At 63.6% G+C, this 56,749-nt stretch carries 52 protein-coding genes and 5 tRNA genes (1 of these 57 cut by a window edge); 29 read left to right on the forward strand and 28 right to left on the reverse strand.

Features of this window, described 5'->3' with window-relative positions:
* Positions 1-23: 23 nt before the first annotated feature.
* A complete protein-coding gene (locus tag FAZ95_RS16475) occupies positions 24-746 on the reverse strand; it encodes a DUF4136 domain-containing protein (protein ID WP_137333428.1) in 723 nt (240 codons plus the stop codon).
* 184 nt (positions 747-930) lie between these two features.
* Between FAZ95_RS16475 and pepN the strand changes: the two genes are divergently transcribed.
* The 6 genes from pepN to FAZ95_RS16505 all read left to right on the forward strand — a co-directional run bounded on the left by pepN (position 931) and on the right by FAZ95_RS16505 (position 7,472).
* Positions 931-3,621 carry an aminopeptidase N gene (gene pepN / locus FAZ95_RS16480; protein ID WP_137333429.1) on the forward strand — a complete coding sequence of 897 codons (2,691 nt, stop codon included), beginning with the start codon at positions 931-933 and terminating at the stop codon, positions 3,619-3,621.
* Between the two features lie 234 nt (positions 3,622-3,855).
* Entirely contained in the window at positions 3,856-4,137 is a 282-nt protein-coding gene (locus tag FAZ95_RS16485) for a type II toxin-antitoxin system RelE/ParE family toxin (protein WP_137334591.1), read from the forward strand.
* A gap of 13 nt (positions 4,138-4,150) precedes the next feature.
* The gene (locus FAZ95_RS16490) at positions 4,151-4,594 is read left to right on the forward strand and encodes a HigA family addiction module antitoxin (protein ID WP_137334590.1); all 444 of its coding nucleotides are present in this window, start codon (positions 4,151-4,153) and stop codon (positions 4,592-4,594) included.
* A gap of 134 nt (positions 4,595-4,728) precedes the next feature.
* A complete protein-coding gene (locus FAZ95_RS16495; protein ID WP_137333430.1) occupies positions 4,729-5,736 on the forward strand; it encodes a class 1 fructose-bisphosphatase in 1,008 nt (335 codons plus the stop codon).
* Positions 5,737-5,797: 61 nt separating this feature from the next.
* Positions 5,798-5,873, forward strand: a tRNA-Thr gene (locus FAZ95_RS16500).
* A 669-nt stretch (positions 5,874-6,542) separates the two neighbouring features.
* Positions 6,543-7,472 carry an NHL repeat-containing protein gene (locus tag FAZ95_RS16505; protein ID WP_137333431.1) on the forward strand — a complete coding sequence of 310 codons (930 nt, stop codon included), beginning with the start codon at positions 6,543-6,545 and terminating at the stop codon, positions 7,470-7,472.
* 34 nt (positions 7,473-7,506) lie between these two features.
* Here the strand turns inward: FAZ95_RS16505 and FAZ95_RS16510 are convergent, their stop codons facing one another.
* The 4 genes from FAZ95_RS16510 to FAZ95_RS16525 all read right to left on the reverse strand — a co-directional run bounded on the left by FAZ95_RS16510 (position 7,507) and on the right by FAZ95_RS16525 (position 12,212).
* Positions 7,507-8,040, reverse strand: coding sequence for a TlpA family protein disulfide reductase (locus tag FAZ95_RS16510; RefSeq protein ID WP_137333432.1), 534 nt, complete (start codon positions 8,038-8,040; stop codon positions 7,507-7,509).
* Complete coding sequence (locus FAZ95_RS16515; protein ID WP_137333433.1) at positions 8,037-9,356, reverse strand: sialidase family protein; 1,320 nt, start codon at positions 9,354-9,356, stop codon at positions 8,037-8,039. Before FAZ95_RS16515 ends, FAZ95_RS16510 begins: the two co-directional genes overlap by 4 nt.
* Positions 9,344-11,683: a TonB-dependent receptor gene (locus FAZ95_RS16520; protein ID WP_137334592.1), complete on the reverse strand. Its 2,340-nt coding sequence runs from the start codon at positions 11,681-11,683 to the stop codon at positions 9,344-9,346. Before FAZ95_RS16520 ends, FAZ95_RS16515 begins: the two co-directional genes overlap by 13 nt.
* Before the next feature lie 148 nt (positions 11,684-11,831).
* Positions 11,832-12,212, reverse strand: coding sequence for a DUF2946 domain-containing protein (locus tag FAZ95_RS16525; RefSeq protein ID WP_137333434.1), 381 nt, complete (start codon positions 12,210-12,212; stop codon positions 11,832-11,834).
* Positions 12,213-12,427: 215 nt separating this feature from the next.
* Between FAZ95_RS16525 and FAZ95_RS39355 the strand changes: the two genes are divergently transcribed.
* Together FAZ95_RS39355 and FAZ95_RS16530 are read left to right on the forward strand one after the other, a co-directional pair.
* Complete coding sequence (locus tag FAZ95_RS39355; protein ID WP_175425629.1) at positions 12,428-12,577, forward strand: hypothetical protein; 150 nt, start codon at positions 12,428-12,430, stop codon at positions 12,575-12,577.
* Between the two features lie 311 nt (positions 12,578-12,888).
* Positions 12,889-13,485, forward strand: a complete 597-nt coding sequence (locus FAZ95_RS16530) for a chorismate mutase (protein ID WP_137333435.1) — start codon at positions 12,889-12,891, stop codon at positions 13,483-13,485.
* A 12-nt stretch (positions 13,486-13,497) separates the two neighbouring features.
* On the opposite strand, the gene FAZ95_RS16535 is transcribed toward FAZ95_RS16530, so the two are convergent.
* Together FAZ95_RS16535 and FAZ95_RS16540 are read right to left on the reverse strand one after the other, a co-directional pair.
* Positions 13,498-14,637 (reverse strand): exonuclease domain-containing protein, encoded by a 1,140-nt coding sequence (locus tag FAZ95_RS16535; protein ID WP_137333436.1) that lies wholly within the window; start codon positions 14,635-14,637, stop codon positions 13,498-13,500.
* A gap of 466 nt (positions 14,638-15,103) precedes the next feature.
* Positions 15,104-15,307, reverse strand: coding sequence for a cold-shock protein (locus tag FAZ95_RS16540; protein WP_137333437.1), 204 nt, complete (start codon positions 15,305-15,307; stop codon positions 15,104-15,106).
* A 402-nt stretch (positions 15,308-15,709) separates the two neighbouring features.
* On the opposite strand from FAZ95_RS16540, the gene FAZ95_RS16545 reads away from it, so the two are divergent.
* Positions 15,710-15,979 carry a hypothetical protein gene (locus FAZ95_RS16545; RefSeq protein WP_137333438.1) on the forward strand — a complete coding sequence of 90 codons (270 nt, stop codon included), beginning with the start codon at positions 15,710-15,712 and terminating at the stop codon, positions 15,977-15,979.
* A 524-nt stretch (positions 15,980-16,503) separates the two neighbouring features.
* A complete protein-coding gene (locus tag FAZ95_RS16550; RefSeq protein ID WP_137333439.1) occupies positions 16,504-17,691 on the forward strand; it encodes a porin in 1,188 nt (395 codons plus the stop codon).
* An 80-nt stretch (positions 17,692-17,771) separates the two neighbouring features.
* Here the strand turns inward: FAZ95_RS16550 and greB are convergent, their stop codons facing one another.
* Positions 17,772-18,329 carry a transcription elongation factor GreB gene (greB, locus tag FAZ95_RS16555; RefSeq protein WP_137333440.1) on the reverse strand — a complete coding sequence of 186 codons (558 nt, stop codon included), beginning with the start codon at positions 18,327-18,329 and terminating at the stop codon, positions 17,772-17,774.
* A 118-nt stretch (positions 18,330-18,447) separates the two neighbouring features.
* Here greB and FAZ95_RS16560 point away from each other — a divergent pair.
* Positions 18,448-18,524, forward strand: a tRNA-Arg gene (locus FAZ95_RS16560).
* A 70-nt stretch (positions 18,525-18,594) separates the two neighbouring features.
* Positions 18,595-18,671: transfer RNA gene (locus FAZ95_RS16565), tRNA-Arg, on the forward strand.
* A gap of 137 nt (positions 18,672-18,808) precedes the next feature.
* Here FAZ95_RS16565 and FAZ95_RS16570 read toward each other — a convergent pair.
* From FAZ95_RS16570 to FAZ95_RS16585, 4 genes are all read right to left on the reverse strand, one after another.
* Positions 18,809-21,175, reverse strand: a complete 2,367-nt coding sequence (locus FAZ95_RS16570; protein WP_137333441.1) for a RelA/SpoT family protein — start codon at positions 21,173-21,175, stop codon at positions 18,809-18,811.
* A 71-nt stretch (positions 21,176-21,246) separates the two neighbouring features.
* Positions 21,247-21,450 carry a DNA-directed RNA polymerase subunit omega gene (gene rpoZ / locus FAZ95_RS16575; protein ID WP_006025620.1) on the reverse strand — a complete coding sequence of 68 codons (204 nt, stop codon included), beginning with the start codon at positions 21,448-21,450 and terminating at the stop codon, positions 21,247-21,249.
* Between the two features lie 60 nt (positions 21,451-21,510).
* The gene (gene gmk, locus FAZ95_RS16580) at positions 21,511-22,233 is read right to left on the reverse strand and encodes a guanylate kinase (protein WP_137333442.1); all 723 of its coding nucleotides are present in this window, start codon (positions 22,231-22,233) and stop codon (positions 21,511-21,513) included.
* 8 nt (positions 22,234-22,241) lie between these two features.
* A complete protein-coding gene (locus FAZ95_RS16585; protein ID WP_137333443.1) occupies positions 22,242-23,165 on the reverse strand; it encodes a YicC/YloC family endoribonuclease in 924 nt (307 codons plus the stop codon).
* A gap of 197 nt (positions 23,166-23,362) precedes the next feature.
* On the opposite strand from FAZ95_RS16585, the gene rph reads away from it, so the two are divergent.
* The 8 genes from rph to FAZ95_RS16625 all read left to right on the forward strand — a co-directional run bounded on the left by rph (position 23,363) and on the right by FAZ95_RS16625 (position 30,099).
* Positions 23,363-24,103: a ribonuclease PH gene (gene rph, locus FAZ95_RS16590; protein WP_137333444.1), complete on the forward strand. Its 741-nt coding sequence runs from the start codon at positions 23,363-23,365 to the stop codon at positions 24,101-24,103.
* The gene (gene rdgB / locus FAZ95_RS16595; RefSeq protein WP_137333445.1) at positions 24,096-24,746 is read left to right on the forward strand and encodes an RdgB/HAM1 family non-canonical purine NTP pyrophosphatase; all 651 of its coding nucleotides are present in this window, start codon (positions 24,096-24,098) and stop codon (positions 24,744-24,746) included. Before rph ends, rdgB begins: the two co-directional genes overlap by 8 nt.
* The gene (gene hemW, locus FAZ95_RS16600) at positions 24,743-25,960 is read left to right on the forward strand and encodes a radical SAM family heme chaperone HemW (RefSeq protein WP_137333446.1); all 1,218 of its coding nucleotides are present in this window, start codon (positions 24,743-24,745) and stop codon (positions 25,958-25,960) included. Before rdgB ends, hemW begins: the two co-directional genes overlap by 4 nt.
* A gap of 61 nt (positions 25,961-26,021) precedes the next feature.
* A tRNA-Ser gene (locus tag FAZ95_RS16605) sits at positions 26,022-26,111 on the forward strand.
* Between the two features lie 251 nt (positions 26,112-26,362).
* Positions 26,363-27,142, forward strand: coding sequence for a DUF3050 domain-containing protein (locus FAZ95_RS16610; protein ID WP_137333447.1), 780 nt, complete (start codon positions 26,363-26,365; stop codon positions 27,140-27,142).
* A gap of 224 nt (positions 27,143-27,366) precedes the next feature.
* Positions 27,367-27,882, forward strand: a complete 516-nt coding sequence (locus FAZ95_RS16615) for an energy transducer TonB family protein (protein WP_137333448.1) — start codon at positions 27,367-27,369, stop codon at positions 27,880-27,882.
* A 316-nt stretch (positions 27,883-28,198) separates the two neighbouring features.
* Entirely contained in the window at positions 28,199-29,512 is a 1,314-nt protein-coding gene (locus tag FAZ95_RS16620; protein WP_137333449.1) for an MFS transporter, read from the forward strand.
* Positions 29,513-29,919: 407 nt separating this feature from the next.
* Positions 29,920-30,099: a hypothetical protein gene (locus tag FAZ95_RS16625; protein WP_137333450.1), complete on the forward strand. Its 180-nt coding sequence runs from the start codon at positions 29,920-29,922 to the stop codon at positions 30,097-30,099.
* A 76-nt stretch (positions 30,100-30,175) separates the two neighbouring features.
* On the opposite strand, the gene FAZ95_RS40520 is transcribed toward FAZ95_RS16625, so the two are convergent.
* Positions 30,176-30,304, reverse strand: a complete 129-nt coding sequence (locus FAZ95_RS40520; protein ID WP_302674736.1) for a hypothetical protein — start codon at positions 30,302-30,304, stop codon at positions 30,176-30,178.
* A gap of 337 nt (positions 30,305-30,641) precedes the next feature.
* Between FAZ95_RS40520 and FAZ95_RS16630 the strand changes: the two genes are divergently transcribed.
* Positions 30,642-32,063, forward strand: coding sequence for a chloride channel protein (locus tag FAZ95_RS16630; protein WP_137333451.1), 1,422 nt, complete (start codon positions 30,642-30,644; stop codon positions 32,061-32,063).
* A 122-nt stretch (positions 32,064-32,185) separates the two neighbouring features.
* Here FAZ95_RS16630 and FAZ95_RS16635 read toward each other — a convergent pair whose 3' ends face one another.
* The 6 genes from FAZ95_RS16635 to map all read right to left on the reverse strand — a co-directional run bounded on the left by FAZ95_RS16635 (position 32,186) and on the right by map (position 36,412).
* The gene (locus tag FAZ95_RS16635; RefSeq protein ID WP_137333452.1) at positions 32,186-32,497 is read right to left on the reverse strand and encodes a YXWGXW repeat-containing protein; all 312 of its coding nucleotides are present in this window, start codon (positions 32,495-32,497) and stop codon (positions 32,186-32,188) included.
* A 306-nt stretch (positions 32,498-32,803) separates the two neighbouring features.
* Positions 32,804-33,058 (reverse strand): cell division topological specificity factor MinE, encoded by a 255-nt coding sequence (minE, locus tag FAZ95_RS16640; RefSeq protein ID WP_102608594.1) that lies wholly within the window; start codon positions 33,056-33,058, stop codon positions 32,804-32,806.
* A 14-nt stretch (positions 33,059-33,072) separates the two neighbouring features.
* On the reverse strand, positions 33,073-33,888 hold the full coding sequence (gene minD / locus FAZ95_RS16645) for a septum site-determining protein MinD (RefSeq protein WP_137333453.1): 816 nt from the start codon (positions 33,886-33,888) through the stop codon (positions 33,073-33,075).
* 71 nt (positions 33,889-33,959) lie between these two features.
* Entirely contained in the window at positions 33,960-34,748 is a 789-nt protein-coding gene (minC, locus tag FAZ95_RS16650) for a septum site-determining protein MinC (RefSeq protein ID WP_137333454.1), read from the reverse strand.
* Between the two features lie 175 nt (positions 34,749-34,923).
* The gene (locus tag FAZ95_RS16655) at positions 34,924-35,457 is read right to left on the reverse strand and encodes a GNAT family N-acetyltransferase (protein WP_137333455.1); all 534 of its coding nucleotides are present in this window, start codon (positions 35,455-35,457) and stop codon (positions 34,924-34,926) included.
* A gap of 169 nt (positions 35,458-35,626) precedes the next feature.
* Positions 35,627-36,412: a type I methionyl aminopeptidase gene (gene map / locus FAZ95_RS16660; protein ID WP_137333456.1), complete on the reverse strand. Its 786-nt coding sequence runs from the start codon at positions 36,410-36,412 to the stop codon at positions 35,627-35,629.
* Positions 36,413-36,556: 144 nt separating this feature from the next.
* Between map and FAZ95_RS16665 the strand changes: the two genes are divergently transcribed.
* Entirely contained in the window at positions 36,557-37,318 is a 762-nt protein-coding gene (locus tag FAZ95_RS16665; protein ID WP_254699730.1) for an ArsR/SmtB family transcription factor, read from the forward strand.
* A gap of 87 nt (positions 37,319-37,405) precedes the next feature.
* Here the strand turns inward: FAZ95_RS16665 and FAZ95_RS16670 are convergent.
* From FAZ95_RS16670 to FAZ95_RS16690, 5 genes are all read right to left on the reverse strand, one after another.
* Positions 37,406-37,496 (reverse strand) — tRNA-Ser (locus FAZ95_RS16670).
* A 127-nt stretch (positions 37,497-37,623) separates the two neighbouring features.
* Positions 37,624-38,922 (reverse strand): serine--tRNA ligase, encoded by a 1,299-nt coding sequence (gene serS / locus FAZ95_RS16675; protein ID WP_137333457.1) that lies wholly within the window; start codon positions 38,920-38,922, stop codon positions 37,624-37,626.
* 121 nt (positions 38,923-39,043) lie between these two features.
* Positions 39,044-40,354, reverse strand: coding sequence for a replication-associated recombination protein A (locus tag FAZ95_RS16680; RefSeq protein WP_137333458.1), 1,311 nt, complete (start codon positions 40,352-40,354; stop codon positions 39,044-39,046).
* Positions 40,355-40,406: 52 nt separating this feature from the next.
* A complete protein-coding gene (gene lolA / locus FAZ95_RS16685) occupies positions 40,407-41,087 on the reverse strand; it encodes an outer membrane lipoprotein chaperone LolA (RefSeq protein WP_137334594.1) in 681 nt (226 codons plus the stop codon).
* 145 nt (positions 41,088-41,232) lie between these two features.
* Positions 41,233-43,542 (reverse strand): DNA translocase FtsK, encoded by a 2,310-nt coding sequence (locus FAZ95_RS16690; RefSeq protein ID WP_137333459.1) that lies wholly within the window; start codon positions 43,540-43,542, stop codon positions 41,233-41,235.
* A 341-nt stretch (positions 43,543-43,883) separates the two neighbouring features.
* Between FAZ95_RS16690 and trxB the strand changes: the two genes are divergently transcribed.
* From trxB to FAZ95_RS16705, 3 genes are all read left to right on the forward strand, one after another.
* Positions 43,884-44,879: a thioredoxin-disulfide reductase gene (gene trxB, locus FAZ95_RS16695; protein ID WP_137333460.1), complete on the forward strand. Its 996-nt coding sequence runs from the start codon at positions 43,884-43,886 to the stop codon at positions 44,877-44,879.
* A gap of 152 nt (positions 44,880-45,031) precedes the next feature.
* The gene (locus FAZ95_RS16700) at positions 45,032-45,826 is read left to right on the forward strand and encodes a Smr/MutS family protein (RefSeq protein ID WP_137333461.1); all 795 of its coding nucleotides are present in this window, start codon (positions 45,032-45,034) and stop codon (positions 45,824-45,826) included.
* The gene (locus FAZ95_RS16705; protein WP_175425630.1) at positions 45,816-46,436 is read left to right on the forward strand and encodes a trimeric intracellular cation channel family protein; all 621 of its coding nucleotides are present in this window, start codon (positions 45,816-45,818) and stop codon (positions 46,434-46,436) included. Before FAZ95_RS16700 ends, FAZ95_RS16705 begins: the two co-directional genes overlap by 11 nt.
* A gap of 240 nt (positions 46,437-46,676) precedes the next feature.
* Here FAZ95_RS16705 and FAZ95_RS16710 read toward each other — a convergent pair whose 3' ends face one another.
* The 4 genes from FAZ95_RS16710 to FAZ95_RS16725 form a co-directional block, all read right to left on the reverse strand.
* Positions 46,677-47,795 (reverse strand): ABC transporter ATP-binding protein, encoded by a 1,119-nt coding sequence (locus FAZ95_RS16710; protein ID WP_137333463.1) that lies wholly within the window; start codon positions 47,793-47,795, stop codon positions 46,677-46,679.
* Between the two features lie 117 nt (positions 47,796-47,912).
* A complete protein-coding gene (locus tag FAZ95_RS16715) occupies positions 47,913-48,770 on the reverse strand; it encodes a carbohydrate ABC transporter permease (protein ID WP_137333464.1) in 858 nt (285 codons plus the stop codon).
* Positions 48,760-49,701: a carbohydrate ABC transporter permease gene (locus FAZ95_RS16720; RefSeq protein WP_137333465.1), complete on the reverse strand. Its 942-nt coding sequence runs from the start codon at positions 49,699-49,701 to the stop codon at positions 48,760-48,762. Before FAZ95_RS16720 ends, FAZ95_RS16715 begins: the two co-directional genes overlap by 11 nt.
* Positions 49,702-49,791: 90 nt before the next feature.
* On the reverse strand, positions 49,792-51,039 hold the full coding sequence (locus tag FAZ95_RS16725) for an ABC transporter substrate-binding protein (RefSeq protein WP_137333466.1): 1,248 nt from the start codon (positions 51,037-51,039) through the stop codon (positions 49,792-49,794).
* Between the two features lie 426 nt (positions 51,040-51,465).
* On the opposite strand from FAZ95_RS16725, the gene zwf reads away from it, so the two are divergent.
* The 4 genes from zwf to FAZ95_RS16745 all read left to right on the forward strand — a co-directional run.
* Positions 51,466-52,926, forward strand: a complete 1,461-nt coding sequence (zwf, locus tag FAZ95_RS16730; RefSeq protein WP_137333467.1) for a glucose-6-phosphate dehydrogenase — start codon at positions 51,466-51,468, stop codon at positions 52,924-52,926.
* Positions 52,927-53,049: 123 nt separating this feature from the next.
* A complete protein-coding gene (gene pgl, locus FAZ95_RS16735) occupies positions 53,050-53,754 on the forward strand; it encodes a 6-phosphogluconolactonase (protein WP_137333468.1) in 705 nt (234 codons plus the stop codon).
* Positions 53,732-55,648: a bifunctional transcriptional regulator/glucokinase gene (locus tag FAZ95_RS16740; protein WP_137333469.1), complete on the forward strand. Its 1,917-nt coding sequence runs from the start codon at positions 53,732-53,734 to the stop codon at positions 55,646-55,648. Before pgl ends, FAZ95_RS16740 begins: the two co-directional genes overlap by 23 nt.
* Positions 55,649-56,314: 666 nt before the next feature.
* Positions 56,315-56,749, forward strand: partial view of a porin gene (locus FAZ95_RS16745; RefSeq protein ID WP_137333470.1) — the 5' portion only. The gene runs 714 nt beyond the window's last position; only the first 435 of its 1,149 coding nucleotides appear in the window; it begins with the start codon at positions 56,315-56,317; its stop codon lies off the right edge, out of view.

The raw sequence follows: 56,749 nt of genomic DNA on the forward strand, positions 1-56,749 counted from the left end.
GCCCATGTGCTACGGCCGGTTCGTTATTGCGCCGGCTTAGGTGAGGCGGAAGGCGCGGAGGCAGAAGCGGCGCCCGATGCGGCCGCCGGAGTCGGCGCCGCGACTTCGTTCGATGCGCCGCTGTTCTTGTCCACGGCAATCTTCACCGTGCGCACCGCGCCGTTGCCGGCCGGGAAACCATCCAGCGCGCTGCGCACGAGGTACGGCATCGAAGTGACGAGCGACGGATCCTCGTTGGCATTGCGCGCCGTCACGTTATAGACCTCCTTGCCCGTCGTGCGCTCGGTGATGCGGATGCCGAGCGTATGCGTATAGACCGGGAAGCTCTGCGTCACGTAGCCCGACGGATACGGGCCCCAGGGACCCCACGGCCCCCACGGGTTGGGGCCCCAGTACGGCCCAAAGGCGGGCGGAGGCGCGTAATAGACCGGCTGCGACACCGTCGCCATGTCGCCCTTGATCGAGTAGGTCAAGCCGACCCAATAGCGCGCCTCGGTGGCCGGCGCCTGCTTGAACGAATACATCGCCAGTTCGTTGGCGACGGTGTTTTCGTAGGTGCGTTGTTCAAGGCTGTTTTCTTGGGATGGCGAGCGCGCGAACGCGTAGGTGCGCGTGGCGTCGCTGCCGTTGCCCCAGTCGGAGAAGGCCGTGACCTGGGTCGTCACGTAGGTCGTACAGCCGGACAGCAGCGCGGCAAACGCCGCCAGGAGCAGCATGGCGCCGCGCCTGAACTGGTCGAACTTCATGGTCATCCTCGTATTGCTTTCGTTGCCCGGGCACCGCGCGCGGGCGGCCCGATAATACGCTGACTAGAGCCGGACACAAAAAGTTCGACCCTCACAACCGGGCGCAGGCTTTGTACAATGGCCCGGCAGCCTCGCCAGCCACCGTTGCGCGAGCCGATTCTCAAGGTTTTTTCATCCGAAAGCCATGACCGATACCGCTACCCCCGCCGTCATCCACCGCGCCGACTACGCCCCGCCCGCTTTCCTGATCGATTCCGTCACGCTTGAATTCGACCTCGTGCCCGCGCGCACGATCGTCAAGAACTCGATGCGCATGCGGCGCAACCCCGACGCGGCGCGCGCCGCGCGCCTCGAATTGATGGGCGAGCAGCTCGAGCTCGTCTCGGTTGCCGTGAACGGCGTGCCGCACGCGGCCGCACGCGCGCACGAACACGGGCTCACGCTCGACGACGTGCCCGACACGTTCGAGCTGACCATCGTCAGCGCCTGCGCGCCCGCCGAGAACACGACGCTCTCGGGCCTCTATGTGTCGAGCGACAATTTCTTCACGCAGTGCGAAGCCGAAGGCTTTCGCCGCATCACGTACTTCCTCGACCGGCCCGATGTGATGACCACCTACACGGTCACGCTGCGCGCCGACAAGGCCGCCTACCCGGTGCTGCTCTCCAACGGCAACCTGATCGAAGAAGGCGACCTCGCCGACGGCCGCCACTTCGCGAAGTGGGAAGACCCGTTCAAGAAGCCGAGCTACCTGTTCGCGCTCGTCGCCGGACGCCTCGTCGCACTCGAAGAGCGCATCAAGAGCGTCTCGGGCAAGGAAAAGCTCCTGCAGGTGTGGGTCGAGCCGCACGATCTCGACAAGACCCGCCACGCGATGGAGTCGCTCATTCATTCGATCCGCTGGGACGAGGAGCGCTTCGGTCTCGAGCTCGACCTGGATCGCTTCATGATCGTCGCCGTGAGCGACTTCAACATGGGCGCGATGGAAAACAAAGGGCTCAACATCTTCAATACGAAGTACGTGCTCGCGAATCCGGAAACGGCGACCGATACCGACTTCGCGAACATCGAAGCCGTGGTCGGCCACGAATACTTCCACAACTGGACGGGCAACCGCGTCACCTGCCGCGACTGGTTCCAGCTGAGCCTGAAGGAAGGCCTGACCGTGTTCCGCGACCAGGAGTTCTCGGCCGACATGGCGGGCGGCGCGACTGACGAAACGGCGCGCGCGGTCAAGCGCATCGAGGACGTGCGCGTGCTGCGCCAGATGCAGTTCGCCGAGGACTCCGGCCCGATGGCGCACCCGGTGCGTCCCGAGAGCTACGTCGAGATCAACAACTTCTACACGATGACCGTCTACGAGAAAGGCGCGGAAGTCGTGCGGATGTATCAAACGCTGTTCGGCCGCGACGGCTTCCGGCGCGGCATGGACCTGTACTTCAAGCGGCACGATGGGCAGGCCGTCGCGTGCGACGACTTCCGCCTCGCGCTTGCCGATGCGAACGGCCGCGACCTGGCTCAATTCGAGCGCTGGTACAGCCAGGCGGGCACGCCGCGCGTCACGGTCGAGACGGCCTATGACGCCGATGCCCAGCGCTACACCGTCACGCTGAAGCAAGGCTACGGCGACGCTGCGCCGGCTGCGCGCGCGACGCAAAAAGGCCCGCTCTTGATTCCGTTTGCGATCGGCCTGATCGGACGCGACGGCGCCGATCTGCCGCTGCGTCTCGAAGGCGAAAGCGCCGCTTCGGGCACGACGCGCGTGCTCGACTTCACCGAGACCGAGCAGACCTTCACGTTCGTCGATGTGCGCGAGGCGCCGCTGCCGTCGCTGCTGCGCAATTTCTCGGCGCCGGTGGTCGTCGAATACGACTACACGGCCGACGAACTCGCGTTCCTGCTCGCGCACGACAGCGACCCGTTCAACCGCTGGGAAGCAGGCCAGCGGCTCGCGACGCGTGAGCTGCTCGCGCTCGCCGCGCGCGCAGCCGAGAACGCGCCGTTGCAGCTCGACGACTCGGTCGTGACCGCGTTTGCGCGCGTGCTGACCGACGAGACGCTGTCGCCGGCGTTCCGCGAACTCGCGCTGATGTTGCCGTCCGAAGCGTACCTGGCGGAGCAGATGGCCGAGTCGAACCCGGCCGCCGTGCATCGCGCGCGTCAGTTCGTGCGCAAGCGCCTCGCCGCTGCCTTGCGCGAAGCGTGGCTCGCGATCTACGACCGCCATCGCACGCCCGGCGCCTACGCGCCGACGCCGGAAGCCGCGGGGCATCGCGGCCTCAAGAACCTCGCGCTCGCCTACCTCGCCGAACTCGACGATCCGGCCGATGCCGTCAAGCTCGCCACCGCGCAATACGCCGAAGCGAACAACATGACCGACCGCGCGGCCGCGCTCTCCGCCCTGCTCGCGGCTTCCACGTCGAAGGAGACGCCGGCGGCGGAAAGCGCTCTCGCCGATTTCTATCGCCGCTTCGAGAAAGAGCCGCTCGTGATCGACAAGTGGTTCGCCTTGCAAGCGACGCAGCGCGGCAGCGCGGCACGGCCGATCATCGACGTCGTGCGCAAGCTGATGACGCACCCCGCGTTCAACATCAAGAACCCGAATCGCGCCCGCTCGCTGATCTTCAGCTTCTGCTCGGCGAACCCGGCGCAATTCCACGCGGAAGACGGCTCCGGCTACGCGTTCTGGGCCGAGCAGGTGATCGCGCTCGACGCGCTGAATCCGCAGGTGGCCGCACGCCTGGCGCGCGCGCTCGAGTTGTGGCGGCGCTATACGCCGGTCCTGCGCGAGAAGATGCGCGCGGCGCTCGAGCAGGTGGCTTCGCAGGTGAAATCGCGCGATGTGCGCGAGATCGTCGAGAAAGCGCTCGTGTGAGCGTGGCGGGGAATGCACGGCAGCCTGGACTAGCTCACTGCGGCTAGCCCGCTTTTCGGGCGTCGCGCTGACGCCGCCTTATCCGGTTGAAACCGGCACTTCGGTGCCGGTTTTTTTTCGCCTGTCTTTTGCGCCTGGCCGTCCGGATGACTGGCGGCGGCACGCCGAACGAGCGACAGTGATACGCAACTCATTTGATGGTTTACGTTTAACGCGATGCGTTATATCATCCCCATGATCAAGACATTCGGCGACAAAGCCACCGCGGCGGTATTCGAAGGGTATGTCGTCCATTCGCTGCCCCGCCATATCCAAGCGGGCGCGCACCGCAAGCTGCTGCTGATCGATGCGGCCGTCACGCTTGAAGATCTGTACGCGCCGCCCGGCAATCGTCTGGAGGCGCTGCAGGGCGATCGCAGCGGCCAGTGGAGCATCCGCATCAATGCGCAATGGCGGATCTGCTTTCACTTCGTCGAGGGCGAAGCACTGAATGTCGAAATCGTCGACTATCACTGATCGGGGGGCCGACATGGCTATCGAACGCGCGGCGCTCAAGCGCGCCGACTTTACCGACATCGGCACTGGCGAGCGGATCGCCGCCGTGCACCCGGGCGAGATCCTGCGCTCGGATTTTCTCGAGCCGCTCGGCATGTCCGTCAATGCGCTCGCCCTCGCGCTGCGCGTGCCAGCGCCACGCATCAACGATGTCGTGCGCGGCAAGCGCGCCGTTTCGCCGGAAACGGCACTGCGTCTCGCCCGCTATTTCGGCACCAGCGCAACGTTCTGGCTGAATCTCCAGAACACGCACGACCTGCGTGTCGCGACCGATACCGCCGGTGCACAGATCGAACGCGAAGTCGAGCCGCTGCCGGCCAACCTGCGCCCAAAGCGCCCCAAGGCACCGCGCCCGGTCGCCCGCGTGGCAGCCCGCGTGGCAGCCGGCGCGGCAAAGCGCGCCAAGGCCGCAGACTAAACGGCCGCCGCTCCAGCCGCGCCAGGAAACCTGCTTTGCGCCGCCAACGTTCGCTCCAGCGCAAAAAGACACCAGACGGCCACAGGCCGGCGGGTAAAATCGAGGGCATCCCCTTGCCATACCGGAGTACAGCAATGTCATTGCAACGACGTACCACCCTCACGAAATACCTGATCGAGCAGCAGCGCGAGACGAACAACCTGCCCGCCGATCTGCGCCTTTTGATCGAAGTCGTCGCGCGCGCGTGCAAGAGCATCAGCTTTCACGTCAGCAAGGGTGCGCTGGGCGACGCGCTCGGCTCGGCCGGCAGCGAGAACATCCAGGGCGAGGTGCAAAAGAAGCTCGACATTCTCTCGAACGAAATTCTGCTCGACGCGAACGAATGGGGCGGCAACCTCGCGGCGATGGCGTCGGAAGAAATGGAGCACGTCTTCCCGATCCCGGCCAACTATCCGCGCGGCGAATATCTGCTGGTGTTCGACCCGCTCGACGGCTCATCGAACATCGACGTCAACGTGTCGATCGGCACGATCTTCTCGGTGCTGCGCTGCCCGGACGGCCAGCAGGCAACCGAACAATCGTTCCTGCAACCCGGCACGCAGCAAGTCGCGGCCGGCTACGCGGTGTACGGCCCGCAGTCGGTGCTCGTGCTCACGACCGGCAACGGCGTGAACTGCTTCACGCTCGATCGCGAACTCGGCTCGTGGGTGCTCACGCACGCCGACTTGCGCATTCCGGTCGACACGCGCGAATACGCGATCAACGCGTCGAACGCGCGTCATTGGTATCCGCCCGTGCAGAAGTACATCGGCGAGCTGAACGCCGGCAAGGAAGGTCCGCGCCAGGCCGACTTCAACATGCGCTGGATCGCGTCGATGGTCGCCGACGTGCATCGCATCCTGAACCGCGGCGGCGTCTTCATGTACCCGGCCGACAAGCGCACGCCGGACAAGCCCGGCAAGCTGCGTCTGATGTACGAGGCGAATCCGATGGCGTTCATCGTCGAGCAAGCCGGCGGCGCCGCCACAAACGGCAAGCAGCGCATCCTGGAAATTCAGCCGAAGAGTCTGCACGAGCGCGTCGCAGTGTTCCTCGGCTCGAAAAACGAGGTCGACCGCGTGACCCGCTACCACCTCGAATAAAAAAATGAGCAAAGGTGTTGCCAACCGGCCGAAAGCGCGTCTATAATCGCGTTTCTCTGATGCCGGAATAGCTCAGACGGTAGAGCAGCGCATTCGTAATGCGAAGGTCGGGGGTTCGATTCCTCTTTCCGGCACCAACTGAATCAAGCAAAAAGCCCAGTCCTCGTGACTGGGCTTTTTGCTTTCCGGGCCTTGCGTAGGCGCCACTCGGCCCAATGACCCTCGCGAACCAACTCAGCTTCGCGCCGCGAAATGCCGGCGCATGACCATCGCAAGCAGCACGATAAGCAACGCAGGCGCGAGTTGCCAAGGAACACCGAACAGAATTCGGCAAAAGCAGATCCGACCATCGGTGAAGATCGATCATGTAGCGCGTAAAACCGAACGATCCAGATGGCCAGCGTGGGGAATTGGATCGCCAGCGCAGTCGATGCATAGACTACGACGCGGCGCGCGACAAATCGCTGTTCACTTGATGCCGACGCAGTCGAATCCCCCTTATTCTTCTACGCGCGAGAAAGTCTATTTCTGATGCGTCAAGCGGCTGATTCGACGTTCGAGGTCGCACTTTTCGAGCATCTTCGCGATTTGCGACCGCGTGGACACAACGATATCGATAGGGGCATCCGGCACCCATCCCCAGGCGAGCATCTACTCTATGTACGAATCGGCATAGCCTGCGAATACCAAGCTTTGCATGGGACCAGAGTAGGGCGCTAAAGCGCCAACTCTGGTCGACAGGAGAAGACATGCGTTGGCGGCAGAGGGGTTTCAGAGCAGCGGCACTGGTAGCACTTGCGGCACGTATGTCCCGCGCATTGATCACGACGGTTGCCGTCGTCGCACTCAGCGCCTGCGGCGGGCACGCGTTCGGCATCTCGCCGCAAGGCATCGCGTTCGGCCTCGCCGCACCGAAACGCATCCCGCTCGACGCCCATTCGAACGGCGTTGCCGTGCGTCCCTCGGATGGCGCCGTGTTCATCACGGACGATCGCACCAACACCGTGTTGACTTCCGCCGACGGCGTGACCTTCACGGCTTACGCCGCGATTCCGGTCGTGTCGGACCAGGCGAATGCGCTGAGCCAATTGACGTTTTCTCCCTCGGGTGTGCTGTTCGCCGAGCGCTTCGGGTTCGGCACGGCAAGCGCCGTCTATGCGATCACTGACCGCGGCGCAGTCGCGGCGCTGAGCGGCCCCGATCCCGCGCGACGCCGGCTCGGGCTTGTATCGGTGGGCGAAGGCGAGCTGCTCTCGACCTGGTTCGTCAAGGACGGCGCGAGCCCGCCGCAAGGCGGGCTGAGCCTGTTGACCTATGACGCGGCGACGCACACCGCCCTCGAGCGCGATCTGCTGACGGGGCTCGGCAAGCCAGTCGGCGTGGCGGTTTTCAGCGGCACCGTGTTCGTCTCGGATCAGGCCAACAATCGCATCGTCGAAGCGAACGTCGAGCAATTGCTGAACGCTCCGCAGCCGCTCACGTCGGCGGCGACGTTCGCAAAAATCGACAGCCCCGACCTGCTGGCCGTCGATGCGAGCGGCACGCTCTATACGAAATGCAACCGGAGCGGACTGTGCAAGATCGCACCGGACGGCACTGTCGACGTGCTCGCCGACGACTTCCAGAACGCCCGCGGCGTCGCGACCGACACGGCGCGTCACAAGCTGTATGCGATCGATCGCGCGGCGTCGAAATCGTCGGCGAGCTATTTGCGCGTGTTCTGGCTCAAGTACTAGAGCGACGGGCGTTTCCCGCGCGGCTGTTCCCGTACTACATGTTCTCCGGCGCGCGGCTGCCACGCAGCCACGCATCGAGCGCGCCGGGCTCGATGCGTCCGCTCGATGCGTGCCGCCGCCCCTGCGCGTCGATCAGGAGCGTGCGCGGCAACTCCCCTCGCCAGCCGGCGTCGAGGGCCGCGCGCAGCCGCTCGGGGATCGCCTCGGCATTCGCGTATTGCGCGATTTGCGGTGTAACCGGCATCGAAGCGAGCGCTTGCGACACGGCTTCCGCGTTGTCGTCGAACCCATCCATTGCGACCATCGCAACGCGCACGCCGCGATGCGAGCGCAGCCACTCGGCGACGTGCGCCGTGTTTTCGCGGCAGTACCCGCAGTCGAGCGACCAGATTTCAACGATCAGCGGCTGGCCCTTCGCCTCGCTCATGACGTGCGGAACATCGGCGGCCTTGAGCGGCTGCAACTGCGCGACATGCGCTGCAGGGCCCGCCGACGCTCGGAGCGCACCAAGCGGCCCGAACATCGCACCCAGCGCGAGCCAGGCTATCCACCCATAGAGACGCCTCATTTCGCCTCCTCGACCGGCAGTAGCCTGTAGCCATCGTCCTGCGTGCGCCACGAGACGTAGACGTGCCCGTCATCCGCGAGCAGTTGCGGGTTGTCGCTGCCCTCGGCCGTTTGGGCGAGCACTTTCGGCGCGGACCAGTGCACGCCGCCGTCATCGGAGCGGCGAACCATGAGGCGCATCGTGTCGTCTTCGAACGACTTCCACGCGAGCCACAGCTTGCCGCCTTCGGCGATCAGCGTCGCGTGCGACGCCATCGCATTCGGCGCCTCGTCCGCATCGGCACCCGAGCCGATCGGCCGGGGCTTATCGAGCGGCTTGCCGTCGCGATCGAGCCGCGAGTAGTACACGTTGGCCTTGTCGTCGACGACGCCGAACCACACCATGTGCCGCACGCCATCCGGCGTGATCGCGAGCGCCGGCCCCTGGTGCGGGCAGGCTTCGACATGCCAGTTCGAGAACGTCGCGCGGATCGGCGTCACCGGTTCGCTCGCATCCGCCAGCAGGACGGCGAGCGCGTGGTCGCGAATCTGTCCTGTGAACACGTTGCGCCACAGCGCCTCCACGCGCCCTTCTCCGTCGATCGCGAGCGCGATCTGACAGCACTCGCAGGTCTGGTCGGCAACTTTGCGCTCCGGGGCGAACGTTTGGCCGCCGTCGCTCGACACGGCGTAGTACACCGCGGCGCCGTCATAGCCGCGGCCGGCCTTCGTCGCGGCGACGAGGTCGCGCTTGTCGATCCACGCGACGAACACGCGCCCCTTCGGATCGACGATCAGCACATCGAAGCGATGCGTGATCGGCTGCCGGTCGCCGTGCACCGTGACCGGCACCGACCAGGTCGCACCGCCGTCCGTCGAGCGCGAGAAGCGGACCATGCCGGTGTAAGGCGCGTCGAGCGGCATCGACCACGTGACGTAAATCGTGCGCGCATCCGGGCTCGCGGCCACCTTCGGGCGGTTCTCGGAGCTCGTGTAGATCGGCTCCGGCATCGCATTGACGACGACCGGCGCCGACAGCGTGCGCCCTTTGTCATCCGAATGCGCGACGAGAATGTGCTGCCCTTCGACCCACGCGGCCCACAACCGATGACGTGCATCGAACGCGGCGCCGGTCGCGAGCGGCGCCTTCGCCGCTTGCGAAGAGGCATGCGCAGAGGCGTGCGCGCCAGACATCTCCATGCCGCCCCTATGCGTGGCGTGCGACGCGCGCGCGCCCGATGCGCCAGCGCCGATCACGGCGTTCCCGCCCTGCTGCGCGAACGCCGCGATCGAGACGCACGCGAGCACTGCCACGACGAATTGCTTTAGAGCGACCATTTGAGTTCTCCGTAGAACGTGCGGCCCGGATACGGGTGGAAGACGTAAGCGCGGCAGTCGGTGACGTTATCGACGCCGACCGAGGCCACGGTGTGGCGATCGAGCTGATAGCGCGCCTTCAGGTCGACGAACGTAAACGAGCTCGTGCCGCCATACACGTCCGGATTGATGTCGCTGTTATCGAGCGTGTTGTACTGGCGTCCCGAATAGCGCAGACCAACGCTGCCGAGCAATCGCTCGTTGAAGTGGTAAGCGGCGAGCAGGTTCAGGCGCACGACGGGAATCCGCGGAAACCGCTGGCCGACGTAGGCGGGATTCGCCGCGTCAGCCAGCGTGCGCGCGTTCGCCGCCGAAACATTCGCATCGAGGTCGAAGCCGGCCAACAGCACGTTCTGCCCCGAAAACGCGAGCTCGACGCCGCGCACGCGCACCCGGTCCACGTTGGAGATGTTCGTGAACGTGGACGCGCCGTTCACCGTCGTCTGGCTGTAGATCGAATTGCGCAGATCGCTCTGAAACACGCTCGCGCGCACCACACCCACGCCGACGTCGCGCTGCGCGGTGAAGTCCCAGTCGATGGCCTTTTCCGGCTGCAGATTCGGGTTGTTGTTGACGATCGCGTTGTTCGAAATCGTGCCCTGGAACAATTCGCTGACGGTCGGGAAACGCGTGCCGGTCGCGAACGACAGGCGGAACAGCCAGTCGTCGGTCGCCTGCCATTGGACCGCCGCCTTCGGCGACAGCGCATTCGCGCTGCGATCGGCGTAGCCGAGTGTCGAAGTCGCATTGCCGAGCGAACCGCCGTAGGCGTTCCATTGCTCGTAGCGCAGGCCGAGCGTGGCAAGCCAACCGGGCGCGAAACGCCAGGCGTCCTGGCCGTAGACCGCCTGAGTGCGCGTGTTGCCGTTGTAGCTGCTCGCGATCGCGGCAGGACCGCCGTCCAGCCAGTCCGGCGTGTTGTAGGTCCGGTTGCGCAGAAAATAGGTGTCGAAGTGGTAGCCGAACGTGAGCGCGTGCCCGGCGAACGACGGCGACTCGGCCTTCAGGTCCGCGGTCTGCCAGCCGGTGCCGTCGCCGAAGAAGATCGTGCCGGCACCGCCCTGGTTCGCGGCGGGCGGTGCGCTCGCCGCGGCGCGCAGGACATCCTGCGACACGTTGTACGCCGACAGCGTGCTCGACAGACGCCAGCCCGAATCGAGCTTGGCGTTGAGGCCGAGCCCGTAGAGCCAGTTCTCCTGTTTGCCGTTCTGCGGCGCGAACGCGGTCGGCGAAACGGTGTAGTTCTGCCCGTTGATCACGACGTTGCCGCCGTACACCGGGTTGCCGTTCGCGTCGTACAGAAACGTCTGGCCGTGAGTCCCATAGCGGTTCTCCCAGTGCCCGAGCGTGAACGTCGCGTCGACGCGGTCCGTGAACGCGTAGCCCATCCGCACGCTCGCGTTGCGCTGCTCGGTGTGCTCCATCGATTGCGCGCCGGCGATCACGCGCGGCTGGCCATTCGGCCCGATATCGCTGGCTGCGCCCGTCACCGGCACAGCGGGCCCGAGCTTCGCGTTGGAACCGGGCGTCGCCGCGGCGTATTGCAGCGGCTGACTGTTGTTCTCGAGCCTATCGAGCGACAGCGAGTACCAGAACCGCCCAATCCGATCGGCAATGTGCCCCGACTCGTGGTTGCCGCCTAAGCTCTGCGCGAAACCGTACGGATCGTGGTAGCGCTGCGTGAAAAGCTGCGTATCGAGCGAGGCTTCGAGCTGGGTCGGCTTTCTCGTCGTGATCTGCACGGTCGAGCCGATCGAGTTGCCCGGGTAGAGCGCCGAAAAGGGTCCGTACAGGACTTCGATCTGAGCGATATCGTCGGGCGCGATCAGCGACCAGCGAGGCGGATACGCATAGCTCGAACCGAGCAGATTCGACAGCAGCAGACCGTCGGCATAGACGAGCCCTCGCGCGCTTTGCAGTTCGTTGAAGTCGCGCCCGGCGAACGGCGCGTTGCGGTCGCCGGTGAAGCGCTTGCGCACCATCAGGTTCGGCGCGTATCGCAGCGCGTCTTCGGTGCTGACGATGTTGTGCGAGTCGATCTGCTCGCGCTGAATCCGTTCGACGACGCCCGGCGTATTCGGAGCGAACGCGGGACGCGCGGCGGTCACGCTGATGGTCTGCAACGTGTGCGCCGAGGTCAACGATTCGGGGGATTGCGTCGTTAACTTGGAATCGGCTTGTGAATCTGGGACGGTCGGCTCCGCCCAAGCGGGTTGGATAGTGAACGCTATCGCGCACGCGATGCAAAGACATCGGCGTGGCGACAGCGCAGCAGCAACGATGCGCATGAGAGTCTGAAACATGTGATCGGGTTAGCCGGAGTGCGAACGCAGCCGGCGCCGGTCGATGCAAGATCGGCGCGAGCGAGTAAACGGCGCACGGCGGCACGACTCCCCATGCCGGCTCGCGAAGAGCGGCACATGGACGGCGGCACAACTAGATCAATGCGGTTTCAGGAGGGGCGCGGGGTTGCGCGACGCGCGCAATGCGCCGCACGAAGACGACTGGCGGCGCGACGGCGCGCGCGAACGAGACAGGAAGCGTCGCGTCGGGAAGAACAGGCAGGCTGCCGCCGAGCGCGAAATTTGCTGTGAAGCCGGAACAGTAGACGCAATGCGGAACAAAGGCGTGCTGACGTGGCGCGTCATCGCCGTGGTCGAGGTCGGCTGCGGCGGGATACGAGCCCGGAGCACCGCATAACTCGAGCGTGATCGGGCGCTGCGCCGCCATACGGCACGCATAGCCAATGACGGGCGACAGTACGTTCAGTACCAGCGCCAGCCATACGAGCCCGATCCATCGAGTCGACCTTTTCATTGCATTGCAGAGATTTAAGCGGTCGCAGTATAGCAAGCGCCACTCAAAACGGTTAGCAAAATGCAAGGCAATCGAAGGGAACTATTCATTTTATTGACCCCTCTTGAGAAAATCCGGTTGTGTGCCGTTAAAGCAACAAAGCAGCACAGAAACGATTACAAGCTGGTGTGCGTCAAGAACCGCGACAGATAATTGGTTCTACTAGGAGAAACATCATGGATGCCAAACCGATGAAAGTTCCGACACCCGATAAGGTGATGAGCCCGGATCCGGAACCGGTAGGCGTTGAATTTCTGGGTGCCGAACTGCCTGAGCATGTTCGCGCGTTCCTCGACGAACAACGCAAATCGTGCGATCCCAAGTAAATGCACAACCGCGCAATCCGCTGCGAAGCGCTGTGACATTTGCCTCGAGGAGCGCCACGTCGCGCGCCGTCCATGGCGGCGCGGCGTTTGCACGTCCGCTTGCACGTCTCATCGCTGCGAAGCGCACCGTTGCGCTCGCCCCGTCTTGCGTATTTGCCAATCCGCATTTGAACGACGCGACGCGTCTAAGCACGTCCGTTCGTTGAATTCCGCTCCCGAGCGCGGTTGACACGCATCGTCTATTCTTTGTCGTTTCGTTCCCGGCCCGCCGACTGAACCGTCATCGCGGCCAGCTCATTGCCTCCCTACCCATGAAACTATCGCTTCGCGTCGGCACTATCGCCATGCTCGCATGCGCCATCTTCGTTGGCTTCGCGCCCCGCCCTGCCGCAGCCGACGGCGACGACACGGCGCTCACCAATCTGGTCGCCCTTGCTTCGCAACGTCTTGCGCTCGCCGAACCCGTCGCTCGCTGGAAGTGGGCCAACCACAAGCCGATCACCGATGCGCCGCGCGAAGCGGCCCTGCTCGCCGATGTCGAAAAGCGCGCGCTGGCGGCAGGCGTCGATCCCGCCTTCGCAAGAGCGTTCTTCCAAGATCAGATCGACGCCAGCAAACAAGTGCAGAACGCCCTCTTCGACGGATGGCGCGCAACACGGCCGCCGGAAGGCGCCCCGCCCGATCTGGCGACGAGCACGCGCCCGCAGCTCGACGAACTCACGAAGTCGATGCTCGCGGGACTCGCGCGCGTGCAGGGCATGCGCGACGCGCCGGATTGTCCGTCGCGAGTGGCGCGCAGCATCGCGAACTGGAAAGCGCTGACGCGCTACGGCGCGACCGGCTCGAGCGCGCTCGCGACCGCACTCGGCCACGTGTGCGTGGCGGGCGGCGTGGGCGCTGTGGGTTGAGCCGTTGGTCCGTTAAAGGGCAGTAGCAACGCTGTCGCCAAGTGCGGTGACGCGCAGCCCACGCGCCAGGTGCGTCTGGAGAATTCGATACGTCGACAATTCGAAATCGCTGGCCGCGCTGCCCACGGCGAGCGTTGCCGCTTCCGCCAGCGACGCCGCACAGCCGAGATAACGCCAACGATCGACCACATGAATCGAGGTGCGTGACGAACCGTCCTCGCGCTCCTCGAAAACGATCGCGCCGTCGAACGGCCACGGCGCATCGACGGGGTCGCTGCGGCTCACGCGCGGCAGACGGTTATGCAGCGGACGCAGCGCGGCGATCCACTGCGCCTCGGCGAGCAGCGCGCCGAGCTCCCCTCCTGTCTCACGCCATTCGACGCGCCGGATTTGCTGTGCGAGCCGCGTCTCCTTGGCCGAACGGCGCTCTCCGGACAGATGCGAGCGCACGCGCTGGCGCAGACGCACGCTGCGGCCGACATACAGCGGCACATCCGCTTCGCCATAGAACACGTAGACGCCACAGCCTGCAGGGGCCGAGTCGAGCACGTCTTCCGTGATGTCGCCCGCGAGCCGGAAGCGGCGGGTAGTGCGTTCGATGTGATCGCGCAACACCTCGACGGGAACGAGTCCGTGCAGCCGCTGCCAGAACTGCCAAAGCAGATCGGCATCGGCGAGCGCGCGGTGTCTGGCGGACGGCACGAGCGCGTGACGGTCGACGAGCGCGTCGAGGCCATGACGCTTCTCGGCGGGGTACAACGCCCGCGACAAGCGCACGGTGCAAAGAACGTCCGGGTTGAAACCCAGTCCGATGCGCCGGAACTCGCTGCGCAAGAAGCCACGATCGAAGCTCGCGTTGTGGGCGACGAACAGCTTGCCTTCGAGCCGCGCAAACAGCTCACCCGCGATTTCGTCGAATGTAGGCGCGCCGCGCACCATGTCATCGGTAATGCCGGTGAGTTGCTGAATGAATGGTGGAATCGGCTGTTGCGGGTCGACCAACGTGCTCCAGCGGGACACGCCAAGGGGGCCCGCCTCGACGACGCCGATCTCGGTGATCCGGTGCTCCGCAGTCGAACCGCCCGTGGTTTCTAAGTCTACAAAGGCGATGGGAGTGTCGATAGCGGGGTTCGGCAGATACGGATCGGACATGGGGAAGAGCGTTGGATGCGTCGGTGTGAAGAAGTATGCACCAGGCAGTGCTCGACAGACGCGGCTGCGAGGGGATTTTTGCCGATCGGCGGCCGCCGCATCCTGGAATAGCGGCCATTAAAATCATCCGATGATGAATCGATACCACAACCAGCTGATGGATAAATTAGTATCGGCTTTATTTTATAAAACCAGCCACCTCTCTTTATCTCGAAGAACTCGATATACCTAACGAAAACACTAGAAATATATTACACAAAACAGCACAGCCATTTTACTAGGTTGATTATTTATTGGCGTGCGTACGATGGAAGACCTGCGGCAACGCGCCTGTGAAAACGATTCCAGCTAACAACTGCCTTAGCGTTACCTGACCGACGTGCCGGCTCACGGACCACACCGACAAGCGCATAAAAAGCCCCCGTCGAACGGGGGCTTAGCACATTTGCGGCGAGCGACGCGGAGGTCAGAGCGGGCGAATATTCGCCGCCTGCTTGCCCTTGGGGCCGGTCTTCACTTCAAAAGAGACCCGTTGGTTCTCTTTCAGAGATTTGAAGCCTTCCGAGCGAATTTCCGAAAAATGCGCAAACAGATCGTCGCCGCCCGTATCGGATGTGATGAAGCCAAAGCCCTTAGCATCGTTAAACCATTTGACGACACCGGTTTCCATAATACAGTTTCCCTCGAAATTTTAATAAACGGATCATGCCCACAGCTGAAAATACCAAAATCCAACAGGGCTGCGGCCACATTGCCGCAGCACAGTGACTGGCAAATCGAGCCTTGCTTTTATAAAGGCAACAATCAGCAGCAGTCAAGTCATTTTTGAGGGACGCTGAGCATATTACGAGGGCACTGATGACGATTATCTGTTTCGCATAATCTCAAAAATAGGCTTTCATCCAATCAATTGCATGGCGATATTACTTGGGCGTGTCAACCGGTGCCGGATCAAGCGGGAAAACATACCGCAAACGTAACGAAGTATGTCTTTGGTAAGTGTTTCTACGGGTTGTTGCAGTAAAGCCTTCACATCATGATGCAAGGAGCTGGTTTGCATCTGGGGATTGCCATGCTGATGACTGACTTGAAGCGCCTGGTCTCGTGGTTTACCCGCTCGCACGACGCATCAAAAGCGCGCACCGAGGCGGCGACATCCAAGCGTCAGGCATCGGTATTGGAATTCGACCCTGTATGGCACGGCGACCATTGGCAAAATCTGCTCTCTTCGCCAATGGATGCGCGGCATTATGTAATGGAAGATTGGACCACGACGGCAACCCCCGCTTTTGAAGGAACTGCATCAACGGGAGTGCGCCGCGCGCATCGCCGTACGCATTAATTATTAGGGGCAAAAAAAAGCGCGACTGGAAGGTCGCGCCGACAAAGGTTTGGAGATCTTTTTCCGTCAACGAAAAAGTCTGCTTCGGAAAGCAGAGACTTAATTATAACGACGTGATAACGCTCGATTATCGGCAATCGGGACAATCATCTATTTCAACAGCATCAACAATCGACCGAAGCGTACCGAAAACTGTTGCTTTTGCGCCTCACCGCCTGTCACAAAAACACAACACAACGCGGTTGACTCCCCCGTCACCTCCCCGCCCCCATCTCGAAAACCCTTGAGCATCAAGGCCTCTCGGGGATAACCCCATCATTGCGCGATCCCAAATAGATTATTGCGCAAATCGAAATCGCATCTCGGACAACGGTCTATTTACACTCTGCCCTGTCTGGTGACGGCTGTCATTTGCACACCGGCACGCGGTCATGCGGTTCTTCTCTCGCAGCATGGCTGCGTGACATAAGTATCCTTCAAGACTGGGCAAGAAAGCCCGCTCTCCTATTCCGGAGCTCACAAAGATGAAAAAGACTCTTCTGGTCGCTGCCCTGTCGGGCGTTTTCGCAACCGCCGCTCACGCACAAAGCAGCGTCACGCTGTACGGCCTGATCGACGCAGGCATCACGTACACGAACAACGCCAAGGGTCACCCCAACTGGCAAGAAACGAGCGGCGCGATCAACGGCAGCCGTTGGGGCCTGCGTGGTTCTGAAGACCTCGGTGGCGGTCTGAAGGCCATCTTCACGTTGGAAAACGGCTTCAACATCAACAGCGGCACGCTGGGCCAAGGTGGCCGTGAGTTCGGCCGTCAAGCATTCGTCGGTCTGGCAAGCGACCAGTTCGGCGCCGTGACGCTCGGCCGTCAATACGACAGCGTGGTCGACTTCGTTGGCCCGCTGGCGCTGACCGGCACGCAATACGGTGGCACGTACATGGCCCACCCGTTCGATAACGACAACCTGAACAACTCGTTCCGCGTGAACAACTCGATCAAGTTCACGAGCACGAACTACGCAGGCTTCAAGTTCGGCGCGTTGTATGGCTTCTCGAACACCGCAGGTCAATTCTCGAACAACCGCGTGATCAGCGCCGGTGCGTCGTACACCTACGGCGGCTTGAACGTTGGCGCTGGCTACCTGCAACTGAACAACACGTTCGGTGGCAATACGGCAGCTGCCGCCACCGCGGCTCTGAACACGAGCGGCGCGGTGACCCCGACGGACAACACGTTGCTGGCTGGCAAGCAGCAGACCTGGGGCGTTGGCGCGAACTACGCGTTCGGCCCGGCAACGGTCGGCGCGGTATACACGCAAACGAACCTGAGCCAAGGTTCGGGCATCTCCTCCGGCACGGCCGGTGGTCAGGTTATCAACTTCTTCGGCAACAGCGTTCACTTCCAGAACTTCGAACTGAACGGCCGCTATGCTCTGACGCCGGCACTGAGCCTCGCAAGCGCGTACACGTACACGCAAGCGAACTTCGGTTCGGGCTCGCTGCCGAAGTGGGGCCAATTCAACCTGCAAGCCGACTACGCGCTGTCGAAGCGTACGGACGTGTACCTGCAGGGTGAATACCAGCACGTGATGAACGATCAAGGCCTGCACGGTGAGTCGATCGGCGCGATGATCAACAACACCACGAGCGGCGGCGGTGCTTCGACCACCAGCAACCAAGTCGCTGTGACGGCTGGCCTGCGTCACCGCTTCTAAGCTGCATAAGCTTCACTGCAGTATCTAAAAAGGCGCCGCTTGCGGCGCCTTTTTTTCGTCTGCTGCCAAGGAAAATCCAGTTATGCAGACGGATAACGCACATCCAGCACATCGATCGGCTCGGGTCCTGCCGGTGTATGCAACGTCACCGCATCGCCAACCCGGGATTTCAGCAGTGCCCGCGCAATGGGCGAAATCCAGCTGACGTGCCCTTGATCGAGGTCGACCTCGTCGACACCCACGATCGTGACCGTGTGCGATGCCCCATCGGACGTCGCGTACTCGACAGTCGCACCGAAAAACACCTGATCGACGCTCTCCTGCTTGCTGCTGTCGACCACTTCGGCGAGATCGAGTCGCTTCGTGAGAAATCGTATGCGTCGATCGATTTCGCGCAACCGGCGCTTCCCGTAGATGTAGTCACCGTTCTCGGAGCGGTCCCCGTTCGATGCGGCCCACGACACCAGGCGCACCACCTCCGGGCGCTCCACGTCGATCAGGTGCAACAGTTCATCGCGCAGGCGCTTGTGCCCTACGGGCGTGATGTAGTTCTTTGCGCCGGCCGGCATCTCCGGCTGCGCGACGTCGAGATCGTCGTCGGCGTCATCGCTCGACTCTTTGACAAAGGCTTTATTCATGATGCGGACCACAAACAAACGTACAACCACCAAGGTTACACGCGAAAGACACCGCGGGAGAAAAAAGCGCTGATGGCTTCCCTTTTCTCGTGACTTTGCTATAATCTCAATTCTGCGTGCGGCTGTAGCTCAGTTGGATAGAGTACTTGGCTACGAACCAAGGGGTCGTGGGTTCGAATCCTGCCAGCCGCGCCACTCTTTTCGAGAGCCTTCCTGCGAAGGCTCTTTTGTTTCACCGAAATACCGCGTTGTACCGTTTTTGCGTGCGGCTGTAGCTCAGTTGGATAGAGTACTTGGCTACGAACCAAGGGGTCGTGGGTTCGAATCCTGCCAGCCGCGCCACCTATGAAGAAGGGCCTTCCATTCGGAAGGCCCTTTGCCTTTTCAGACGTCGCCTTTGACGCCCTAGCAACTCGCCAGCTCGACCGCCAAAAGTTAAAGCGCTTCGGGCGCCCGAAAGCGCCCCGAAAGGCGCGTTGTTAGTAGTCGGCCCGCTCGCGATCGATCCGCATCCCGCCATCGTGACGATGGTGCCCCTCTTCGCTCGGGCGCTCACGCGCAATTCGCATCACGTCCGGATTCGTGCGCACGCGCCGCATCACGTTCGCCAAGTGGACGCGATCGCTGACCTGGATGACGAAGCGTAGAACCGTCGATTCCTGCGACAGGTCCTCATCCATGGCAATGTGGACGATGTTGGCATCGGCCGACGTGATATCGGCCGCCACGCGCGCAAACACGCCCTTGGTGTTCTTCACGAGCACCTTCACGGCCACGTCGAACAGGCGCCCCGGCTGCGGCGCCCACGCCACGTCGATCCAGCGGCCCGGATCGCGGCGATGGATGCGTTGCGCCACGCGGCAATCGGTCGTATGAATCGCCATGCCCAGGCCGATGCCGATATAGCCCATGATGTCGTCGCCCGGAATCGGGCGGCAGCACGCGGACAACTGCACCGACATACCCTCGGTCCCCGTGATCACGACCGGAGGCGCATGATGAGCCGCGCCGGCGTGTTCCGCACGCGGATGCTCGTCGTCTCCGTCGCGGCCGCTCATCAGCACCTCGATGCGCTTCGCCATCACAGCAGCGACACGCCGGCCAAGCCCGATGTCCGCGAAGATTTCCTGGCGGTTCTTGTTGCCCGTCCATTGAACGAGCTTTTCCCAGACTTCCGGTTCGACATCGGAGAGCGCAAGACCATAGCCCTTGAGGCTCTGGTCGACGAGCCGCTCGCCCAGTTGCACCGATTCGTTCAGGCGCATCGTCTTCAAGTAATGCCGGATCGCCGAACGCGCCTTGCCGGTACGCACGAAACCGAGCCACGCGGGATTCGGCTTCGAATACGGCGCCGTGATGACTTCGACGATATCGCCGCTCTTCAACTCGGTGCGCAGCGGCAACAGTTCGTTGTTGATCTTCACCGCGACGCATTGGTTGCCCAGGTCGCTGTGGATCGAGTACGCGAAATCGAGTGCCGTCGCGCCGCGCGGCAGCGCCATGATCTTCGACTTTGGCGTGAACACGTAGACCGCATCCGGGAATAGATCGATCTTGACGTGCTCGAGGAATTCGCTCGAATCGCCTGCTTCGCTCTGAATGTCGAGCAGCGATTTGAGCCATTGGTGCGCGCGCTTCTGGACGTCGTTCAGATCCGCGGCGCCGTTCTTGTACAGCCAGTGCGCGGCAACGCCCGCTTCGGCGATCTCATGCATCTTGCGCGTGCGCACCTGGAATTCGATCGGCGCGCCGAACGGCCCCACGAGCGTCGTATGCAACGACTGATACCCGTTGACCTTCGGAATCGCGATGTAATCCTTGAACTTGCCCGGCACCGGCTTGTAGAGCGCATGCAGCGCGCCGATACACGTATAGCACTCGAGCGCGCTGTCGACGACCACGCGGAACCCGTACACGTCGAGCACCTGCGAGAACGACAGCTGTTTGTCGCGCATCTTCTTGTAGATGCTGAAGATCGTCTTCTCGCGGCCGGTGACTTCGGCATCGATCTGCGCGTCCGCGATCGCGCGCTGCACCGATTCGAGAATCTTGCTGACCACCTCGCGCCGGTTGCCGCGCGCCGCCTTCACGGCCTTTTCGAGCGTGGCGTAGCGATGCGGATTGAAGTTCGCGAAGCTCAGGTCCTGCAGCTCGCGATAGGTGTTGTTCAGCCCAAGCCGATGCGCGATCGGCGCATAGATATCGAGCGTCTCGCGCGCCACGCGCCGGCGCTTCTCAGGCGGCACCGCGCCGAGCGTCCGCATGTTGTGCAGCCGGTCTGCCAGCTTCACGAGAATCACGCGCACGTCGCGCGCCATCGCGAGCAGCATCTTGCGGAAGTTTTCCGCCTGCGCTTCTTCGCGATTGCGAAACTCCATCTTGTCGAGTTTCGACAAACCGTCGACCAGTTCCGCCACCTTCGCACCGAACCGCTCCGCGAGCTCGGCCTTGGTGACGCCCTGGTCCTCCATGACGTCGTGCAACAGCGCCGCCATGATCGACTGGTCGTCGAGCTTCCAGCCGGCGCAGATTTCCGCGACGGCGACAGGATGGGTGATGTAGGGTTCGCCGCTTTGGCGATATTGACCGAGGTGGGCTTCGTCGCTGAAATGGAACGCCGCCTTGACCTCTTTGATCTCGTCCGGGCTCAGATAGCCGGACAGTGACGCCGTAAGCTTCGCAATCGATACGACATCGTGCTTGCGAGGCTGCTCCGGCGTCGCGGTCGGCCCGAACAGATGGCGAAACGACTGTTCGAGGACCGCGTCGATGTATTTGCGCGCAGCCGAGGGGGCGTCAGCTTCGTGGTCCGCGTCTGCGGAGGCGGACGATGGGGTAGTGCTCATATTCGCCTCCGTATCGGTTACGTTGCCGGGCTGCGCTTAGGTTCCACATGGCTGCCAAAGCATGCCGTGCGTTATACCGGGACCTTCTTCAGCATCTCGACGCCGACCTGGCCGGCCGCGATTTCGCGCAGCGCCACGACGGTGGGTTTGTCGCGGCTTTCGATCTTCGGCGTGTGGCCTTGCGCGAGTTGACGCGCGCGATACGTGGCGGCGAGCGCCAGCTCGAAACGGTTCGGGATTTGTTTCAGACAGTCTTCGACGGTGATGCGGGCCATGTTGGGAAGTTCCTTCTCAGTATGTTGCTTATTCTACCTTATGTGCGCGAGCACCCGCCTTCACTCGGCGTGCGGCAAGTGAATGCCCAGCTCGACGAAAAGCTGCGCATGCCGCGCGTATTGCGACGCGAAGCGCAGACGTGTCGCGGCAACGAGGCATTGCAGCTCCGCGAGCGCCTGATCGAAGTTTTCGTTGATCAATACGTACTCGGCTTCCGATGCATGAGCGATCTCGCTGCCCGCTGCGAGCAGGCGCCGCGTGATCACGTTCGGCTCGTCCTGGCCGCGCTTTTTGAGGCGCACTTCAAGCGCTTCGAGCGACGGCGGCAGGACGAAAATCTCGACCGCGTTGCGAAACTGTTTCTTCACCTGCTGCGCGCCCTGCCAGTCGATTTCGAGCAGCACGTCGTGGCCGCTTTTCATCTGGTCTTCGATCCAGACGCGCGACGTCGCGTAGTAGTTGCCGTGCACTTCCGCGCTTTCGAGGAACTCGCCCTGCGCGTGGCGCGCGAGGAAATCGTCGACGGCGGTGAAGTGATAGTGCTGGCCGTCCTGCTCGCCCGGGCGCGGCTGGCGCGTCGTGTACGAAATCGACAGACAGATCGCCGGATCTTTCGCGAGCAGCGCGTTCACGAGCGTCGACTTGCCGGCGCCCGAGGGCGCTACGACCATGAACAGGTTGCCGGGATACACGCCCGCGTACGGGTTGCGCGGCGCCTTGCGCGCGCCGCCGCCCGTGTGCGCTTCGTGCGGTTCTTGCGGTTGGTGGGTGTGGTCGGTCATGAGCGTGGTTACTCCAGGTTCTGTACTTGTTCGCGCATCTGCTCGATCAAGAGCTTCAACGTCATCGACGAGTCGGCCAGTTCCTTCGCGGCCGCCTTCGAGCCGAGCGTGTTCGCTTCCCGATTGAGCTCCTGCATCATGAAGTCGAGCCGCTTGCCGACCTTGCCGCCCTTCTCGATCACGTGGCGCGTTTCATTCAAATGTGCGGTGAGTCGCGAGAGTTCCTCGGCGATATCGATGCGAATGCCGTACATCGTCACTTCCTGACGAATGCGCTCGGCAATTTCCTCGCGCGAGACGATCGTCGCGGAAGGTTCCGGCGCCGCGATACCCAGCGCTTCCTGCAGCCGCTCGACGATCTTCTGCTGGTGCTTGGCGATCAGCTCCGGCACGAGCGGCGTAATGCGCTGCACGATCGATTCCATCTCGGTGACGTTGGTGAGCAGCATCGTCGCAAGCTGTGCGCCTTCGCGCGCGCGCACCTCGATCAGCTCGTGGATCGCCTGCTTGCCGCACGCGAGCACCGCCTCGCGCAGCGCCTCGGGCGACACGCCGCTCTCGGCGAGCACGCCCGGCCAGCGCAGGATTTCGCCGGTGCGCATGCGCTCGGCGTCAGGGAACGATTCGAGCACCGCCCGCTCGAGCGCCGCGAGCTGTTCGAGCGCGTCGCGGTTGAGCGAGCCGGTCGTCGCCGTCTGCTCGCTGCGTTGCAGGTTGATCCGGATATCGACCTTGCCGCGCGAGAGCTTGTTCATCAGCATTTCGCGCAGCGTCGGCTCGCATGCCCGCACGTCTTCGGGCATGCGGAAGTTGAGGTCGAGGAAGCGCGAGTTCACCGTGCGCAACTCAACCGATACGCTCACGCCGCCGTTGCCTGCCGCGGCCGCGAGTTCGCGCGTTGCGCTCGCGTAGCCTGTCATGCTGTAGATCATCGTTCGTCTCTCGATAAATAGAGGCCGTTGCCGGCCATTTGTTTGGAGACGCCCGGCGCGTACGAGGCGCAAGGCGTTGAACGCGCATTATCCCATTTTTACCGATTGCGCCTGGTCGAGGCGAGCGGCATCGGCCGGATTCGATCAGCGGTAAAATCTTGCCTTCCCCCTTCCCTTTTCGCGATTTCCTCCCGACTATGTCCGACACGATCCAGCGCCCCAGCGGGCGGCGCGCCGACGCCTTGCGCAGCGTGCGCATCACGCGCCACTACACGAAGCATGCGGAAGGCTCCGTGCTCGTCGAATTCGGCGACACGAAAGTGATCTGCACGGCGAGCATCGCCGAGCGTGTGCCCGAATTCCTGCGCGATCGCGGCCAAGGATGGCTGACCGCCGAATACGGCATGCTGCCGCGCGCGACGCACACGCGCAGCGACCGCGAAGCCGCGCGCGGCAAGCAGACCGGACGCACGCAGGAAATCCAGCGCCTGATCGGCCGTGCGCTGCGCTCGGTGTTCGATCTCGAGAAGCTCGGCCCGCGCACCCTGCACATCGACTGCGACGTGATCCAGGCCGACGGCGGCACGCGCACCGCGAGCATCACCGGCGCGTTCGTTGCCGCCCATGACGCGGTCGCGAAGCTGCTCGTGGCCGGCCGCATCGAAACGTCGCCGATCACCGATTACGTGGCTGCGATTTCGGTCGGCGTCTACGAGGGCACGCCCGTGCTCGATCTCGACTACGACGAAGATTCGCAGTGCGACACGGACATGAACGTCGTCATGACGGGCGACGGCGGCTTCGTCGAAGTTCAGGGCACCGCCGAAGGCGTGCCGTTTTCGCGCGACGAGATGAACGAGCTGCTCGATCTCGCGCAAAGCGGTATTACGCAGTTGATCCAGAAACAGAAGGAAGCGCTGGAGAGCAAAGGTGAGTGATCAACTGCAATCGCCGCAACCGCAATCGGGCGCCAACGCGCCGCTCAAGCGCGTCGTGCTCGCATCGAACAACGCCGGCAAGCTGCGCGAATTCGCGGCGCTCGCGAGCGCTGCGGGCATCGAGCTGGTCGCGCAAGGCGAGCTGGGCGTCACCGAAACGGAAGAGCCGCATCCGACCTTCGTCGAAAACGCGCTCGCCAAGGCCCGCCACGCCGCGAAGTCGACCGGCCTGCCCGCGCTCGCCGACGATTCCGGCCTGTGCGTGCGCGCATTGCGCGGCGCGCCCGGCGTCTATTCGGCGCGCTACGCTCAGCTGGCCGGCGGCGAAAAGAGCGATGCGGCAAACAACGCGCGCCTCATCGAGCAGTTGAAGGCCGAGGCCGATCGCCGCGGCTACTACTACTGCGTGCTCGCGCTCGTGCGCCACGCCGACGACCCCGAGCCGCTGATCGCCGAAGGCCGCTGGTACGGCGAGATCCTCGATGCGCCGCGCGGCGCGAACGGCTTCGGCTACGACCCGTACTTCTTCATCCCACGGCTGAACGCGAGCGCTGCGGAACTCGACCCCGCCGTGAAGAATTCGTGCAGCCACCGCGCGATTGCACTGCGCGCGTTGCTGGCGCGGTTGTCGGAGGAAAAGTGAGCACGCCATCGATCGGCGCCGGCGTGATCAAGGCGTTTGTCGCGCCGGGCAGCATTCGCCTGACCTCGCTGCCGCCGCTCGCGCTGTACGTGCATTTCCCGTGGTGCGTGCGCAAGTGTCCGTATTGCGATTTCAACTCGCACGAGTGGAAGGGCGAACGCTTTCCGGAAGACGCGTATCTCGACGCGCTGCGCGCCGATCTCGAGCACGCCCTGCCGCTCGTCTGGGGACGGCAGGTGCATACCGTGTTCATCGGCGGCGGCACGCCGAGCCTGCTGTCGGCGCGCGGGCTCGACCGGCTGCTGTCGGACGTGCGCGCGCTGCTCCCGCTCGACGCCGATGCCGAGATCACGCTCGAGGCCAATCCGGGCACCTTCGAAGCCGAGAAGTTCGCGCAGTTTCGCGCGAGCGGCGTCAATCGGCTGTCGGTCGGCATCCAGAGCTTCAACGAGGCGCATCTGAAGGCGCTCGGCCGTATCCACGACACGACGCAGGCGCATCACGCGGTCGAGATCGCCGCCAAGCATTTCGACAACTTCAACCTCGATCTGATGTTCGCGCTGCCGCAGCAGACGCTCGACGAATGCCGCGCCGATATCGAGACGGCGCTGTCGTTCGCGCCGCCGCACTTGTCGCTGTATCACCTGACGCTCGAGCCGAATACGCTGTTCGCGAAGTTCCCGCCCGCGCTGCCCGACGACGACGCCTCCGCCGACATGCAGGACTGGATTCACGAGCGCACCACTGCAGCCGGTTACGAACGCTACGAGGTGTCCGCCTACGCAAAGCCGCACCGGCAATGCAAGCACAACCTGAATTACTGGCGCTTCGGCGACTACCTCGGCATCGGCGCCGGCGCGCACACGAAGCTGTCGTTTCCGAACCGGATCGTGCGGCAGGCGCGCTACAAGCATCCGGCCACGTTCATCGAAGAAGCGCTCGCAGCGAAGCCGGTTCAAGAGGAGCACGAAGTCGGCGCGCACGATCTGCCGTTCGAATTCATGCTGAACGCGCTGCGGCTGGTCGAAGGGTTTCCGGTGCATCGCTTCATCGAGCGCACCGGGCTGCCGATGATATCGATCGAACCGGCGCTGCAGGAAGCGGAGCGGCGCGGGCTCATCACGCGCGACTATGAAAAGATTGCGCCGACGCCGCTTGGGCAGCGCTTCCTCAACGACCTGCAGGAACTCTTCCTGAAGGACAAAAGCGAATAAACGGCGTGCCGGCGGAGGCCGCCGCGCCGTTTGCGTTACTTGCGTTACAATAGCGGCCCTCGGAGGGCTGGCAGAGCGGTTGAATGCACCGGTCTTGAAAACCGGCAAGGCTTTACGGCCTTCGTGGGTTCGAATCCCACGCCCTCCGCCACAACAAACGAAATCCCCGTAGATCGATCGATTTACGGGGATTTTTGTTTGCCCGCACCTGCGGCTCGCGACGAGAGCGCCTACGCAGCCCCCCGCAATCGCAACCCTTCCTGGAGACCGGTCTGCAACCTGTCAAAGGGCCCAGGTTTCCTCTATGCCGAATAGAGGCTAAAAAGCGCATGGCGCATCGCGGCATCCCTCATCTCGAGTGCATCGCCGTTTCGATCGCCGCTTTTGCCATCCGGGAGAACCATGAATCAGCTTGATTTGCTCGAATCGAGAATCAAAGCGCAGCACGAAAAGCTCGCGCATCATCCGGTATTCGGCGCCATTCGGGACATGGAGGAATTGCGCACGTTCATGGAATGGCACGTGTTCGCGGTGTGGGATTTCATGTCGCTCGTCAAACGCCTGCAAGCCGACCTGACGACGGTCACCGTGCCATGGACCGCGCCGCGCAGCGCCGCCGCCGCGCGCCTCATCAACGAAATCGTGCTCGGCGAGGAGTCCGATGAGACGCCGCTCGGCCACATGAGCCACTTCGATCTGTATCTGCACGCGATGCGCGACGTCGGCGCGTCGACCGAACGTGTCGAGCACATGGTCTCGCTGCTGCGCTCGGGCTTTACCGTATCGGCGGCGCTTGCCGCCGTCGACGCACCGGCGCCCGTGCGCCGCTTTGTCGACGCCACCCTGGCCGTCTGCGTGAACGGCGAGACGCATCAGGTGCTCGGCAACTTCTTCTACGGCCGCGAAAACGTCATTCCCGACATGTTCCGCACGCTCCTCGATCAATGGCAGATCGACCGTGCTTCGATTCCGCTGCTCGCCTACTACCTCGATCGCCACATCGAAGTCGATTCCGGCGAGCACGGCCCCGCGGCGCGCGCGATGATTCGCGAAGCGGCCGGCGACGATCTCTCGCGACAGGCGCACGCGCTCGTTGCCGGGCTCGCCGCGATCGACGAACGCCTCGCGCTCTGGGACGGCCTCTTCGCTCATCTCGACCGAGCGCGCGCGTCCGTGGCGTAAGGCACGTCCGGGCGCGTTCGGGCGGTATGGCGGGACGATCGAAATCGCCCGATCGACACGAGATCGACACAAAAAGCGTGCGCAATGCACCGCGATGTAACCGCTCGACGAGTAGCGGTACCGCTCCGGTTCGCGCGCGCACGCAATGAGAGTGAATGCCGATGCGGCCGGCCGCACGATTGACTACGCTTCTATCACGCCCTCAACAAGAACGGCAGAGGACCATGATCTCCGATCTCTCTCGCACTCGCTCCGCGCGCGCCGGCGGAGCGTGGCGCTTCGCTGCGCTCGGCGCCGTGCTTGCCTTGTCCGGATGCGCGTTCACGCTCACGCCGCCCGGACAGCCGGCGGGGACCGCTCTGCCGCCGCCGGCCGCAGTCAACAGCGCCACGCTCGATCAGTACCGCGCCGCGGTCGCGCAGCGCATCGCCGAGCGCAACCCGTCGTATGTCCTGCAAGGCACGCCGCAGGCGATGCTGCGCTCGCTCGTCGTCGTGTCGTTCACCGTCGACCGCGACGGACGCGTGCTCCAGTCCAAGGTGTTCCGGACCAACGGCGACGACGAAGCCGAGAGCACGGCGCTCGCCACGCTGCGCCGCGCGTCGCCGCTGCCGCAGCCGCCGGCCAAACTGCTCAACGGCCGCGGGCAGTTGGAGCTGTTCGAGGACTGGCTCTTCAACGACAACGGCAAGTTCCAATTGCGCGAGCTCGCGTCGCCGCAGGCGCAAACGATCGATTGAGCGCATCGCGTCGAAGAGAACGCGCACCCGGACACGCTCAGCACGCGCCGCGGTGTGCGTTGGCGCGCCTCGGGCGCGCTCGATATAATTTTGCGATCCGCCCGCCGGAGTTCTCCGGTAACGCTCCCGGCGCCCGCTTATCCGGCCGCGCGCCGGCGGGCATGATCGCCGCCCTTACCGCATCGCGGTAGCATCGATTCCACCCAACTCGAACAACAGACGCTCAGCAGCAAACGCTAATGGGCACGCTTGCCTTCTCGCCGCAGAGCGGCGAGGCGAGCGCGCCCGTTGCTCGCGTCACGCCCCCGGAGACTCCATGTCCTCTTCACCGTCATCGCGCGCCGTGGCATCCGCGCCCGACGCCGCCCAAACCAGCCGCTCGCGCATCATCTTCGCGAGCTTCATCGGCACCGCGATCGAGTTCTACGACTTCTACGTCTACGCGACGGCCGCCGCGCTCGTCATCGGCCCCGTGTTCTTCCCGCACGGCTCGGCCACGGCGCAGGCGCTCTCGGCATTCGTCACGTTCGGCATCGCGTTTGTCGCGCGGCCGATCGGCTCGTTCCTGTTCGGCCACTTCGGCGACCGCATCGGCCGCAAATCGACGCTCGTCGCCTCGCTGCTCGTGATGGGCGTCTCGACGACGCTGATCGGCCTCGTGCCGGGCTACGACGCAATCGGCAGCCTCGCGCCGATCCTGCTGTGCATCCTGCGTTTCGGCCAGGGCATCGGCCTCGGCGGCGAATGGGGCGGCGCGGCGCTGCTCGCGACCGAAAACGCGCCGGCCGGCAAGCGCGGCTGGTTCGGGATGTTTCCGCAACTGGGGCCGTCGGTTGGCTTTCTCGCGTCGAACGGGCTTTTCTTCGGCTTGGCGCTCACGCTTTCCGACGCGCAATTCAAAAGCTGGGGCTGGCGCGTGCCGTTCCTCGTCTCCGCCGTGCTCGTCGCGCTCGGACTCTACGTGCGGCTCAAGATCGCCGAGACGCCCGCGTTCAAAGCGGCCATCGAGCGGCAGGAGCGCGTTCGCGTGCCGGTTGCGGCGCTCGTCGCGCATCACTGGTGGCCGACCTTGCTCGGCGCGTTCGCGATGATCGTCTGCTACACGCTCTTCTATATCTCGACGGTGTTCTCGCTGTCGTATGGCGTGTCGACGCTGCATTTCTCGCGCCAGAGCTTTCTCGGGATGCTGTGCTTCGCGGTGGTCTTCATGGCGCTCGCGACGCCGCTCTCCGCCTGGGCCAGCGACCGCTACGGCCGCAAGCCCGTGCTGATCGCGGGCATCGTCGCGGCGATTCTGTCGGGCTTCACGATGGCGCCGCTGCTCGGCAGCGGGTCGATGCCGCTCGTCGCGCTGTTCCTGACGATCGAGCTGTTCCTGATGGGCATCACGTTCGCGCCGATGGGCGCGCTCTTGCCGGAGCTGTTCCCGACCAACGTGCGTTACACCGGCGCGGGGGTCTCGTATAACCTCGGCGGGATTCTGGGCGCGTCCGTTGCGCCGTATATCGCGCAGTTGCTGGCCGCGCACGGGGGGCTCGCCTGGGTGGGTGCGTATGTGTCTGTCGCCGCCGCGCTGAGCCTCGTCGGCGTGCTCTGCATGCGCGAAACGCGCGACGCCAAGCTGATGTAACCGGCGCTTCGCCGGCACTTCGCAAGCGCATCAGCGGCCCGCCGGCCGGCGCATCAACGTTCGCGCCGGCTGCTGCGCCCGTCGTTCACCCCGAGTGAGCGTCGGACGGGTGAATTCATCGATGGCAACTCCAATTCGGGCCGCGCGGCACAGTCGATTCCGTGCGCCGCGCGATCCTGTATTGGTCCACATCGAGCATTAAAGTTTCGTCAATTTCCTCGATTTTCCCGATAAATCGGAAACAAGCCTTGCGCCTCCCTGCACCGCTTGAACAACGGGCGAAACCACAATCATTCAGTGGTTTTCCCGTGTTGCTGCGGTTTTTTGCCTGCCTATACTGAACTCGCCAGTCAACGAAAAAGAAAGGCGCCACGCGCCGAAATCCAGCGAATCAACGGGAGCCGACGATGAACCTTCATCTTCACAACGCAGACATCGTGGCCATCATTGCGCTTGCGCTCTTGGGCGCCTTGCTTCTTGCGATCCGCTTTCGGCCTCAGACATGGCGCGGAATCGTCGTCGAGGCCGTGCTCGCGAACGCGGCAGCGATTGCCGCCGTCGTCGCGTTCGAGGCGCTCGTTTCCTGACTACGTTCGTTACGGTCCGCTGGGGCCTCGCACGTCATCGTCAGGCCCTGGCTGCCTGCATGCGCCGAACCCCCGTTCAGCGATAGTAATAGCCGCCGTGGCCGTAATAACCCCCGTAGTAGTAGCCCGGGGCCGGAGCCACCACGCAGCCCCCGAGTGCTGCCGCGAGCAGCACGCCTGCAATCAGCGTCATATAGCGTTTCACTTTCTTCTCCTGTCGTTTCGGTATCGGTCCGAGTGCCCCTCGAACGCTTCCGATTAAATAGGAGATAGCGCGCTGCATCCGTTGCAAGTTGTAAGCGCAAGCCCGCCGTCTATTACACGAAATGGCCCGCCCGCCGTGCGAACCGCGATGCGGCAAGCGCAACCGCGCCGCAGTTCCAACGATTCGCGACAGTTTTAACAACCGTGTAATGCAGCAGATCAACGACGGCAACGCGCAACACAGCGTGCATCGGCTACACGTGCGCCGCTTGACGCGGCTCGCACGGTGGCGTGCATATGCGCAGGTATAATCGACTCTTTGAAATCTCAGGCACGTCATGGCCCGAGTCACCCTCCCCAACGCCTTCACCGTCCGCCGCGCCCGGCAAATCTGGCGCCGCTACGGCATCTTCTGGCTCGGCGCGATCGCCGTCGGTCTGACGGCCGTTCTGTACGCGCGACTCATCGATTGGGGATACGCCGCGTTCCGTTCGATGCAGCATCAGCACGCGTGGCTGCCGCTCATCGTGACGCCGGCTGTCGCCGCCGCCGCGGTCTGGCTCACGCGCAAGTTCTTTCGCGGCGCAGAGGGCAGCGGGATTCCGCAGGTGATCGCGACGCTCCACGCCGGCACCACCACGCTCGGCCCGCGCCTGCTCACGATCAAGATTCTCCTCGGCAAGATCGCCGTTTCGTTCCTCGGTATCCTGGGCGGCTTCACGATCGGCCGCGAAGGCCCGACCGTCCAGGTCGGTGCGGCGATGATGTTCAACCTGCGGCGCTTCTATCCGCGCTCGAACGCCATGATCGAACGGCAACTCGTGTTGGCGGGCGCGGCGGCGGGCTTGTCGGCGGCGTTCAACACGCCGCTCGCGGGAATCGTCTTCGCCATCGAGGAATTGACGCGCAGCTTCGAAGCGCGCGCGAGCGGCGTGCTGATCACAGCGATCATCATCGCCGGCGTGATTGCGCTCGGCTTGAACGGCAACTACACCTATTTCGGCACGATCCAGATCGGCGCGCACTTTCCGGATCTGCTCGCCGTAGCCGTGCTGCTGACCGGGATCGTGACCGGCATCGCGGGAGGCTTCTTCAGCTGGCTGCTGCTCAACACGTCGCGCTGGATTCCGCCGCGGCTCGCGCAACTGCAGCGCGAGAAGCCGGTTCAGTTCGCCGCGCTGTGCGGGCTGATCATCGCGGTCGTGGGCCTGGTGTCGGGCGGGAACACGTTCGGCAGCGGCTACGCGGAAGCGCGCGGTCTGCTCGACGGGCATGAGCAGCTGTCCGTGTTCTATCCGTTCCTGAAGATGATCGCGATGGTCGGCTCGTATTTGCCGGGCATTCCGGGCGGGATCTTCGCGCCGTCGCTATCGATCGGCGCGGGCTTCGGCAATCTGCTGCACCTCGTGTTCGACAGCATGCAGCTGCAGATGCTGATCGCGCTGGCGATGGTCGGCTATCTGGCAGCCGTCACGCAATCGCCGATTACGTCGTTCGTGATCGTGATGGAGATGATCAACGGGCATGCGCTCGTGATCTCGCTGATGGCGACTGCGCTGATTGCAAGCCGCGTCTCGCGGTTCTTCGCGCCGCCGCTCTACGAGACACTCTCGCACCGCTACATGACGCTGCTCGCGCCGGCCGTGCCGACCGCAACAGCAGGACCGGGAGGCGTCCCCGAGCCGGCAGAGCCGGCAACGCCGGCCGAGGACCGAGCAGCGGCCGAAACAATGCCGCAGGAAGACACGCCGCGTCAGTAAATCACGACCGGCGCCGGGCGGACGACCACCGGCCGCGCCGGCACCACGATGCATCCGGCCAGCGTCACGGCAACCAGCACAGCGGCAAAAAGCGTTCTTTTCACGCGAAGCTCCTGCCCGAGTTACGCCCAGTGGCCCGGCACCCAGACCCAGTTCGGGCCGCGCGGCGCCCAGTGGCCCGGCACCCAGTGTCCGCCCACGCGCACCACTTCCCAGTGGCCCTTCTCCCACACGTAGCGGCCGTGCTCCCAGCGCCAGTGACCCTTCTCCCACACGTAGCCGTCACGCGGCGCGGGAACGGCTTCGACGCGAACCGGCGGCGGCGCGTTCGGCGCGACCACCACGATTTCCTCGGCGGATGCGCTGGCGACGGCCATGGCGCCGGCGGCCACGATGGCAAACTGAGCGATCAGCAAACGGACCGGTGTTTTCATATCGACCTCTTGTCTTGATTAGGGTTACGCCGTCTTGGCGCTATCCCATTAATGAACGAGGTCAGGGTTCCGCCGACACACGCCGTATTACGACGCAGTCGAAAGTGCAACGGAATATTTTTCCCGGCGCGCGGCGGCGCAGGGAAGCTGCGGAAGGAGGATGCGATCGCCGAAGGCTCCAAGTAAGCGCTGAGGCGCTAACTTGGATCAACTCCGGCATGGGACCAGAGTAAGCGCTAAAGCGCTAACTCTGGTCGACAAAAAACGGCAGCCGGAAACCGGCTGCCGTCCGATTGAGACCGGCGCTTACGCTTGCGGAATTTCGATCTTCACTTCGAGCACTTCGAGGTCGTCCTGACGCTCGAGGCTCACGCGGATGTCATCATCCGAGATCTTCACGTACTTGGAAATGACGGCCACCAGCTCGCGCTGCAACGCCGGCAGATAATCGGCGGGCGGATGGCCGCCCGCGCGCTCGTGCGCGATGATCAACTGCAAGCGTTCCTTCGCAACCGCCGCGGATTTCTTCTTCTCGCCCAGCAAAAACGAAAGAATCGACATGACGTGCGCCTCCCTTACTTAGTGCCGAAGAGGCGCTGCAGCAGGCCCGGCTTTTGATAGTCCGTGAAACGCAGATCAATCTTCTCGCCGAGAAAGCGCGAAACGATATCCTTGTACGCTTCGGCCACGTCGGTGCCGTCGAGGTGCACGGCGGGCAGACCCTGGTTCGATGCGTGCAGCACGGCTTCCGATTCCGGCACGACGCCGATCAGCTCGATGCGCAGAATTTCCTGAATGTCCTGCAGCGACAGCATCTCGCCCTCGCTCACACGCTTCGGGTTGTAGCGGGTGATGAGCAGATGCTCCTTGATCGGGTCCTTCCCGTCGATCGCGCGCTTCGTCTTCGACGACAGAATGCCGAGGATGCGATCCGAATCGCGCACCGACGACACTTCCGGATTCGTCACGATCAGCGCCTCGTCGGCGAAATGCATCGCCAAGAGCGCGCCCGACTCGATGCCGGCCGGCGAATCGCACACGATATATTCGAAATCCATCTTGATCAGGTCGTTGATGACCTTCTCGACGCCTTCCATCGTGAGCGCGTCTTTATCGCGCGTCTGCGAGGCGGGCATGATAAAGAGGTTCTCGCACTTCTTGTCCTTGATGAGCGCCTGATTCAGATTCGCTTCGCCCTGGATCACGTTGATCAGGTCGTACACGACGCGGCGCTCGCAGCCCATGATGAGATCGAGGTTGCGCAGGCCGACGTCGAAGTCGATCACCGCAGTCTTGCTGCCGCGCAGCGCGAGGCCCGATGCAAAACTCGCGCTCGTGGTCGTCTTGCCCACGCCGCCCTTGCCCGAAGTCACCACAATGATTTTTGCCATTTACCCTTACCCTGCGTTCGTCAATTAAGTTCGATACGGTCTCGCCGAAGCGCGCAACGCATGCGCGCGGCTTACGTGAGCCGCAACGGTTCGATCATCAATTTCTCTTGTTCGAGCCGGATCTGCACCGATTTGCCGAGCACGTCGGCCGGCAACGGGTTCTCGGTCGTTCGATAGATGCCCGCAATCGAAATCAGTTCCGGCTCGAGACACGTGCAGAAAATGCGCGCGTCGTGATTGCCGTGCACGCCGGCGAGCGCCCGCCCGCGCAACGGCGCGTAAATATGGATGTTGCCTTCCGCGATCACTTCGGCGCCGTAGGAGACGAGGCCGAGCACGACGAGGTCGCCCTTCGCGTAAATCTGCTGGCCCGAGCGCAATGGCTTGTCGATGACGAGCGTCTGGCTTGGCGCGCTCGCGCGGGCAGCGGCTGCGGGTTCGGACTGAGGGGGGGTGACGGCGGAGACTTCGGCAAGCGGAAGCGCCTCCTGAATTGCGGCCGGCGCGGCGTCATCGCTTGCGCCTTTCGATGCGTTCGCGCGGCGGTCACGCGCTTCGAGAAACGGCAGGCCCGCAGCGGTGGCCCATTCGTGCTGCGCGACATCGGCGACGACGCCGACCGGACGCATGCGCACGCTATCGAGCAGCTTCGCGATGTCGGCGAGCGAAACGCGCTCGTTTTCCGCGAGACGGCGCAAATCGATCGCGACAACATCGCCTGCGAAGAATTCGGGAGTCGCCTCGAAGCGCCGCGTGAGTTCGTTGGCGAGCGCGTCGAGGTCGGTCGTCTTGACGACGAAGAGAAGCGTGTCGACCGAGCCGCTACGAAGTTCGAAGAATGGCGATTTTTTCAGCGACATGGCGTTCTGCAAAAAATTTTGCGTATTTTACAGGCGTCCATGCGGGCAGAAAGATTTTTTGGATACGTTGCGCCATTTTCGCGAAGAACGTCGCGACAGATAGGCGGCAAACGCAGCGAAACGACATCGCGACAGCGCGGCAAGCACGCGCCGCACCAGCGGAAGACATGCGAAATCAGCCTTGCAGTGCGGCGTTTTCATGCCTCACGCGACGCACGAGCAGCGTTTGCCATTCATCCGGCGCGCGACTGCTGGGCGCATGCTCGCCGGCCGGCCCGAAACCGAGCCGCTGATAAAAACGCATCGCGTTGCGGTTCGCATCGGCGACCCACGCGTAGACCTCGGGCGCGCCTTGTTCGGCAAGCCACGCGCTAGCGGTGTTCACGAGCAGCTCGCCGCCTCGCAAATGCCGTACCGCGGGTGCCACCCACAATTCGCAGACGAATGCATGATGCGGCGGCGTTTCCTCGAAAAACGCGCAGATCAGGCCCGCAGGGTGCCCTTCGGTGTAGAGGATGAAGCTGGTGGAGAGATCGGAAACGGCATAGCTGGCGGCGGTCTCGTCGAACTTCGCGGCGTCAGCGGACAGGGCTTCTTCAAGGGTCTCGCCGAATGCGTACGGCGCTTCGCGCAGCGAGGCGGTGCGCAGTTCGCGGTAGGTTTCGCCCTGATCAGCGGCGATACGGCGGACAGTCAGCGATGAACTCATGCGGCTTGGATTCTGTGGGGACAGGCTAACGCGTAGCTTCAACCGAACCGGCGTGCGAGTCAAATCGTTATTGCGCGGACCGCCTTTCGGCGCGCGGCAGCGCAACGAAATGGCACACCAAAAACGGCACGTCAATGCAGCGGCGCATCGATGCCAATGCGCCTGTCAATCACGGCGCGTCATAGGTGCCCGTGCCGTCGGGCCAGGGCGTAAGGAGTTCGAAACCGTCGTCGGTGACGGCGACCATGTGCTCCCATTGCGCGGACAGCGAACGGTCCTTGGTGACGACGGTCCAGCCGTCGCGCAGCACGGCGGTGCCGGCCCGCCCCGCGTTGACCATCGGCTCGATCGTGAAGACCATGCCGGGCTTGAGCCTCACGCCTTGCCCCGGCTGCCCGTAGTGCAGCACTTGCGGGTCCTCGTGATAGACCTTGCCGATGCCGTGCCCGCAGTAGTCGCGCACGATCGAATAGCCCTCGCGCTGCGCGACGCGCTGGATCGCGTGCCCGACGTCGCCGAGCGTCGCGCCCGGCCGCACTTGCCGGATGCCCGCGACCATCGCTTCGTAGGTGGTATCGATGAGATGCCGCGCCACGGTGCTCGGCTCGCCGACGCAATACATCCGGCTCGTATCGCCGAAATAGCCGTCCTTGATCACGGCCACGTCGATGTTGACGATGTCGCCGTCGCGCAAGACGTCGCTGCGATTCGGAATGCCGTGGCACACCACGTGGTTGACCGATGTGCAAACCGTCTTCGGAAAGCCCAGATAGCCGACGTTGGCGGCAATCGCCTTCTGTGTGTTGACGATGTAGTCGTTGCAGATCGCGTCGAGCTGCTCGGTGGTGACGCCGGCGCGCACGTGCTCGCCGATCATCGCGAGCACGTCGGCGGCGAGACGGCCGGAAATGCGCAGCTTCTCGATGTCGGCGGGGGTCTTGTAGGTGATGGTCATCGATGTCGTATTCCGTCATGCAGGCGGCATGCCCGGTCCGCGAACCGGCATGAGCATCCGGCATTGTACAGAGGCGGCGGTCGGGACCGGTTTCGGTCGGCGGCGGCGTGCTACCGCGCCCCCTGCGTTCCGTATAATCGCTCGATGACCACCGAACTCGACGAACGCTTCGGAATGAACCAGCTCATCATCTCGTCCGTCGCGTATCTGATCGCGGAGCCGGTGCGCGCCGCAATGCTGATCACGCTCGCGGACGGCCGCGCCCTGCCCGCAGGCGCGCTCGCCAATGCTGCGGGGGTCACGCCGCAGACGGCGAGCTCTCACCTTGCGAAGCTGTTGACAGGCGGCCTCGTGATCGTGGAAGCCAAGGGCCGCAATCGCTATTACCGGCTTGCGGGCCCGCACGTGGCGCTCGCGCTCGAAAGCCTTGCGTCTGTCGGTCCCGTGACGCCGGCTTGGCGCAGTCCGCCTACTCGCGCCGCAAAGGAATTGCGCTTTGCTCGTTGCTGCTACGACCATCTTGCGGGCACGCTAGGCGTCGCGGTCACGCGAGGCATGCTCGAGCGCGGGTTCCTGTTCGAAGGCGGCGAGCGGGATTATGGCTTGACGCCGTCCGGTGTCGAATGGCTACGGTCGCTCGGGCTCGACGTCAATGGAATCGCACTCGATGAAGCGGGCACAGCGCGTCAATGTCTCGATTGGACAGAGCGCCAATATCACATTGCCGGGCCGTTCGCTGCGCGGCTGATGAATGCTTTTTTCGCTTGGGATTGGATTCGGCGGGTGCCGGGGAAGCGGACTGTCGCTGTGACGCCGCTCGGGTGGGCGGCGCTCAAGCAGCATCTCGGGATCGAGCGGGAAGGCAGCAGTGAGGTGCATGTGTTGCCTGCTGCGGCCAATGCCTAAGTCACGTTGCTTGCGCAGCGTCTGACCGCGACTCACATTTGGCCAAGACGAAAAAAATGCCCGCTTACGCGGGCATTTTTTGCATTCTGGCGGAGAGGGTGGGATTCGAACCCACGGTACGGGGAAACCGTACGCCTGATTTCGAGTCAGGTACATTCGACCACTCTGCCACCTCTCCGGGTTTTACTGCTTCACCAAGCTGGTCGTTGCTCGGCAAAGCGAAGATTATAGGATATCCCCAATCGGATTCCAAGCCCTTTTTGCACGAAAGTGAGGAAAAGGCAGGAATCGCGCGCGGTGCGTCATCAAGCCGCCGACATCGCGTCGAGTCGCGCCACGCCGCCAAGATACGGACGCAGCACCGCCGGCACCGTCACCGATCCATCCGCGTTCTGGAAATTCTCGAGCACCGCGACCAGCGTACGGCCCACAGCCAGACCCGAACCGTTGAGCGTATGGACAAGCTCGGGCTTGCCCTGCGCGTTGCGGTAGCGCGCGTGCATCCGGCGAGCCTGGAACGACTCGGTATTCGAGCAGCTCGAAATTTCGCGGTAGGTTTTCTGCGCGGGCAGCCACACCTCGAGGTCGTAAGTCTTGGCCGCGGAGAACCCCATATCGCCCGTGCACAGCGTAATCACGCGATACGGCAGCTCGAGCTTCTGAAGAATCGCTTCCGCATGCAGCACCATTTGTTCGAGCGCGTCATACGACGCCTCCGGGGCCACGATCTGCACCATCTCGACCTTGTCGAATTGATGCTGGCGAATCATCCCGCGCGTATCGCGGCCGTACGAGCCCGCCTCGGAGCGGAAGCACGGCGAATGCGCGGTCAGCTTGATCGGCAGCGCATTGCCTTCAAGGATGCTGTCGCGCACCGTGTTCGTCAGCGAAATCTCCGACGTCGAAATCAAGTATTGGGTCACGACGTTCTCACCGCCGCCCTTCTCGACGCGGAACATATCGTCCGCGAACTTCGGCAGCTGGCCCGTTCCGAACAGGATCTCGGGATTGACGATGTACGGCGTATAGATTTCCGTGTAGCCGTGCTGCAGCGTGTGCGTGTCGATCATGAACTGCGCGAGCGCCCGATGCAGACGCGCAATCTGACCGCGCAGCATCGTGAAGCGCGCGCCCGCGAGCTTGGCGCCGGTCTCGAAGTCCAGGCCAAGCGGCGTACCCACGTCGACGTGGTCTTTCACTTCGAAATCGAACGCGCGCGGCGTGCCCCAGCGGCGCACTTCCACGTTGGCCGTTTCGTCATTACCGAGCGGCACGCTTTCGTGCGGAAGGTTCGGCATGCCGAGCATCAAGTCCGACACGCGCTTTTGCACGTCTTCGAGCTGGACAGCCGACGCCTTCATCTCGTCGCCGATGCCGCCCACTTCGGCCATCACGGCCGACGTGTCTTCGCCGCGCCCCTTCATCGCGCCAATCTGCTTCGACAGGGTGTTGCGGCGCGACTGCAATTCTTCGGTGCGAGTCTGGATGGCGCGGCGTTCCGCTTCGAGCGCGGAGAACGCGGCGACGTCGAGGGTGTAACCGCGGGCGGCGAGGCGCTTGGCCACGCCGTCGAGGTCTTTGCGCAGCAACTGGATGTCGAGCATGGGAGGGAACAGTCTTCGTTGTATGAAGGGAGGATTTTAGCGCACCGGCGTAGTGCTCAGGAGCATCGGCCGGTGCGCTCGAGGCGCTTGCAGCAATACTTTTTGACGACGGGCAGCTCTTCTACTCGGACTCCCTCGCCTTCTTGTCGAGGTCGCGCAACCAGGCGAGCTTCTCGGCGATCTTCGTTTCGAGCCCGCGCGGGACCGGCTCGTACCAGCCCGGCTCGCGCATGCCTTCGGGCAGATAGGTCTCGCCGGCGGCATAAGCATTCGGCTCGTCGTGCGCGTAGCGATATTCGCGGCCGTAGCCGAGCTCCTTCATCAAGCGGGTCGGCGCGTTGCGCAAATGAACCGGCACCTCGCGCGACTTGTCCTGCTTCACGAACGCCATCGCCTGATTGAACGCGTTATACCCGGCGTTGCTCTTCGCCGCGCACGCGAGGTAAATCACGGCCTGGCCGAGCGCCAGCTCGCCCTCGGGCGAGCCGAGGCGCTCGAAGGTCGCGGCGGCGTCGTTGGCGATCTGCATCGCGCGCGGGTCGGCGAGGCCGATGTCCTCCCACGCCATCCTGACGATGCGGCGCGAGAGGTACTTCGGGTCCGCGCCGCCGTCGATCATCCGGCAGAACCAGTAAAGCGCCGCATCCGGATGCGAGCCGCGCACCGACTTGTGCAGCGCCGAAATCTGGTCGTAGAAGTTCTCGCCGCCCTTGTCGAAGCGGCGCGCATTCAACGTCATCGCATTCGCGACGAAGTCGGCGTCGATATGCATCTTCTTCGACGACAGCGCCGCCGTCTGCGCCTGCTCGAGCAGGTTCAGGAAGCGCCGCGCGTCGCCGTCGGCGTAGCCGATCAGCGTATCGACGGCCAGCTCCTCGAAGACCAGACCGTCGAGAGCGACTTCCTGCGCACGACGCAATAACTGCCGCATCTCGTCATCGCTGAGCGACTTGAGCACATAGACCTGCGCACGCGAAAGCAACGCCGAGTTCACCTCGAAGCTCGGGTTTTCGGTCGTCGCGCCGATGAAGGTCACGAGACCCGATTCGACGAACGGCAAGAGCGCATCCTGCTGCCCTTTGTTGAACCGGTGAATTTCGTCGACGAACAGAATCGTGTGCTTGCCGCGCGTATTCAGATTCTGCTGCGCGCGGTCCATCGATTCACGGATGTCCTTGACCCCGCCGAGCACAGCCGACAGCGCAATGAACTCGCAATCGAACGCCATCGCGGTGAGCCGCGCCAACGTCGTCTTGCCGACGCCCGGCGGCCCCCACAGGATCATCGAATGCGGCTTGCCCGATGCGAACGCGAGCTGCAGCGGCTTGCCCTCGCCGAGCAAGTGGGTTTGACCGATGACCTCGTCGAGTGTCTTCGGCCGCAGCGCCTCCGCTAGCGGCCGGCGCGGCTCGACTTGGAAGAGATCCGACATGAACCCTGCCCTCCCTATACGCGCTGCCCTATGAGCGGGCCGCGCACGACGCTCAACCGTTCAACACGTCCGCGCCCTTCGGCACGACGAACTTGAACGTATCGGCCTTGAGCGGCGGGTTCTTCTGGATGTTCGAGAACGTGAGCAGCGTCACGTTGCCGAACACGTCGTGCAACTCCATCGCTTCGAGGTTGCCGTCGCGAAAGCCGATGCCCACGCGCTGGAATTGCGTGTCCTTCGACTTCGGCGTCAGCTCGAGCCAGTCGATGCCGTCCTTCACGCCGGCGTCCTTGAGCGTGAAGTTCTTGTCGAGATCGTTGCTGCCGAACAAGATCGCCGCCGGGCTCGCGCCGAGCGCGCCACCGAGCTTGCGCACCGTGACCTGGTTCAGGTCCTTGTCGTAGACGTAAAGGTTGTCGCCATCGGCTTGCAGCACTTGTTCATACGGCTTCTCATACGACCAGATGAACTTGCCGGGACGCGCGAACAAGAACGTGCCACTCGAGGTGCTCGTGATGTTCGGCATCGCCATGTCGCTGCTTGCGCCCTGCGCCTTGCTCGGTGCCTTCACCTGCTTCTGCACGAAATCGCCGCGCGCCGATTTGACTTGCGACACGAACGCCTTCAATTGCTCGGTGCCGCTCGCGAACGCCTGCGACGCGGCGAACATCGACGCGCCGATCACGGCGATGCTCGCGAGGCGCGCCGCCGAGCGCAGCAGCGGGCGGCGCATGGGGTTCGTCTCGGAATGGGAAGTACGGGCATCGCGCCCGAAGCGTTGCAGCATGAGGTGGTTCTCCGTAGATGTGGCTCGAGCCGGCTTGAACCGGCGGCTGGCCAAGCCGCGCGACGCATGGCGGCGCGGCTCGCCCCGCCGCTTAATCGGTTTCGCGCGCCGGCACGAGAATTTCGCGGTTGCCGTTCGACGACATCGTCGAAACGAGCCCCGACTGCTCCATCTGCTCGAGCAGCCGCGCCGCGCGGTTATAGCCGATCCGCAGGTGCCGCTGCACGAGCGAGATCGACGCACGGCGATTCTTGATGACGACTTCGACCGCCTGATCGTAGAGCGGGTCCGACTCTTCGCCGCCGGCCCCGGCGCCGGCCGAGCCTTCGTCGCCTTCGCCGGCGACGCCGCCCTCGAGAATGCCTTCGATGTAATTCGGCTCGCCCTGCTCCTTGAGCTTCTCGACGACGCGATGCACTTCCTCGTCCGAGACGAACGCGCCGTGCACGCGCACCGGCAAGCCCGAGCCCGGCGGCAGGTAGAGCATGTCGCCCATACCGAGCAGCGACTCGGCGCCTTGCTGGTCGAGGATCGTGCGCGAATCGATCTTCGACGATACCTGGAACGCCATGCGCGTCGGCACGTTGGCCTTGATGAGCCCGGTGATCACGTCGACCGACGGACGCTGTGTCGCCAGGATCAAGTGGATGCCGGCCGCGCGCGCCTTTTGCGCGATCCGCGCGATCAGCTCTTCGACCTTCTTGCCGACCACCATCATCAGGTCGGCGAGCTCGTCGATCACGACGACGATGTTCGGCAGGCGCGCGAGCGGCTCCGGATCTTCCGGCGTCAGGCTGAACGGATTCGGAATCTTTTCCTCGCGCTTGCCTGCATCGTCGATCTTGTTGTTGTAGCCCGCGAGATTGCGCACGCCGAGCTTGCTCATCAGCTTGTAGCGGCGCTCCATTTCGGCGACCGCCCAGTTGAGCGCATGGCCGGCCTGGCGCATGTCGGTGACGACGGGGCACAGCAAGTGCGGAATGCCTTCGTAGACGCTCATTTCGAGCATCTTCGGATCGATCAGGATCATCCGGACCTGGTCGGCGCTCGCCTTGTAGAGCAGCGAGAGAATCATCGCGTTGATGCCGACCGACTTGCCCGAGCCGGTCGTGCCCGCGACGAGCAAGTGCGGCATCTTCGCGAGATCGGCGCACACGGGCTTGCCGCCGATGTCCTTGCCGAGACCCATCGTGAGCGCCGACGATGCCGCTGCATACACCTCGGAGCCGAGAATTTCGGAGAGACGCACCGTCTGACGCCGCTGGTTCGGCAGCTCGAGCGCCATGTAGTTCTTGCCGGGAATCGTCTCGACGACGCGAATCGACACGAGCGAGAGCGAGCGCGCGAGATCCTTCGCGAGATTGACGATCTGGCTGCCCTTCACGCCGGTGGCCGGCTCGATCTCGTAGCGCGTGACGACCGGCCCCGGATACGCCGCCACGACGCTCACCTCGACGCCGAAATCCTTGAGCTTCTTTTCGATGAGACGCGACGTGAATTCGAGCGTATCGGCGGAAATCGTTTCCTGGGCGGGCGGCGCGGGGTCGAGCAGCGCGATCGGCGGCAGCGTCGAATCGCCGGGCAGGTCCGTGAAGAGCGGCACCTGCTTCTCCTTCTCGACGCGCTCCGACTTCGCCGGCGTGACGACCGGCGGCACGATCGTGACGGGCTCGTGCTCTTCGATCCGCACGCGACCCTGCTCGACCTTGCCCTCGCGCTTGACCGCGGCGGCCTCGCCGAGCTTGCGGTCGCGCACCGTCTCGCGGCGCAGCTTCGCAAGCGTGACCGCCGAGATGATCGCGTCGCCGACCTTCTCGGCCACCGACAGCCACGAAAACCGGAAGTACAGCGACAAGCCGATGCCAAGCGCCACCAGCAGCGCGAGCGTGCCGCCCGTGAAGCCGAGCGCATGCGACACGCCGTGTGCGACCGCCTCGCCGACCACGCCGCCCGGCGCACGCGGCAACTGCACTTTCAGCGACCACATGCGCAATGCCTCGATGCCGTCGCAGGCGAGCAGCACGATCACGAACGCGAAGCCTTCGGTGATCCACGTCGACGTATCGCGCGGCGCGTCCTCGTCGGGCGCCTCGCTGCGCGTGATACGGCGGTAGTTCGCGGAAATGTGGCGGGCGAGCAGCACGACCCACCAGTAGGCTGACAACCCGAACAAGAGGAGCAGGATGTCGGACGTCCAGGCGCCGACGCGCCCCGCCCAGTTATTGATGCGGTCGACCTGCGCCGCGTGGGTCCAACTCGGGTCGTGGCGGCTGTAGCTGACGAGCGCCATCAGCAGGAACACGCCGAGCGCGACCTGCAATATCCAGCGAATTTCGGTGAAGAGGCGCGACATGCGATGCGGCAATGCCTGCGCGTTCGCGGAATAGGGAGCTTTGGCCATTGAATCCGTAGTGCATCGTGCGGCGTTTCGCTTTTGAAAGCCGCCAGTCGTTCGATGCGGGCTATTGTAAACGCTCAGTTGCGCGGCAGGCTGTAAATGACGGTAACTCGCGACAGTCGTGCAACTTCCGGGCGTGGATCGTGCTTTTTCGGCCCGAATGGGCCGCCAGTAGGCTTGCCTAGGCTATCGCAGCGATTGAAAGGTTCTCTGAGCAGCGCCGTAAGCGGGCCTTTATAATGCGAGGCTCGTACCCATTTGCTGTTGCAGCCCCGGTTGCATTGGTTCGAGCGGATCGAACCGAGCCTCCGCCAGCCGCCTTTTTTACGGATTGAAGTCCCATCATGTCCAACCGCAAACACGCCAAAGTTCTAATTCTCGGTTCCGGCCCCGCCGGCTACACCGCTGCCGTCTATGCGGCACGCGCCAACCTGTCGCCGGTGCTCGTCACGGGCCTCGCGCAAGGCGGCCAGCTGATGACGACGACCGACGTCGAAAACTGGCCCGCGGACGCGAACGGCGTGCAAGGCCCCGAGCTGATGCAGCGTTTCCTCGACCACGCCGAGCGCTTCAACACCGAGATCCTCTTCGATCACATCCATACGGCGAAGCTCGACGAAAAGCCGATCCGCCTGATCGGCGACTCCGGCGAGTACACCTGCGATTCGCTGATCATCGCGACCGGCGCCTCGGCGCAGTATCTCGGCCTGCCGTCCGAAGAGCGGTTCAGCGGCCGCGGCGTGTCGGCCTGCGCAACCTGCGACGGCTTCTTCTATAAGAACCAGCACGTGGCCGTGGTCGGCGGCGGCAATACGGCGGTCGAAGAAGCGCTGTATCTGGCCGGCATCGCGAAGAAAGTGACCGTGATCCACCGCCGCGACAAGTTCCGCGCCGAGCCGATCCTGATCGACCGCCTGCTCGAGAAGGAGAAGGAAGGCGTCGTCGAGATCAAGTGGAATCACGTGCTCGACGAAGTGAAGGGCGACGATTCCGGCGTCAACGGCCTGCGCATCAAGGACGTGAAGTCGGGCGAGATGGCCGATCTCGATCTGCAGGGCGTGTTCATCGCGATCGGCCATAAGCCGAACACCGATATCTTCGCCGGCCAGCTCGAGATGAAGAACGGCTACATCATCACGAACGGCGGCTTCAGCGGCAACGCGACGGCGACGAGCGTGCCGGGCGTGTTCGCCGCGGGCGACGTGCAAGACCACGTGTACCGTCAGGCGATCACGAGCGCCGGCACGGGCTGCATGGCCGCGCTCGACGCGCAGCGCTACCTCGAGAGCATCCACGAGGTGACGCAGGAACACGTGATGAGCCACGAGGCCGACCGGTAAAATGGGCGGGGGCGCCTAGCCGGCAAGCGCGCTTCGTAGCCTTCGACGCCGATCCATCGCATCAAAGGGGCCGCGGCCAGACGCCGGCGGCTCTTTTTACGTTGGAGGCGCAATCGCTTGCCGCGTGTCCACCCGCAGTGCATGTCATCGTCATGGCCAAGAACCTACCTCACCCGAGCGAGCCGAAGAAACCGCGCGCGGCCGCCGAAAAAACGGCCCCCGCTCCGGCGGCGCCCCAGCCGTCGCCCGCCCCCGCGCGCGGCGCCGGCCTCGCCGGACTCGGCGCGTTGCGCGACGCGCTCAAAGGCGACGCCGCCAGGCGCGAACGCGAACGGGTCGCCGCGGCCCAGACCGCGCGCGAGGCCGCCGCGGACGCCAATCTGTTTCGCCGCGAAATCGGCGAAGTCGCCCCGCTGAAAGCGCCGGCGCGCGCCCCGAGCGTACGCACGCCGCCTCTCCCGCTTCCGGTCCAAACACAGCGCGACGAAGAAGCCGTGCTGCACGAAGCGATCTCCGACGAGTTCGACCCGGAAGTCCTGCTCGATACCGACGAATCTCTTTCCTACTGCCGCCCGGGCGTGAGCCAAGAGGTCGTGAAGAAACTGCGGCGCGGCGACTGGATCGTGCAAGCGCAGCTCGATTTGCACGGCATGCGCCGCGACGAGGCGCGCGAGGCGCTGGCGGAATTCATCCGCGAATCGGGCAAGCGCGGCCTGCGATGCCTGCGCGTCATTCACGGCAAGGGCCTGGGCTCGATCGGCAAAGAGCCGGTGCTCAAAGGCAAAGTGCGGGCGTGGCTCGTGCAGAAGGCCGAAGTGATCGCGTTCTGTCAGGCGCGGCCGCACGACGGCGGCGCGGGCGCCGTACTCGTGCTGCTGCAGCCGGCGGGCGCAACCAGCGCGCCGGTCGGCGCCCGCTCCGACCGGGGGGAGCGCGGTGCATCCTAGGCTGACACTTGCGGTCTCCATCATGGAGACCATCGCCATCCTCGCCTATGCCGCCTCCGGTTTCATCGAAGCACGCAAGCGCCGTCTCGACCCGATTGGCACGTTTCTCGTCGCGCTGGCCACCGCGTTCGGCGGCGGCACCGCGCGCGACATCATGCTCGAACGCCGTCCGTTCTATTGGGTCGAGCATCAGGAATACGTGATCGTCATTTTCGTGGCGTCGTTCTTTGCGCCGTACGTGCTGCGTCTGATCTCGCAGGTGATCTCGGACCGCGCGCTCCTGATCGCGGACGCCATCGGGCTCGGGCTTTTCAGCGTCGCCGGCACGTCGATCGCGCTCGACGCGCAAATGCCCGCGTTCATCTCGGTGCTGATGGGCGTGACGACGGGTGTGTTCGGCGGGCTCATCCGCGACGTCCTGTGCAACGAAGTGCCGCTCCTCCTGCGCGATTCGCGCCCTTACGCGACCTGCGCGTTCGTCGGATGCTGGCTGTATCTGCTGCTCAATCAGCTCAATGTCGATTCGATTTATAGCGTGCTGATCGCGACCGGCTTCATTCTCGTGGCCCGGCTCGTCACCTACAAGTTCGACGTGCGCCTGCCGCACTGACGAACGTCTTCGCCGCCGCGCCCGGCCCGACGCGCGACCAGCGAATTGAAACGCCCGCAATGATTCGGAAGACCGGGGAAAGCGGGCAGCTTTGCATGGGACCCAAGTAAGCGCTGAAGCGCCAACTTGGGTCGACAAAAAAAGCGGCCGGGCGCGGAACCTCGACCGCTACCTGACCGCTGGGACATCCTTCAGACCGACAACCGCACTCTCATGCTTCGGCGCAAATCAGCACGCGCCTCAGGCAATGCGCTCCTCGTTGCTCGGATCGAACAGCACCGCCTTCGACACGTCGAACAGCAGCGTCATGTTCTGCAACGGCTGCGGGTTCGATGCCGGGTGCACGCGGCTCACGATCCGCTTGCCGTTCACTTGCGCGAAGACGAGCGTATCCGGCCCGGTCGGCTCGATCACGTCGACCTTCACTTCGATCGGCTGCAACAGCCCGCTTTGCACGTCGTGCGCGCTGCGCGCATCGGTGATGCGCTCGGGGCGCAGACCGAGAATCACGTCCTGGCCGACGCGGCTCTTGAGCTTCGCGGCGTCGAACGGCAGGTTCAGCGCACCGCGCTTGACGCCCGTGTCGATCTCGACGGCCACGCCCGCGCCCTGCTCGACGAGCTTGCCTTGGATGAAGTTCATCGGCGGTGCGCCGATGAAGCCCGCGACGAACAGATTCGACGGCGAGTCGTAAATCTGCTGCGGAGCGCCAAACTGCTGGACGATGCCGTCCTTCATCACGGCGATGCGATCGCCGAGCGTCATCGCTTCGATCTGGTCGTGCGTCACGTAGACGATCGTCGTGCCGAGGCGCTGGTGCAGCAGCTTGATTTCCGAACGCATTTCGATGCGCAGCTTCGCATCGAGGTTCGAGAGCGGCTCGTCGAACAGGAACATCACCGGATCGCGCGCGAGCGCGCGGCCCATCGCGACCCGCTGGCGCTGGCCGCCCGAGAGCTGGCCCGGCTTGCGGTCGAGCAGGTGCGAAATTTGCAGCATGTTCGAAACGCGATCGACGATCTGCGTCTGCTCGCCCTTCGGCACCTTGCGGATATTGAGGCCGAACGAGATGTTCTCGCGCACCGTCATCGACGGATACAGCGCGTACGACTGGAACACCATCGCGATATCGCGATCCTTCGGCGACAGGTCGTTCACCACCTTGCCGTCGATCTGGATTTCGCCCTTCGTCACGGTCTCGAGACCGGCGATCATGTTGAGCAGCGTCGATTTCCCGCAGCCCGAGCCGCCGACGAGAATCAGGAACTGGCCGTCCTCGATGTCGATGTTGACACCCTTCAGAACCGGCACTCCGTTCGGGTAAGTCTTGTACACGTCACGGATGGAAAGGCTTGCCATGCTGTGAATCCTCTAGTCTCTGGTACTGCTTTTGAATCCGGCCGCCGTCACTCCGGGCAGCGGCGCGGATGCTGGTATCGATCGAAAAAACGCCTGCGTTGAACGCGCGTCTGCGCCTCAGCCCTTCACCGCGCCCGCCGTCAGACCGCGCACGAAGTAGCGGCCGGCGACCACGTAGACGAGCAACGTCGGCAGCGCGGCAATGATCGCGCCCGCCATGTCGACGTTGTATTCCTTCACGCCCGTCGAGGTGTTGACGAGGTTGTTCAGCGCCACCGTGATCGGCATCGAATCGACGCCCGAGAACACGATCCCGAACAGGAAGTCGTTCCAGATCTGCGTGAATTGCCAGATCAGGCACACCATGAAAATCGGCAGCGACACCGGCAACAGGATGCGCGTGAAGATCATGAAGAAGCCTGCACCGTCGATGCGCGCCGCCTTCACGAGTTCAGCGGGAATGCTCACGTAGAAGTTGCGGAAGAACATCGTCGTGAACGCGATCCCGTACACCACGTGCACGAACACGAGGCCGCCGATCGTATTGGAGATGCCGAAGAAGCCTTGGAGGCGCGCCATCGGCAGCAGGATCGCCTGGAACGGAATGAAGCAGCCGACGAGCAGCATCGTGAAGAGCCCGTCGGCGCCGCGGAAGCGCCAGTGCGTGAGCACATAGCCGTTGAACGCGCCGACGATCGACGAGATCAGGACGGCGGGAATCACCATCTTCACCGAGTTCATGAAGAACGGCTGCATCCCATCGCAGCGCACGCCGGTGCACGCCTGGCTCCAAGCCTTGACCCAAGGCGCGAAAGTCCAATGCGTGGGCAGCGAGAGCAAGTCGCCCGCGCGCATCTGGTCGAGATCCTTGAAGGACGTCGACACCATCACGTAGATCGGGAACAGAAAGTACAGCGCAAACAGAATCAAGGCCGCATAAATGACGGCACGGCTGATCGTCATCTTAGGCTGCATTGCGGGTGCTCCTCGATTCCAGATACATGAGCGGCACGAGCACGGCCACGACGGTCGCGAGCATCATCATCGACGACGCTGCGCCGACGCCAAGCTGCCCGCGGTTGAACGAAAACGTGTACATGAAGATGGCCGGCAGCGACGACGACGTGCCCGGCCCGCCCGCCGTCAGCGCGACGACGAGGTCGAAGGTCTTGATCGTGATGTGGCAGAGAATCAAGAGCACCGAGAAGAACACCGGGCGCATGCTCGGAATCACGATCTTGCGGTAGATGGTCGGCAAGGTCGCGCCGTCCACCTGCGCCGCCTTGAAGATTTCCGCATCGACGCCACGCAAGCCGGCGAGGAACAGCGCCATCACGAAGCCCGTCGATTGCCAGACGGCCGCGATCACGATACAGAAGATCGCCTTGTCCGAGTCGTTCAGCCAGTTGAAATGGAAGCTCGTCCAGCCCCAGTCGTTCAGCACCTTCTGCACGCCGAGATCGGGATTCAGGATCCACTGCCATGCCGTGCCCGTCACGATGAACGAGAGCGCCATCGGATACAGGAACAGCGCGCGCAACGCGCCTTCGTTGCGAATCTTCTGGTCGAGCAGGATCGCGAGGAATAGCCCGAGGCCAACGCAGATCGCGATGAACGGAATGCCGAACCAGCCGAGGTTCTTGGCGGAGGTCCACCACACATCGTTGGCGAACAGCTCGCGATAGCGATCGAGGCCGACGAACGTGTAGCGCGGCATCAATGTCGAGTTGGACAGCGACAGATAGCCGGTAATCAGAATGAAACCGTAGACGAAAATCAGGCTGATCACGATGCTGGGCGAAAGCACCAGCTTCGGAATCCAGCGGTCGGCGAGCGCCGACAGCGGCGACGTGCGGCGGGCGGCGGTTGCCGTTTTGCCGTTGCCGCTAAGAGAAGAAGCAGTCACTACTCGACTCCTGAAACTAAGGGCTCTTGGCCGTTCGCTCTGCGCCCGCTCTCCGCTCGAAAACGAAGAGCGGGCGCCTTACTGCATCGCTTACTTCGTTTGAGCTGCCTTCGCGAGTGCGGCAACCGCGCTCTTCGAGTCCTGATCCGAGTTCATGAACTTCGTCACGACGTCGGTGATCGCGCCAGCGGTCGCGTCCGGTTGAGCCATGCCGTGCGCCAGCGACGGCACATAACCGCCGTCCTTGATCGCCGTTTGCTCATCCGCATACGACTTCTTCGCGCAATCGTCGAACTTGTCCATCGACACGCCGAGGCGCACCGGGATCGAACCCTTGTACAGGCTGAACTGCTCCTGGAAGCCCGGGCTCATGATCGTCTTGGCGAGCGCGATCTGGCCAGCCGATGCAGCCGATTGGCCCTTCTGCTGGAAGAACACGAACGAGTCGACGTTGAAGGTGTAGCCCTTCGCCGTGCCCGGCACCGCCGCGCAGATGTAGTCCGAGCCCGCCTTCTTGTTCGCGTTCGCGAACTCGCCCTTCGCCCAGTCGCCCATGAACTGCATGCCGGCCTTGCCGTTGATGACCATCGCCGTGGCGAGGTTCCAGTCGCGGCCCGTGCGGCTGTTATCCATGTACGACTCGATCTTGCGGACCGTGTCGAACACTTGGACCATCTTGTCGGAGGTCAGCGTCTTCTGGTCGAGGTCGACGAGCGCCTTCTTGTAGAAGTCCGCGCCTTGCGACAGGACGACGTCTTCCCACAGCGTCAAGTCTTGCCACGGCTGACCGCCTGCGGCGACCGGCTGGATGCCCGCGGCCTTCAGCTTGTCCGCGACGGCGAAGAACTCGGGCCAGCTGGTCGGCACCTTCGCGCCGACCTTGTCGAGCGCGGCCTTGTTGTACCAGACCCAGTTCACGCGGTGCACCGAGAACGGCGCGGCGACGTAGTGGCCGTCCGCGTGCATGATCTTGTCGATTTCGGGCGGCAGGGTCTTCTTCCAGTCGCCGGCGGCGGAGTCGACGTTCACGAGCACGCCTTGCGACGCCCACTCCTGAATCAGCGGTCCCTTGATTTGCGCGGCGGCGGGCGCGTTGCCCGAGATCACCTGCGTCTTCAGTGCGGTCATGGCCGCGGCGCCTGCGCCGCCCGCCACCGCGAAGTCCTTCCACGTGTAGCCTTGTTTCTGCATGTCGTCCTTGAGGACGCCGACGGCTTTCGATTCACCGCCCGAAGTCCACCAGTGCAGCACTTCGAGAGATTCTGCCGCCTGCACGGCCGACACACCGCACATGAGACCTGCGGCGCAAAGCGCACCCATGATCGCGCGAAATTTCATTCTTTATCTCCTCCAGACACCTGAACAAGAAACGATTGGCCCCCGATATGGCCGGGAAGCGATGGTTTGTAAAACAGGCAAAACACTGGGCGGTCGAGCGTCGGACTTGCGCGTGCGCACATGCGCCAGCGCGCCGATGTTCGGCCGCTGGGCTACAAAGAGGTGCCCCCTTCCTGCCGCAAAGCGACAGTCCCCCCGAGGGGGAACGAGAAAACTTGGGACGGCCCGGCGTTTTCTCGCGAGTGAATGGACTGGGGAAGCAAACTACGAGTCTCCTCTTTTGATTTTGGCTTGCGCCGCGTCGCGCGGTACAGGCTCGGAGAGGTAATTTCACGTTACCTCTTGATTTGGATTGTAGTTAAACTACAATTCAGTGTCAAAAAAAATTTTATCGGGCTACAACCCTCTGATTTCCCGCGGAGACACATGCAAACCGACTCGAGCTTCACCTTCGTTCTCTTTGGCGGAACCGGCGATCTGTCGATGCGAAAGATCCTGCCCGCACTGTATGAAGCGCACCGTGCAGGGATGCTTTCCGAGCAAGGCAAGATCGTGGCGGTCGCACGTCTCGAGGCCGACTTGAACGGCTATCTGCAGTGGGTCGAGGAAAACGTCCGGGAACACGTGTCGAAGAAGGGTCTCGACGAGACCTGCTGGAAGAGTTTTCTGCAGCGCTTCGAATATCTGCACATGGACCTCGGCAAGCCCGAGGACTTTGCGATGCTGCGCGACGCCATCGCGGGTCAAGCGGGCATCCGCGTGTTCTACCTTGCGACCGGTCCGTCGCTGTTCGTGCCGATCTGCCGCGCGCTCGCTTCGGTGGGCTTGAATCAGAATGCGCGGATCGTGCTCGAAAAGCCGCTCGGCTATGACCTGCGTTCGTCGAATGCGATCAACGACGCCGTCGGCGAAATCTTCGCGGAAGAGCAGATCTACCGGATCGACCACTACCTCGGCAAAGAGCCGGTGCAGAACCTGCTCGCGCTGCGCTTCGGCAATGCGCTTTTCGAGCCGCTGTGGCGCCGCGAGTGGGTCGAAAGCATCCAGATCACGATCGCCGAAGAGCTGGGCGTCGAAGGCCGCGGCGACTTCTACGACAACACCGGCGCGCTGCGCGACATGGTGCAGAACCACCTGCTGCAACTGCTCTCGATCGTCGCGATGGAGCCGCCGCACTCGATGGATTCCGACTCCGTGCGCGACGAGAAGCTGCGCGTACTGCGAGCGCTCAAGCCGATCGATCCGCGCGACATCAGCAAGATCGCGGTGCGCGGCCAGTATCATGCGGGCGTGATCAAGGGCACGTCAGTGCCGGCCTACGCGACCGAGCACGGCGTGAAGCCCGACAGCAGCACCGAGACCTTCGTCGCACTGAAGGTGGAGATCGAAAACTGGCGCTGGTCCGGCGTGCCGTTCTTCCTGCGCACCGGCAAGCGCCTTGCCGACCGCGTCGCCGAAATCGTCGTGAATTTCCGTGCCGTGCCGCATTCGGCGCTGGGCCCCACGGCGCTGCGCCCGGGCTCGAACCGTCTCGTGATCCGCTTGCAGCCGAACGAAACGATCCGCCTCTATTGCCTTGCGAAGCAGCCGGGCGAAGGGATGAATCTGTCGAGCGTGCACTTGGATCTCGCGTTCGACCAGTTCTTCAAGGAAGGTCAGATGGAGGCGTACCAGCGTCTGTTGCTCGACGTCATCCACGGCCGCCTCGCTTTGTTCGTGCGCCGCGACGAGCAGGAGGCCGCGTGGACCTGGGTCGAGCCGATCCTGAATGAATGGAAGGCGGCGAACAAGCCGCCGAAACCGTATGCGTCGGGCACCTGGGGGCCGGCCGCGGCGAGCGCGATGCTCGCGCAGCACGGCACCTGCTGGCTCGAGGAAGAAAATTGACGTTCTCGGAAGAGAATTGATGGTTTATTTATGATTGACGGTTTGCACGCGGCCGAAACGCCGCGCGCGACTCGCCGACCGCACCAAATCGACGAAACCTACAAAAAGCAGCCTGGAGGAGAAGTGATCGAGCTTCACGCTTTCGACGACCCGCGCGTCCAATCCGACGCGCTGGCGAAAGCGGTGCGCGACGCGCTACAAGCGTCGCTCGCCGCCCATGGCAGCGCGAGCGCAGCGGGCGCGCCCCGTGCAACGCTCGCCGTATCCGGCGGCACCAGCCCGCGCCCGTTTCTCGAGACGCTCTCGCACGAGCCGCTCGACTGGGACCGCATCGACGTCACGCTCGTCGACGACCGCTGGGTCCCGGACACCGATACCGCCAGCAACGCGCGCCTCGTGCGCGAAACCTTGCTCACGCACGCCGCGAGCCAAGCGCGCTTTCATCCGCTCGTCGACATCTCGCAGCCGCTCGACGCGCACATCGCCGCGCTGAACGGCGATGCGGCGCGCGCCTTGCCGCAGGTCGCCGTGCTCGGCATGGGCGAGGACGGCCACACCGCCTCGATCTTCGCCGACGCGCCCGAATGGGACTTCGCGATCACGACGCCGGAGCGCTTCGTCGCCGTCCATCCAAGCGCCGCGCCCCATGCGCGCGTGAGTTGGTCGCTCGCGGCCCTCAAGCGGATCGACCGGCTGTTCCTGCTCATTGCCGGCCCGCGCAAGCTCGACGTGCTCAACGCCGCCGCGGCCGCCGACCAAAAAAACGCCATCTCGAAGCTGGCAAACGACAAGGGAGTCAGACTCGATGTCTACTGGTGTGCAAACTAAGGCTGTCCCCGGGGTGGGCCAGCACGCCGACGGGCCGCGCCTGTTGGCCGACATCGGCGGCACCAACGCGCGCTTCGCGCTCGAAACGGGTCCCGGCGAGATCACGCAGATCCGCGTCTATCCGTGCGCGGAATATCCCGGCGTCGCGGAGGTGCTGAAGAAATACCTGAAAGATACGAAGATTGGCCGCGTGAACCACGCGGCGATCGCGATCGCGAACCCGGTCGACAGCGACCAGGTCAGCATGACCAACCACAACTGGACGTTCTCGATCGAGGCGACGCGCCGCTCGCTCGGCTTCGATACGCTGCTGGTCGTCAACGACTTCACCGCACTGGCGATGGCGTTGCCCGGTCTCACCGACGCTCAACGCGTGCAGGTCGGCGGCGGCACGCGCCGGCAGAACAGCGTGATCGGCCTGCTCGGGCCGGGCACGGGGCTCGGCGTATCGGGCCTGATTCCCGCCGACGACCGCTGGATCGCGCTCGGCAGCGAAGGCGGCCACGCGACCTTCGCGCCGGCCGACGAGCGCGAAGACCTCGTGCTCCAGTACGCGCGCAAGAAGTGGCCGCATGTCTCGTTCGAACGCGTGGCCGCGGGCCCGGGGCTCGAGCTGATCTACCGCGCGCTCGCCGCGCGCGACAAGAAGCGCGTGCCCGCCACGCTCGATCCGGCCGAAGTCGTGAACCGCGCGCTCGAAGGCGAAGCGCTCGCGGTCGAAGTCGTCGATTGCTTCTGCGGGATTCTCGGCACCTTCGCCGGCAATATCGCAGTGACGCTCGGCGCGCTCGGCGGCATCTATATCGGCGGCGGCGTCGTGCCGCGGCTCGGCGAAGTCTTCGCGCATTCGCCGTTCCGCGAACGCTTCGAAGCGAAGGGCCGCTTCCAGCCCTATCTCGCGAACGTGCCGACTTACGTGATCACCGCCGAATATCCGGCGTTCCTGGGCGTCTCGGCGATCCTCGCCGAGCAGCTGTCGAATCGCTCCGGCGCGGGCTCGTCGGCCGTGTTCGAGCGCATCCGCCAGATGCGCGATGCGCTCACGCCGGCCGAGCGCCGCGTCGCGGACCTCGCGCTCAATCACCCGCGCTCGATCATCAACGATCCGATCGTCGACATCGCGCGCAAGGCCGACGTGAGCCAGCCGACCGTGATCCGCTTCTGCCGCTCGCTCGGCTGCCAGGGGCTCTCCGACTTCAAGCTCAAACTCGCGACGGGCCTCACGGGCACGATCCCGGTGAGCCACAGCCAGGTGCATCTGGGCGACGCCGCGACCGACTTCGGCGCGAAGGTGCTCGACAACACGGTGTCGGCGATCCTGCAGCTGCGCGAGCATTTGAACTTCGAAAACGTCGAGCGCGCGATCGACCTCCTGAACGGCGCGCGGCGCATCGAGTTCTACGGCCTCGGCAACTCGAACATCGTCGCGCAGGACGCGCACTACAAGTTCTTCCGCTTCGGCATCCCGACGATCGCCTACGGCGATCTGTACATGCAGGCGGCGTCGGCGGCGCTGCTGGGCAAGGGCGACGTGATCGTCGCGGTGTCGAAGTCGGGCCGCGCGCCCGAGCTGCTGCGCGTGCTCGACGTCGCGATGCAAGCGGGCGCGCAAGTGATCGCGATCACATCGAGCAACACGCCGCTCGCGAAACGCGCAACCGTGGCGCTCGAAACCGATCACATCGAGATCCGTGAATCGCAGCTGTCGATGATTTCGCGGATCCTGCATCTCTTGATGATCGACATCCTCGCGGTCGGCGTCGCGATCCGGCGCGCCGTGCCGAGCACGGAGATGACCGAAGCGGTGGCGAAGGCGCGCTCGGAAAGCACCGACGACGCGGTCGCGGTGCTCGACTGGCTGAGTCATGGCGCGGCGTCGTCGGCGGCGGATTGATAGGTGCACTGAGCGTCGTCCCCTTCGCGAAAACCCTGACCGCGCTTTCCCTTATTTTGAAAAAAAATGGACGCGTGGTTTCATTGAGTCTGCTGGCGAGTTAGCGACGCGCCAGCTTCATCTAAGAGCTCGACCCGCCCCGTGACAACGGCGCGGGTCTTTTTTTGTCGACACGATGTCGATCCGGACTTGGCGCTTTAGCGCCTACTCGCGTCCCATGCAAGGCTGCTAGTCGAAACCTTGCGCGCGGCCTCGGAAAAATTCAGCACTTCTTCGATTGCCCCGCCATGCGTTGGCGAGCGACTGATTAAGTGCTCCCTTCAGATCGTAATTTTTTCAGCGCATTTACAACGGTCGCAGACTTCGCGAGCGGTGTTGTAAAAAAGTCACAGCCTGATCGATTTTAAGCAATCGCTTTCATTGAAAGCCGCATGAGGCCTAGCCCCGACGAAATCAAGTTCCGCAACATGTTATTGCGAAATCAGCAACAAAAACAAAACAACTAGTGTTTCTACCAATGAGTCGGTGAATTTAAGACCCCTAGTATCCGAGCGTTCCCTGAAAACCGCGGCGGGGACCGGGTCGTTCATTAGGCATGAGTATCCGCTGCAACACTTCACCCCATCCGGGTGCTCACAAATTGCAATCCGTCTCGGAGACCACTTAATGAAAAAATCGCTCATCGCACTTGCAGTAACGAGCGCCGTCGCAGCACCCGCCTTCGCACAGAGCAGCGTCACGCTTTACGGCATCATCGACACCGGCATCACGTACGTGAACAACACCGGCGGTGCCCACCAGTTCAAAATGTCGAGCGGCGTCATCCAAGGCAGCCGCTGGGGCTTGAAGGGCACGGAAGATCTCGGTGGCGGCACGAAGGCCATCTTCCAGTTGGAAAACGGCTTCAACGTCGGTACCGGCACGCTCGGCCAAGGTAGCCGCGAGTTCGGCCGTCAAGCCTACGTCGGCCTGACGAACAACACGTACGGTACGCTGACTCTCGGCCGTCAATATGACCCGGTGGTCGACAATGCACAGCCGACCACGTTCAACGGTCAGTGGGGCGCCTACTTCTCGCACCCGGCCGATATCGACAACACC

The organism is Trinickia violacea (genome assembly GCF_005280735.1).
GTDB classification, from domain to species: domain Bacteria; phylum Pseudomonadota; class Gammaproteobacteria; order Burkholderiales; family Burkholderiaceae; genus Trinickia_A; species Trinickia_A violacea.

Bases quoted from the DNA above. Each gene is read 5' to 3' on its own strand.
- FAZ95_RS16475 (WP_137333428.1), bottom strand. From the start codon at position 746: ATGAAGTTCGACCAGTTCAGGCGCGGCGCCATGCTGCTCCTGGCGGCG.
- pepN (WP_137333429.1), top strand. From the start codon at position 931: ATGACCGATACCGCTACCCCCGCCGTCATCCACCGCGCCGACTACGCC.
- FAZ95_RS16485 (WP_137334591.1), top strand. From the start codon at position 3,856: ATGATCAAGACATTCGGCGACAAAGCCACCGCGGCGGTATTCGAAGGG.
- FAZ95_RS16490 (WP_137334590.1), top strand. From the start codon at position 4,151: ATGGCTATCGAACGCGCGGCGCTCAAGCGCGCCGACTTTACCGACATC.
- FAZ95_RS16495 (WP_137333430.1), top strand. From the start codon at position 4,729: ATGTCATTGCAACGACGTACCACCCTCACGAAATACCTGATCGAGCAG.
- FAZ95_RS16505 (WP_137333431.1), top strand. From the start codon at position 6,543: ATGTCCCGCGCATTGATCACGACGGTTGCCGTCGTCGCACTCAGCGCC.
- FAZ95_RS16510 (WP_137333432.1), bottom strand. From the start codon at position 8,040: ATGAGGCGTCTCTATGGGTGGATAGCCTGGCTCGCGCTGGGTGCGATG.
- FAZ95_RS16515 (WP_137333433.1), bottom strand. From the start codon at position 9,356: ATGGTCGCTCTAAAGCAATTCGTCGTGGCAGTGCTCGCGTGCGTCTCG.
- FAZ95_RS16520 (WP_137334592.1), bottom strand. From the start codon at position 11,683: ATGCGCATCGTTGCTGCTGCGCTGTCGCCACGCCGATGTCTTTGCATC.
- FAZ95_RS16525 (WP_137333434.1), bottom strand. From the start codon at position 12,212: ATGAAAAGGTCGACTCGATGGATCGGGCTCGTATGGCTGGCGCTGGTA.
- FAZ95_RS39355 (WP_175425629.1), top strand. From the start codon at position 12,428: ATGGATGCCAAACCGATGAAAGTTCCGACACCCGATAAGGTGATGAGC.
- FAZ95_RS16530 (WP_137333435.1), top strand. From the start codon at position 12,889: ATGAAACTATCGCTTCGCGTCGGCACTATCGCCATGCTCGCATGCGCC.
- FAZ95_RS16535 (WP_137333436.1), bottom strand. From the start codon at position 14,637: ATGTCCGATCCGTATCTGCCGAACCCCGCTATCGACACTCCCATCGCC.
- FAZ95_RS16540 (WP_137333437.1), bottom strand. From the start codon at position 15,307: ATGGAAACCGGTGTCGTCAAATGGTTTAACGATGCTAAGGGCTTTGGC.
- FAZ95_RS16545 (WP_137333438.1), top strand. From the start codon at position 15,710: ATGCTGATGACTGACTTGAAGCGCCTGGTCTCGTGGTTTACCCGCTCG.
- FAZ95_RS16550 (WP_137333439.1), top strand. From the start codon at position 16,504: ATGAAAAAGACTCTTCTGGTCGCTGCCCTGTCGGGCGTTTTCGCAACC.
- greB (WP_137333440.1), bottom strand. From the start codon at position 18,329: ATGAATAAAGCCTTTGTCAAAGAGTCGAGCGATGACGCCGACGACGAT.
- FAZ95_RS16570 (WP_137333441.1), bottom strand. From the start codon at position 21,175: ATGAGCACTACCCCATCGTCCGCCTCCGCAGACGCGGACCACGAAGCT.
- rpoZ (WP_006025620.1), bottom strand. From the start codon at position 21,450: ATGGCCCGCATCACCGTCGAAGACTGTCTGAAACAAATCCCGAACCGT.
- gmk (WP_137333442.1), bottom strand. From the start codon at position 22,233: ATGACCGACCACACCCACCAACCGCAAGAACCGCACGAAGCGCACACG.
- FAZ95_RS16585 (WP_137333443.1), bottom strand. From the start codon at position 23,165: ATGATCTACAGCATGACAGGCTACGCGAGCGCAACGCGCGAACTCGCG.
- rph (WP_137333444.1), top strand. From the start codon at position 23,363: ATGTCCGACACGATCCAGCGCCCCAGCGGGCGGCGCGCCGACGCCTTG.
- FAZ95_RS16610 (WP_137333447.1), top strand. From the start codon at position 26,363: ATGAATCAGCTTGATTTGCTCGAATCGAGAATCAAAGCGCAGCACGAA.
- FAZ95_RS16615 (WP_137333448.1), top strand. From the start codon at position 27,367: ATGATCTCCGATCTCTCTCGCACTCGCTCCGCGCGCGCCGGCGGAGCG.
- FAZ95_RS16620 (WP_137333449.1), top strand. From the start codon at position 28,199: ATGTCCTCTTCACCGTCATCGCGCGCCGTGGCATCCGCGCCCGACGCC.
- FAZ95_RS16625 (WP_137333450.1), top strand. From the start codon at position 29,920: ATGAACCTTCATCTTCACAACGCAGACATCGTGGCCATCATTGCGCTT.
- FAZ95_RS16630 (WP_137333451.1), top strand. From the start codon at position 30,642: ATGGCCCGAGTCACCCTCCCCAACGCCTTCACCGTCCGCCGCGCCCGG.
- FAZ95_RS16635 (WP_137333452.1), bottom strand. From the start codon at position 32,497: ATGAAAACACCGGTCCGTTTGCTGATCGCTCAGTTTGCCATCGTGGCC.
- minE (WP_102608594.1), bottom strand. From the start codon at position 33,058: ATGTCGATTCTTTCGTTTTTGCTGGGCGAGAAGAAGAAATCCGCGGCG.
- minD (WP_137333453.1), bottom strand. From the start codon at position 33,888: ATGGCAAAAATCATTGTGGTGACTTCGGGCAAGGGCGGCGTGGGCAAG.
- minC (WP_137333454.1), bottom strand. From the start codon at position 34,748: ATGTCGCTGAAAAAATCGCCATTCTTCGAACTTCGTAGCGGCTCGGTC.
- FAZ95_RS16655 (WP_137333455.1), bottom strand. From the start codon at position 35,457: ATGAGTTCATCGCTGACTGTCCGCCGTATCGCCGCTGATCAGGGCGAA.
- map (WP_137333456.1), bottom strand. From the start codon at position 36,412: ATGACCATCACCTACAAGACCCCCGCCGACATCGAGAAGCTGCGCATT.
- FAZ95_RS16665 (WP_254699730.1), top strand. From the start codon at position 36,557: ATGACCACCGAACTCGACGAACGCTTCGGAATGAACCAGCTCATCATC.
- serS (WP_137333457.1), bottom strand. From the start codon at position 38,922: ATGCTCGACATCCAGTTGCTGCGCAAAGACCTCGACGGCGTGGCCAAG.
- FAZ95_RS16680 (WP_137333458.1), bottom strand. From the start codon at position 40,354: ATGTCGGATCTCTTCCAAGTCGAGCCGCGCCGGCCGCTAGCGGAGGCG.
- lolA (WP_137334594.1), bottom strand. From the start codon at position 41,087: ATGCGCCGCCCGCTGCTGCGCTCGGCGGCGCGCCTCGCGAGCATCGCC.
- FAZ95_RS16690 (WP_137333459.1), bottom strand. From the start codon at position 43,542: ATGGCCAAAGCTCCCTATTCCGCGAACGCGCAGGCATTGCCGCATCGC.
- trxB (WP_137333460.1), top strand. From the start codon at position 43,884: ATGTCCAACCGCAAACACGCCAAAGTTCTAATTCTCGGTTCCGGCCCC.
- FAZ95_RS16700 (WP_137333461.1), top strand. From the start codon at position 45,032: ATGGCCAAGAACCTACCTCACCCGAGCGAGCCGAAGAAACCGCGCGCG.
- FAZ95_RS16710 (WP_137333463.1), bottom strand. From the start codon at position 47,795: ATGGCAAGCCTTTCCATCCGTGACGTGTACAAGACTTACCCGAACGGA.
- FAZ95_RS16715 (WP_137333464.1), bottom strand. From the start codon at position 48,770: ATGCAGCCTAAGATGACGATCAGCCGTGCCGTCATTTATGCGGCCTTG.
- FAZ95_RS16725 (WP_137333466.1), bottom strand. From the start codon at position 51,039: ATGAAATTTCGCGCGATCATGGGTGCGCTTTGCGCCGCAGGTCTCATG.
- zwf (WP_137333467.1), top strand. From the start codon at position 51,466: ATGCAAACCGACTCGAGCTTCACCTTCGTTCTCTTTGGCGGAACCGGC.
- FAZ95_RS16740 (WP_137333469.1), top strand. From the start codon at position 53,732: ATGTCTACTGGTGTGCAAACTAAGGCTGTCCCCGGGGTGGGCCAGCAC.